Source organism: Pseudomonas sp. B15(2017) (assembly GCF_002113215.1).
Taxonomy (GTDB): domain Bacteria; phylum Pseudomonadota; class Gammaproteobacteria; order Pseudomonadales; family Pseudomonadaceae; genus Aquipseudomonas.
On the sequence record NZ_NEJZ01000006.1, the window covers coordinates 170,018 to 225,625 of the forward strand.

53 protein-coding genes and 1 tRNA gene (2 of these 54 only partly in view) are annotated in these 55,608 nt (G+C 60.9%); 15 read left to right on the forward strand and 39 right to left on the reverse strand.

The annotated features are described in order from the left end of the window. Positions 1-332: the start of an efflux RND transporter periplasmic adaptor subunit gene (locus CAF73_RS11680; protein ID WP_085702754.1), read on the reverse strand. Its footprint begins 772 nt before the window's first position; only the first 332 of its 1,104 coding nucleotides appear in the window; it begins with the start codon at positions 330-332; its stop codon lies beyond the left edge, outside the window. Positions 333-476: 144 nt separating this feature from the next. Between CAF73_RS11680 and CAF73_RS11685 the strand changes: the two genes are divergently transcribed. After that, positions 477-1,637 carry an AAA family ATPase gene (locus CAF73_RS11685; protein ID WP_085702755.1) on the forward strand — a complete coding sequence of 387 codons (1,161 nt, stop codon included), beginning with the start codon at positions 477-479 and terminating at the stop codon, positions 1,635-1,637. 412 nt (positions 1,638-2,049) lie between these two features. On the opposite strand, the gene CAF73_RS11690 is transcribed toward CAF73_RS11685, so the two are convergent. The 9 genes from CAF73_RS11690 to CAF73_RS11730 all read right to left on the reverse strand — a co-directional run bounded on the left by CAF73_RS11690 (position 2,050) and on the right by CAF73_RS11730 (position 11,352). Further along, positions 2,050-2,847 (reverse strand): MetQ/NlpA family ABC transporter substrate-binding protein, encoded by a 798-nt coding sequence (locus CAF73_RS11690; protein WP_085697980.1) that lies wholly within the window; start codon positions 2,845-2,847, stop codon positions 2,050-2,052. Positions 2,848-3,011: 164 nt separating this feature from the next. Further along, positions 3,012-3,944 (reverse strand): sigma 54-interacting transcriptional regulator, encoded by a 933-nt coding sequence (locus CAF73_RS11695; RefSeq protein ID WP_085702756.1) that lies wholly within the window; start codon positions 3,942-3,944, stop codon positions 3,012-3,014. Positions 3,945-3,999: 55 nt separating this feature from the next. Further along, complete coding sequence (locus tag CAF73_RS11700) at positions 4,000-4,581, reverse strand: alpha/beta hydrolase (protein WP_085702757.1); 582 nt, start codon at positions 4,579-4,581, stop codon at positions 4,000-4,002. A gap of 168 nt (positions 4,582-4,749) precedes the next feature. Continuing rightward, positions 4,750-5,151 carry a biopolymer transporter ExbD gene (locus CAF73_RS11705; RefSeq protein WP_085702758.1) on the reverse strand — a complete coding sequence of 134 codons (402 nt, stop codon included), beginning with the start codon at positions 5,149-5,151 and terminating at the stop codon, positions 4,750-4,752. A 1-nt stretch (position 5,152) separates the two neighbouring features. After that, on the reverse strand, positions 5,153-5,878 hold the full coding sequence (locus CAF73_RS11710; RefSeq protein ID WP_085702759.1) for a MotA/TolQ/ExbB proton channel family protein: 726 nt from the start codon (positions 5,876-5,878) through the stop codon (positions 5,153-5,155). 45 nt (positions 5,879-5,923) lie between these two features. Then, positions 5,924-6,736 carry an energy transducer TonB gene (locus tag CAF73_RS11715; RefSeq protein ID WP_085702760.1) on the reverse strand — a complete coding sequence of 271 codons (813 nt, stop codon included), beginning with the start codon at positions 6,734-6,736 and terminating at the stop codon, positions 5,924-5,926. Positions 6,737-7,115: 379 nt separating this feature from the next. Then, positions 7,116-7,442, reverse strand: coding sequence for a hypothetical protein (locus tag CAF73_RS11720; protein WP_007952780.1), 327 nt, complete (start codon positions 7,440-7,442; stop codon positions 7,116-7,118). 181 nt (positions 7,443-7,623) lie between these two features. Next, the gene (locus CAF73_RS11725) at positions 7,624-8,967 is read right to left on the reverse strand and encodes an aryl-sulfate sulfotransferase (RefSeq protein ID WP_085702761.1); all 1,344 of its coding nucleotides are present in this window, start codon (positions 8,965-8,967) and stop codon (positions 7,624-7,626) included. Positions 8,968-8,991: 24 nt separating this feature from the next. Further along, a complete protein-coding gene (locus CAF73_RS11730; RefSeq protein ID WP_085702762.1) occupies positions 8,992-11,352 on the reverse strand; it encodes a TonB-dependent receptor in 2,361 nt (786 codons plus the stop codon). 165 nt (positions 11,353-11,517) lie between these two features. On the opposite strand from CAF73_RS11730, the gene CAF73_RS11735 reads away from it, so the two are divergent. After that, positions 11,518-12,462, forward strand: coding sequence for a LysR family transcriptional regulator (locus CAF73_RS11735; protein WP_085702763.1), 945 nt, complete (start codon positions 11,518-11,520; stop codon positions 12,460-12,462). Positions 12,463-12,497: 35 nt separating this feature from the next. Here CAF73_RS11735 and CAF73_RS11740 read toward each other — a convergent pair whose 3' ends face one another. Both CAF73_RS11740 and CAF73_RS11745 read right to left on the reverse strand, forming a co-directional pair. Then, on the reverse strand, positions 12,498-13,001 hold the full coding sequence (locus CAF73_RS11740; RefSeq protein WP_085702764.1) for a hypothetical protein: 504 nt from the start codon (positions 12,999-13,001) through the stop codon (positions 12,498-12,500). A gap of 1 nt (position 13,002) precedes the next feature. After that, positions 13,003-14,049 (reverse strand): ATP/GTP-binding protein, encoded by a 1,047-nt coding sequence (locus CAF73_RS11745; protein WP_085702765.1) that lies wholly within the window; start codon positions 14,047-14,049, stop codon positions 13,003-13,005. Between the two features lie 322 nt (positions 14,050-14,371). On the opposite strand from CAF73_RS11745, the gene CAF73_RS11750 reads away from it, so the two are divergent. After that, on the forward strand, positions 14,372-15,982 hold the full coding sequence (locus CAF73_RS11750; protein WP_085702766.1) for an alkaline phosphatase family protein: 1,611 nt from the start codon (positions 14,372-14,374) through the stop codon (positions 15,980-15,982). Between the two features lie 127 nt (positions 15,983-16,109). Here the strand turns inward: CAF73_RS11750 and CAF73_RS11755 are convergent, their stop codons facing one another. Beyond that, positions 16,110-17,030, reverse strand: a complete 921-nt coding sequence (locus CAF73_RS11755) for a TauD/TfdA family dioxygenase (RefSeq protein ID WP_007952791.1) — start codon at positions 17,028-17,030, stop codon at positions 16,110-16,112. A gap of 181 nt (positions 17,031-17,211) precedes the next feature. Between CAF73_RS11755 and CAF73_RS11760 the strand changes: the two genes are divergently transcribed. Further along, positions 17,212-18,132, forward strand: a complete 921-nt coding sequence (locus CAF73_RS11760; RefSeq protein WP_085702767.1) for a LysR family transcriptional regulator — start codon at positions 17,212-17,214, stop codon at positions 18,130-18,132. A gap of 39 nt (positions 18,133-18,171) precedes the next feature. On the opposite strand, the gene CAF73_RS11765 is transcribed toward CAF73_RS11760, so the two are convergent. Continuing rightward, positions 18,172-19,185 (reverse strand): ABC transporter substrate-binding protein, encoded by a 1,014-nt coding sequence (locus tag CAF73_RS11765; protein ID WP_085702768.1) that lies wholly within the window; start codon positions 19,183-19,185, stop codon positions 18,172-18,174. 303 nt (positions 19,186-19,488) lie between these two features. Between CAF73_RS11765 and CAF73_RS11770 the strand changes: the two genes are divergently transcribed. From CAF73_RS11770 to CAF73_RS11780, 3 genes are read left to right on the forward strand one after another with little or no spacing between them, the layout of a single operon-like run. Continuing rightward, on the forward strand, positions 19,489-21,087 hold the full coding sequence (locus CAF73_RS11770; protein ID WP_085702769.1) for an ABC transporter permease: 1,599 nt from the start codon (positions 19,489-19,491) through the stop codon (positions 21,085-21,087). Beyond that, on the forward strand, positions 21,084-21,899 hold the full coding sequence (locus tag CAF73_RS11775; protein WP_085702770.1) for an ABC transporter ATP-binding protein: 816 nt from the start codon (positions 21,084-21,086) through the stop codon (positions 21,897-21,899). The genes CAF73_RS11770 and CAF73_RS11775 overlap by 4 nt, the downstream gene beginning before the upstream one ends. A gap of 14 nt (positions 21,900-21,913) precedes the next feature. After that, the gene (locus tag CAF73_RS11780; protein WP_085702771.1) at positions 21,914-23,524 is read left to right on the forward strand and encodes an arylsulfatase; all 1,611 of its coding nucleotides are present in this window, start codon (positions 21,914-21,916) and stop codon (positions 23,522-23,524) included. 118 nt (positions 23,525-23,642) lie between these two features. Here the strand turns inward: CAF73_RS11780 and CAF73_RS11785 are convergent, their stop codons facing one another. After that, on the reverse strand, positions 23,643-24,719 hold the full coding sequence (locus tag CAF73_RS11785) for a fatty acid desaturase (RefSeq protein ID WP_085702772.1): 1,077 nt from the start codon (positions 24,717-24,719) through the stop codon (positions 23,643-23,645). Between the two features lie 100 nt (positions 24,720-24,819). On the opposite strand from CAF73_RS11785, the gene CAF73_RS11790 reads away from it, so the two are divergent. Further along, positions 24,820-25,824, forward strand: a complete 1,005-nt coding sequence (locus CAF73_RS11790) for an AraC family transcriptional regulator (protein ID WP_085702773.1) — start codon at positions 24,820-24,822, stop codon at positions 25,822-25,824. Between the two features lie 132 nt (positions 25,825-25,956). Here CAF73_RS11790 and CAF73_RS11795 read toward each other — a convergent pair whose 3' ends face one another. After that, positions 25,957-27,342: a heavy metal sensor histidine kinase gene (locus tag CAF73_RS11795; protein WP_085702774.1), complete on the reverse strand. Its 1,386-nt coding sequence runs from the start codon at positions 27,340-27,342 to the stop codon at positions 25,957-25,959. After that, positions 27,332-28,012, reverse strand: coding sequence for a heavy metal response regulator transcription factor (locus CAF73_RS11800; protein ID WP_085697973.1), 681 nt, complete (start codon positions 28,010-28,012; stop codon positions 27,332-27,334). Before CAF73_RS11800 ends, CAF73_RS11795 begins: the two co-directional genes overlap by 11 nt. 136 nt (positions 28,013-28,148) lie before the next feature. Between CAF73_RS11800 and CAF73_RS11805 the strand changes: the two genes are divergently transcribed. Both CAF73_RS11805 and uraH read left to right on the forward strand, forming a co-directional pair. Further along, positions 28,149-28,631 carry a heme-binding protein gene (locus CAF73_RS11805; RefSeq protein WP_085702775.1) on the forward strand — a complete coding sequence of 161 codons (483 nt, stop codon included), beginning with the start codon at positions 28,149-28,151 and terminating at the stop codon, positions 28,629-28,631. A gap of 16 nt (positions 28,632-28,647) precedes the next feature. Next, positions 28,648-29,058, forward strand: coding sequence for a hydroxyisourate hydrolase (gene uraH / locus CAF73_RS11810; RefSeq protein WP_085702776.1), 411 nt, complete (start codon positions 28,648-28,650; stop codon positions 29,056-29,058). Between the two features lie 123 nt (positions 29,059-29,181). Here uraH and CAF73_RS11815 read toward each other — a convergent pair whose 3' ends face one another. Further along, complete coding sequence (locus CAF73_RS11815) at positions 29,182-29,865, reverse strand: Crp/Fnr family transcriptional regulator (protein ID WP_085702777.1); 684 nt, start codon at positions 29,863-29,865, stop codon at positions 29,182-29,184. 85 nt (positions 29,866-29,950) lie between these two features. On the opposite strand from CAF73_RS11815, the gene CAF73_RS11820 reads away from it, so the two are divergent. Continuing rightward, positions 29,951-30,475, forward strand: a complete 525-nt coding sequence (locus CAF73_RS11820; RefSeq protein ID WP_085702778.1) for a DUF962 domain-containing protein — start codon at positions 29,951-29,953, stop codon at positions 30,473-30,475. A 182-nt stretch (positions 30,476-30,657) separates the two neighbouring features. Here CAF73_RS11820 and CAF73_RS11825 read toward each other — a convergent pair whose 3' ends face one another. From CAF73_RS11825 to dibA, 6 genes are all read right to left on the reverse strand, one after another. After that, entirely contained in the window at positions 30,658-31,647 is a 990-nt protein-coding gene (locus CAF73_RS11825) for a sulfate/molybdate ABC transporter ATP-binding protein (protein ID WP_085697968.1), read from the reverse strand. A 3-nt stretch (positions 31,648-31,650) separates the two neighbouring features. Further along, positions 31,651-32,523, reverse strand: coding sequence for a sulfate ABC transporter permease subunit CysW (gene cysW, locus CAF73_RS11830; protein ID WP_007952817.1), 873 nt, complete (start codon positions 32,521-32,523; stop codon positions 31,651-31,653). Positions 32,524-32,536: 13 nt separating this feature from the next. Continuing rightward, positions 32,537-33,355 carry a sulfate ABC transporter permease subunit CysT gene (gene cysT / locus CAF73_RS11835; protein ID WP_085702779.1) on the reverse strand — a complete coding sequence of 273 codons (819 nt, stop codon included), beginning with the start codon at positions 33,353-33,355 and terminating at the stop codon, positions 32,537-32,539. Positions 33,356-33,527: 172 nt separating this feature from the next. Then, positions 33,528-34,541, reverse strand: a complete 1,014-nt coding sequence (locus CAF73_RS11840) for a sulfate ABC transporter substrate-binding protein (protein WP_085702780.1) — start codon at positions 34,539-34,541, stop codon at positions 33,528-33,530. A 140-nt stretch (positions 34,542-34,681) separates the two neighbouring features. Beyond that, on the reverse strand, positions 34,682-34,864 hold the full coding sequence (oscA, locus tag CAF73_RS11845; RefSeq protein ID WP_022643503.1) for a sulfur starvation response protein OscA: 183 nt from the start codon (positions 34,862-34,864) through the stop codon (positions 34,682-34,684). A gap of 190 nt (positions 34,865-35,054) precedes the next feature. Continuing rightward, positions 35,055-36,974, reverse strand: a complete 1,920-nt coding sequence (gene dibA / locus CAF73_RS11850) for a phosphodiesterase DibA (protein WP_085702781.1) — start codon at positions 36,972-36,974, stop codon at positions 35,055-35,057. A 146-nt stretch (positions 36,975-37,120) separates the two neighbouring features. On the opposite strand from dibA, the gene desA reads away from it, so the two are divergent. Next, entirely contained in the window at positions 37,121-38,305 is a 1,185-nt protein-coding gene (gene desA, locus CAF73_RS11855) for a delta-9 fatty acid desaturase DesA (RefSeq protein WP_085697965.1), read from the forward strand. A 144-nt stretch (positions 38,306-38,449) separates the two neighbouring features. Then, the gene (locus CAF73_RS11860) at positions 38,450-39,439 is read left to right on the forward strand and encodes a sensor domain-containing diguanylate cyclase (protein ID WP_085702782.1); all 990 of its coding nucleotides are present in this window, start codon (positions 38,450-38,452) and stop codon (positions 39,437-39,439) included. Between the two features lie 138 nt (positions 39,440-39,577). Here CAF73_RS11860 and CAF73_RS11865 read toward each other — a convergent pair whose 3' ends face one another. The 6 genes from CAF73_RS11865 to CAF73_RS11890 form a co-directional block, all read right to left on the reverse strand. Continuing rightward, entirely contained in the window at positions 39,578-40,789 is a 1,212-nt protein-coding gene (locus CAF73_RS11865) for a response regulator (RefSeq protein WP_085702783.1), read from the reverse strand. 141 nt (positions 40,790-40,930) lie between these two features. After that, positions 40,931-42,208 (reverse strand): 4-aminobutyrate--2-oxoglutarate transaminase, encoded by a 1,278-nt coding sequence (gene gabT / locus CAF73_RS11870; RefSeq protein WP_085697962.1) that lies wholly within the window; start codon positions 42,206-42,208, stop codon positions 40,931-40,933. A gap of 186 nt (positions 42,209-42,394) precedes the next feature. Continuing rightward, positions 42,395-43,837 carry an NADP-dependent succinate-semialdehyde dehydrogenase gene (gabD, locus tag CAF73_RS11875; RefSeq protein ID WP_085702784.1) on the reverse strand — a complete coding sequence of 481 codons (1,443 nt, stop codon included), beginning with the start codon at positions 43,835-43,837 and terminating at the stop codon, positions 42,395-42,397. 316 nt (positions 43,838-44,153) lie between these two features. After that, positions 44,154-44,471 (reverse strand): RebB family R body protein, encoded by a 318-nt coding sequence (locus CAF73_RS11880; protein ID WP_085702785.1) that lies wholly within the window; start codon positions 44,469-44,471, stop codon positions 44,154-44,156. A gap of 43 nt (positions 44,472-44,514) precedes the next feature. After that, on the reverse strand, positions 44,515-45,054 hold the full coding sequence (locus CAF73_RS11885; RefSeq protein WP_085702786.1) for a hypothetical protein: 540 nt from the start codon (positions 45,052-45,054) through the stop codon (positions 44,515-44,517). After that, positions 45,054-45,281 (reverse strand): RebB family R body protein, encoded by a 228-nt coding sequence (locus CAF73_RS11890; RefSeq protein WP_085684289.1) that lies wholly within the window; start codon positions 45,279-45,281, stop codon positions 45,054-45,056. The genes CAF73_RS11885 and CAF73_RS11890 overlap by 1 nt, the downstream gene beginning before the upstream one ends. Before the next feature lie 198 nt (positions 45,282-45,479). On the opposite strand from CAF73_RS11890, the gene CAF73_RS11895 reads away from it, so the two are divergent. After that, positions 45,480-45,556 (forward strand) — tRNA-Arg (locus CAF73_RS11895). Between the two features lie 67 nt (positions 45,557-45,623). On the opposite strand, the gene CAF73_RS11900 is transcribed toward CAF73_RS11895, so the two are convergent. From CAF73_RS11900 to CAF73_RS11920, 5 genes are all read right to left on the reverse strand, one after another. Beyond that, positions 45,624-45,893 (reverse strand): hypothetical protein, encoded by a 270-nt coding sequence (locus CAF73_RS11900; RefSeq protein ID WP_234206565.1) that lies wholly within the window; start codon positions 45,891-45,893, stop codon positions 45,624-45,626. Positions 45,894-45,913: 20 nt separating this feature from the next. Next, positions 45,914-46,516: a hypothetical protein gene (locus CAF73_RS11905; protein WP_085702787.1), complete on the reverse strand. Its 603-nt coding sequence runs from the start codon at positions 46,514-46,516 to the stop codon at positions 45,914-45,916. Continuing rightward, positions 46,513-47,094, reverse strand: coding sequence for an RNA polymerase sigma factor (locus CAF73_RS11910; RefSeq protein WP_234206563.1), 582 nt, complete (start codon positions 47,092-47,094; stop codon positions 46,513-46,515). Before CAF73_RS11910 ends, CAF73_RS11905 begins: the two co-directional genes overlap by 4 nt. A gap of 29 nt (positions 47,095-47,123) precedes the next feature. Further along, on the reverse strand, positions 47,124-48,815 hold the full coding sequence (locus CAF73_RS11915) for a VWA domain-containing protein (RefSeq protein WP_085702789.1): 1,692 nt from the start codon (positions 48,813-48,815) through the stop codon (positions 47,124-47,126). 87 nt (positions 48,816-48,902) lie between these two features. Continuing rightward, positions 48,903-49,463 carry a YbhB/YbcL family Raf kinase inhibitor-like protein gene (locus tag CAF73_RS11920; RefSeq protein WP_085702790.1) on the reverse strand — a complete coding sequence of 187 codons (561 nt, stop codon included), beginning with the start codon at positions 49,461-49,463 and terminating at the stop codon, positions 48,903-48,905. A 139-nt stretch (positions 49,464-49,602) separates the two neighbouring features. Between CAF73_RS11920 and CAF73_RS11925 the strand changes: the two genes are divergently transcribed. Next, on the forward strand, positions 49,603-51,132 hold the full coding sequence (locus tag CAF73_RS11925) for an FAD-dependent oxidoreductase (RefSeq protein ID WP_085702791.1): 1,530 nt from the start codon (positions 49,603-49,605) through the stop codon (positions 51,130-51,132). Here the strand turns inward: CAF73_RS11925 and pgaD are convergent. The 4 genes in view from pgaD to pgaA are tightly spaced (at most 12 nt apart) and all read right to left on the reverse strand, a layout consistent with a single transcriptional unit that may run on beyond the window. Continuing rightward, positions 51,125-51,658, reverse strand: a complete 534-nt coding sequence (gene pgaD / locus CAF73_RS11930) for a poly-beta-1,6-N-acetyl-D-glucosamine biosynthesis protein PgaD (protein ID WP_085697953.1) — start codon at positions 51,656-51,658, stop codon at positions 51,125-51,127. The two genes, CAF73_RS11925 and pgaD, sit on opposite strands and share 8 nt — an antisense overlap. After that, positions 51,655-53,010, reverse strand: a complete 1,356-nt coding sequence (gene pgaC, locus CAF73_RS11935) for a poly-beta-1,6-N-acetyl-D-glucosamine synthase (protein ID WP_085697952.1) — start codon at positions 53,008-53,010, stop codon at positions 51,655-51,657. The genes pgaD and pgaC overlap by 4 nt, the downstream gene beginning before the upstream one ends. Position 53,011: 1 nt before the next feature. After that, entirely contained in the window at positions 53,012-55,009 is a 1,998-nt protein-coding gene (pgaB, locus tag CAF73_RS11940) for a poly-beta-1,6-N-acetyl-D-glucosamine N-deacetylase PgaB (RefSeq protein ID WP_085702792.1), read from the reverse strand. Between the two features lie 12 nt (positions 55,010-55,021). Further along, positions 55,022-55,608, reverse strand: the 3' portion of a protein-coding gene (gene pgaA / locus CAF73_RS11945; RefSeq protein WP_085702793.1) for a poly-beta-1,6 N-acetyl-D-glucosamine export porin PgaA. 1,894 nt of this gene lie beyond the right edge of the window; the window shows 587 of its 2,481 coding nt (coding positions 1,895-2,481); its start codon lies beyond the right edge, outside the window; its stop codon occupies positions 55,022-55,024.

Consider the following 55,608-nt stretch of genomic DNA (forward strand, 5'->3'; position numbering starts at 1 on the left):
GCCTGCTCGGCCAGCACCTGGGCCTGGGCGGAATCGACGTTGGTCTGCAAATCCTTCGGATCGAGTTTGGCCAGCACTTGTCTGGCCGAGACGCGGTCACCGACATCGACCATGCGCTGAATGATCTTGCCGCCGACGCGGAACGACAGTTCGGTCTGCACCCGCGCCTGAACATCGCCGGTGAGGGTCACGGCGGCGGCGTAATTGACGGGGCTCACTTCCTGGACGAAGACCCGGGGCAGGTACTCTTCGGGCGCCTTTTTCTCGCCGCATGCGCTCAACAAAGCGAAAAGACTCAGCATGACCGCTGTTTTCAATCCGGGACTCGCCATGCAGACTCCTTCCTGTGTACGAACGTGCAAGTGACGATACGACTGTGAGCTTAGAACAGGGTTCAACCTTCGTCCGCGCGATACAGGCATTTCTGTGCAGCGAGTATCCTGACCCGGATTTCGGGGCACCCAAGAAGGATTTTCATGCTCAAGACCCTCGCGGTAGCCAATTACCGCTCGATCAATAAATTGGTGATTCCGCTGGGCCGTCTGAACCTGATCACCGGCCCCAACGGCAGCGGCAAGTCCAACCTGTACCGGGCGCTGCGGCTGCTGGCGGAAACCGCTCAGGGCGGCGTGGTCAATGCGCTGGCCCGCGAGGGTGGGCTGGATTCGACCTTCTGGGCCGGGCCGGAAACCATCACCCGGCGCATGCGCAACGGCGAGGTGCCGATCCAGTCCACCGTGCGCCGGGGCGTCAAACGCCTGCGCCTGGGCTTTGCCGGGGAGGACTTCAGCTATTCGATCGCCTTGGGATTGCCGGAGCCGAGTCTTTCGTTCTTCTCCCTCGACCCGGAAATCAAAAAGGAATGCATCTGGGCCGGCCCGCTGTATCGTCCGGCGAGTTTGCTGGTGGATCGCGACGGGCGGATGATCCGTGTCCGTGACGGCCGCAACTGGGACGTGCTGGCCCAGCACACGCCGAACTTCGACAGCCTGTTCGATCAGGTCGGCAGCCTGCGCAGCTCGCCGGAAGTGTTCCAGATGCGCGAGTTCATCCGCCGCTGGCGCTTCTACGATCACTTTCGCAGCGACGCCGACGCCCCGGTGCGCCAGCCGCAACTGGGCACCCGCACGCCGGTGCTGCATCACGACGGGCGAGATCTGGCAGCCGCTTTGCAGACGATCCGCGAGATCGGCGATCCCGACGCGTTGCAGGCCGCGATCAGTGATGCGTTTCCCGGCGCACGGCTGAATATTGCACCGCTGGCGGGCGGCCGCTTTGCCATCGAGTTTTTTCAGGAGGGTTTGTTGCGACCGTTGTCGGCGGCGGAACTGTCGGATGGCACATTGCGTTATCTGCTGCTGGTCGCCGCGCTGCTGACGCCTCGCCCGCCGTCGCTGATGGTGCTGAACGAACCGGAAACCAGCCTGCATCCGGACCTGCTGCCGGCGCTGGCGCGCTTGATTATCCGCGTGTCGGAGCAGTGTCAGGTGTGGGTGGTATCCCATGCCCGGCGGTTGATTTCGGCGTTGCAGCAAGACCCGGAATGCAATTGCATCGTGCTGGAAAAAAACCTCGGCCAGACCGGGATCGTCGGGCAGAGGGTTCTGGATGAGCCGGCGTGGAATTGGCCTGATTAGCCCTGCCAGCCGAGAGCCCGTCATCGGAAAACCGCCCGCCTGGCCATCTCCCAGTCAGCGCTTCGACGTCGGAGAACTTCTTCAGGAACTGCTGCGCGGGATTTGCCCCGACAGAATAAGAAAGCTATTTTTCCTTCCGCTGTAGGACGGATCTTTTTTTCATGAAGGCCCTCCAAGGACGAACAGCTTTTGGCCAGACTCCCCCGGCCAAACCATAACAAGGAAGAGAACATGGACGTAAAAGTGCCGCAGCGACCCGACCCGCAGGACTTCGTGAAATGGCTGGTGGCTTTGCGCAGGGCGCTGAAAACCAGCGCTGCCTGAGTGACCCACGCCCCAAACAAAACGCCGATGACCATCGCTGGTCATCGGCGTTTTTTTCAGCCTTTAAGAGGGTTGCTGTTGCGTCGGATCAGAACGCCGGCAGTACCGCGCCGTCGTACTTCTTCTCGATGAACGCTTTGACTTCAGGGCTGGTCAGGGCAGCGGCCAGTTTCTTGATGGCATCGCTGTTCTTGTTGTCTTCACGGGCGACCAGGAAGTTCACGTAAGGCGAATCCGCGCCTTCGATCACCAGGGCGTCCTTGGTCGGGTTCAGCTTGGCTTCCAGCGCATAGTTGGTGTTGATCATGTCCAGATCGACTTCTTTCAGAACACGCGGCAGCAGGGCCGACTCCAGTTCCTTGAACTTGAAGTTGTGCGGGTTCTTGGCGATGTCTTTTGGCGTGGCCAGGGCGTTCTTCGGATCTTTCAGCTCGATCAGGCCGGCCTTCTGCAGCAGGATCAGTGCGCGACCGCTGTTGCTGCCTTCGTTCGGAATGGCGATGGTGGCGCCGTCAGGCAATTCGGCCAGGGTCTTGTACTTGCTCGAGTAACCACCGAACGGTTCAACGTGAACGCCTTGCACGGTTACCAGGTACTTGGCCTTGTCGTCCTTGTATTTGCCCTGGTTGAAGCTGTTCAGGTACGGCAGAGTCTGGAAGTAGTTGGCGTCCAGACGCTTCTCGCCCACTTGTACGTTCGGCTGAACGTAGTCGGTGAAGACTTTGATTTCCAGATCCACGCCTTCTTTGGCGAGGGTCGGTTTGATCAGTTCGAGGATTTCGGCGTGCGGCACTGGCGTCGCGGCCACCACCAGTTTCTCGCCGGCCTGGGCCAGGGAAGCAGTCAGAGCAGCCGCCAATGCGGTAAACAACAGAACCTTTTTCATGCAGTGTCCTTATCGAAAATCGGTCGTCATCGACGACGGCATTAATACGTGTGCCAGCGATGTGCTACTGCTGGCGTGAAGCGGACAATACCGGGATTTTTTATTCCCGGACAATAACGTTTATTCAGCTTCATATTCCATTTTGTTCATGCTGAACAAAATGGTTACAACGCCTCGCTCAGACTCAACAGCAATTCTTTCAATGCCTTACGTTCGTCGGCGGTGCCATTGAGGCTGATGCTCGCCGCCTGACGCTCGATCTGAACCAGCGGCCCAGACACTTCGGGCAGGTTCAGGTGCTCCGGCAGGATTTCGTCGCCGGTGCTCACCAGCAGCGCAAAATGAATGACATTTTCCAGCTCCCGAGTGTTGCCCGGCCAACTGTGTTGTTCCAGCACCTGCTGCGCCGCTTCGCTGATCAGCGGCACTGGCAGATCGAGGCGCTGGCTGTAGATGCCGAGGAAGTACTCGGCCAGCGACAGAATGTCGCCGACCCGCGCGCGCAGTGCCGGCAGTTCCAGTTGCCCTTCGCTGAGATAGTGATAAAGCCGCTCGTGGAATTTCCCCGCCGCCACCGCTTGCGCCAGATCGATGCTGGTCGCCGCCACCAGGCGTACGTCCACAGGGCTTGGTTGATGAGCACCGACGCGGGTGACTTCGTGGTTTTCCAGGGCGGCAAGCAACTTGATCTGGATCGGCAGTGGAAGGTCGCCGATTTCGTCCAGGTACAAGGTGCCGCCGTTGGCCGAGCCGAACCAGCCAGCGCGGCTGCTGGCCGAACCGCTGTAACTGCCGGCGGCGTAGCCGAACAATTCGGCATCGGCGTAGGTCGGGCTGATCGCACCGCAATTGACCGAGACAAACAGCCCGCTGCGATCACTGGCACGGTGGATGTGGCGGGCGAGCAATTCCTTGCCGGTGCCGGTCTCACCGCGAATCAACACCGAGATCGAGCGCGGTGCGAGTTGGGCCATTTCCTCGCGCAACTGGCGTGAGCGCGGATCGACGAACACCAGCGCCTTGGCGCGAATGCTCAGGGGACTTTTTTCCGCATCGGGAAAGGTCAGCAACGGCTGACCGAAGGTTTCAAAACTCATGGCAGACTCCCGCCCCAAATCGCCGGGAGACGGGGGCGTTGAAAAAAAAAATGGGTCAGGCACGGCGCCGGGCGTGGTGTTCCATGCGGTTTTGCAGGCGATACAGATAAGCGAATCCCTGCTCCCAGCGTTGATGCCCGGACTTCACGTTGATATGGCCGGCGCCTGCGAGAATCCCCGCCTCGGCGCCCCAGTTGCGCGCCAGTTCCAGCGCACGCGGCGCGCTGACGGCGGCGTCGTTGTCGGAGCTGACGACCTGGCTCGGGAACGGCAACAGATCGGTCGGAATCGGTGCGAAATTGCGCAGTGCCGGCGCGCAAGCCGGGCGTTCGACATCCGCCGGTGCGACCAGCAGCGCGCCGCGCACCTGACGCAGGTGATGCAGCGGCGCGGTGGCCGCCCAGTGCGCCACGGTGATGCAGCCCAGGCTGTGCGCGATGAGAATCACCGGCGAGCTGTCGGCGGCAATCGCCTCGGCCAGCGCCGCGACCCAGTCTTCACGACGCGGCGTCAGCCAGTCGGCCTGCTCCACCCGCGCGCTGTTGGGCAGGCTGTTCTGCCAGTGGGTTTGCCAATGATCTTCTGGCGATCCTTGCCAGCCCGGCACAATCAGATAACGGATTGATTCGTTGCGCATGGGGGATCTCTCCTGCGTCGTGTCTGTTCCTGAACGAGTATAGGGACGGGATTTATATTCGTTAAGGAATAAGAAGCTATTTATTAAGACCCTAAACGAATATTAAATTTCAAGCAAAAAAGGGGCCGCACCCTGCCAAGGAGACGGCCCCGGAAAAACGTCAAACCCTTATCGTGCAGTGATCACCGACAGCCTGGTGATGCCCGCCCGCTCAATCGAAGCCATGGCTCGCGCCACTTCGCCGTAATTCACCCCGTCGTCGGCCTGCAATTGCACGCGCACTTCCGGGTCCTTGGCCTTGGCCGATTTGAGGTTGAACTCCAGCAGATCCGGCTGGATTTCGTCCTTGTTGATAAACAGTTTTCCAGCACCGTCGATGCTCACCACCAACGGGTCTTTCTGCTCGACCGGCGCCACCGCTTCGGTCTTCGGCAGGTTGATCGGTATCGCGTTGGTCAGCAGCGGCGCGGTGACGATGAACACCACCAGCAGCACCAGCATCACGTCCACCAGCGGCGTCACGTTGATCTCGCTCAGCACCTCGTCGCTGTCTTGCGTGGAGAAGGCCATATCAGGACGCCTCCTTCACTTTTGTCGCGTTGCCCTGGACCGCAGCCTTGTGCGCGGTCGGGTGGATCAGCACACGGAACGAGCTCTTTTGCGCCAGGCTGTAGAAGTCGTGGGCAAAGTCGTCCAGGTCCGCCGCCGTCAGTTTCAGACGACGCAAAAAGTAGTTGTAAACCAGCACCGCCGGCACCGCGACCGCGATTCCCACACCGGTGGCGACCAGCGCTGCACCGATGGGACCGGCGACCGTTTCCAGGCTCGCCGAGCCCGCCGCGCTGATACCTTTCAACGCTTCCATGATTCCCCACACCGTGCCGAACAGACCAATGAACGGCGAGGTGCTGCCAATACTCGCGACCACCGCCAGACCGGTTTCCAGCGAACGGCGCTCGCGGACGATCTGCTGGCGCAAGGCACGTTCGAGACGATCCTGATGGTTGATCGCCTGGCTCAGGTCATTGGCCTGCGGCGCCTCGCCCACCTGAATCGCCGCATAACCGGCTTGTGCCACCCGCGCTGCAGCGCCGGGCTGGGTTTCGCTCAACTCGGCGGCGGAGTCCAGACTCGACGCCGCCCAGAAGCGCTTGTGAAATTTGCGGTCCTGCGCCTTCAACCGGCCGAACTGCAAAGCCTTGAGCAATGTCAGGCCCCAGGTTGCGACAGAAAAGACCACCAGCAGCCAGATCACCGCGCTTTCGATGGATTCCAGTGGAGATGCCAGTAACGTCATGATGAGTTCCCTCGTGTAAACATTTCGCGCGAATTTGGTTTCGGTTTAGTGAATCTTGAAATCGATGGGTACGCTGACCCAGCCGTCCTGGGCGACATCACCCTGCTTGGCCGGCACGAAGCTCCAGCGCTTCACGGCGTCCAGCGCCGCGTCGTCGAGCTGTTGCCGGCCACTGCTTTTCTGAATCTGGATTTCTCCCGGTTTGCCGCTGGCCAGCACATGAACCCGCAGCAACACCGTGCCTTCCCAACCGCGACGCTGGGCCAGCGACGGATATTCCGGCGCCGGGTTCTTCAGGTACGCGGCGTTGGCCGAGGCCGGCGTCACCGGAGCAGGCGCCGGTGGTGCAGGTGGCGCTGGCGCAGCGACAGGGGCTGCCGGTTGTGGCAGAGCCGGTGGTTGCTCGACCGCTTTTGGCGCTGGTTTCGGCACGGGTTTGGCGACCGGTTTCGGTTTGAGAATCGGCTTCGGTTTCGGTGGTGGCTTGGTCGCCAGTTCGTCTTCCACCGGCGGCGGAGGCTCGACCACAGGTACCGGTGGCGGCGGCACAACCACAGGCGCCGCCGGGGGTGCCGGACGCGAAAACTCGATGGTCATCGGTGGAATTTCCGGCGGCACGATCGGCAGCGCCGGCGTCGGATGCTGGTTGATCCAGTAGATCACCGCGCCGTGCACTACCAGCGCCAGAACGCCGAGCAGAATCGTTTCGCGGCGGCTCAGGATGCCCTTGGGCGCGCGCTGCAGACGCAGCTGCCCCAACGGCACACGATGAGGCCGGCCGAGATCGACCAACTCGCCGCTCGGCGCCTGGCGCCACAGCACCTCCTGTGCACTGGCGGCGGTCTGGACATTGCCCATTGAATGACTCCCTGCGGTCTCTTTGCGTTTTTTCGCTTAACCAATCCGCCGCTTGTTGAATCCCCCACGGCGTGATCGATGGATCAATCATTGGGCCAGCCGCTTATCTCCGAAAGTAATCTTTCATCTTATGGATAGACGCATATGGAATATAAGAAACAGTCATTTCCGCCAAAGCCCCGACCAGCAAGGCTTCCAGCGATTCGCCAAAATCGGCATGCTTTCCCGGCATAAAAAGTATTCATCCAAGGCATCAGGTTATCGATGACCCGGGATTCAGTGACAACTAATATCAAGGTGATAGTTGACCAATTTTTTAAAAGGCAAATAAAAAGGCCGATGCATGATTAATGCATCGGCCTTCGCTTTACAGAATTTATTACTGCTTGACAAACTCCCCGGCCAGACCGACTACATCACCGTCAAAGTTGGTGCGAGAGCCCACCGCACGCACTTTCGAGTAGTTATGATCCGGCGAGAACAGGGTCCAGGACTGATAGCCAGTGCCGTCATTCAGTGCCGCGAAAGTAATGATCGTAGGCTGCCCGGTGCTGTTCTGGAAGTGGTAGTGACCGTACGCGATGTCGTAGTTCACGCCGTTCTGGCTGAACTTGCCGCTGAAGGTGCCGTTGGAGTCGTTGCCATCGGTGATCGTCAGTTTGGCGCCAGCGTTAGCGTTTACATAGTTTCCATTAATGCTCGACATAACGAGATTTCCTTTATCGTTGGATAAGTGTCTTCCGATGAGAGCAAGTTTCCTCCTGGAAACTCACGACACTCAGGATGGTTGGACATTCATTTATTGTCCACGCGACTTTTCAACGAAATTGCTATATGCACTATTCAAGTCATTCATAACTTATTTCGATTGTGAACAGTCGTGATAACTAACGACTGGCATTGGTTTGTTGCACACCAATGGCCGGCGCAATCACTGCCGTCTCCGAACGCGGCGTTTCCGCAGGAACCCAGTCATAACTCACAGGAAGGGCCCGATAGACCCAATTGCTGATCGCGTCACTGCCCGGTGCCTTGCCCAAATAAGGGCTGACGTATTCCCAGACGTTTTCGCCATTGGCCGTGACCTGGAAAAATCGCCCGTTCATGCCCTCATCAATCAACGTGTTGCCGTTGGGCAAGCGCCGCGCGCTGCTGATGAACGAGCTGTAGAACGCCCACCCCGGCTGCTTCGAATTGGCGGCGCTGTACTGCCAGACGATTTCGTTTTTCACCGGGTCGATTTCCAGCACCCGCGAACCGGAAATCAGCCCCAGCGTGACGTTCGGGTAACCCGCCGAACCCTGGTTGTCGAACACCAGCAGATTGCCCGCGCCGGGCAACCCCGCCGGGATGATGTGCGCGTCATGCTGACCTACAAACTGGTCTACCGGACGCGGAATCTGCTGCGCGGTTTTCGGATTGGCCAACGGCAGGTTCGGCCCCAGGCGCCACACCACTTTGCCGCTGTGTTTGTCGATGATCGCGATGAAATTGGCGTTGCGCGAATCGAGCAGCAGGTTGTCCGGGTTGAAGCGCTTGTCGCCGGCATCGAACCACTTGTTCGGCCCGACCAGGCTGAGGTTGTTGATGTGCAGGTAATCCGGATTTTCGCTGGCACGTACCAGCTTCAATTGTTCGGCGGTGAAGCCGAACTCGTTCAAGTGATCCGACGCCAGCCACTGCCATTTCACCTCGCCCGCGGGGCTGACCTCGTAGATCGCATCGTCGATCACCTCGGGCACCTTGAAGCCTTTGACCTTGTGCACCTTGTTCGCCAGCACCACGGTGTTGCCGTTGCTCAGGCGACGCTGATCGTGATGCTGTTGCGCAGCACCACCGGGTGCCTGGTCGCCCCACTGCCAGACGACTTTGCCGTTCCAGTCCAGCTCGCCGATGCTCTGATTGCCGAGGCCGTTGCCGGCAGAGCCCAACTTGCCGGGATCCTTTTCGCTCAGCTGCAGCAACACATGGCCGCGCTCTCCACCGACCAGTTTCGGGTCGATGATTGCCGAGGGAAAACCTGATTGCGGCCAGCTCTTCACCTCATTGCCGTTCATGTCGATCAGGTGCGTCTGCTTGTCGGCACCGCTGAAGATCACATATTGATTGAAGGCCTTGGCCGGGTCGTAACGGGTAACGCCGGTGGGGTAGACGCTGGGCGCGGCGAGCGCCCCGGCACTGAGCACTGCGCCGGACAACAACACCGGTAAAGCGGTTGTGATGGGCAACATGATTGCGGCTCCTTGAAGGATCGATCAGAAGTCGTAGCGACCGGTGACGCCGAGGGTGCGCGGCGTACCGAGCAGGCCTTCATAGCCGCCGTTGCCGCCAGTCCACAGGGTCGTGTAGTAGGTTTTGTCGAAGGCGTTTTTCAGCCACAGCGAGACATCCCACTGGCCCTGATTGAAGTCGCCGCGCAAGCCGGTGGAGAGGTTGACCACCGCGTAGCTCGGGATCTGGCCGTAGTCGGAATCCTCGACCGTGCCCACCGCTTTGGAGCGGAATGCGTAGCTGCCGGTGACGTAAGGTTGCAGGCCGTTATCCAGATTCCATTCGTACTTGCCGTTGGCGTTGCCGATCCATTTCGAAGCGCCGACCACCTGATGACCGCTGAGGTCGCAAGAGGCCGGAGCACCCGGGGCCTGGCTGACTTCCGGCGGGCACGGCGCGTCCTTGTACGAGAGATAACTGACGTCGTTGTACGAGCCGTTGAAGTTCAGCGTCAGGCCGCGCACGGGGATCACGGTGCTGTCGAACTCCACCCCGCGCGAGCGCACTGAGCCGGCGTTGGTCAGGTATTGCACCCGGTTGACGTCGTCATAGGCGTTGGTCTGGTAAGCGTTGACCTGAGTCCAGAACACGTTGGCGTTGAGCTGCAAACGCCGATCCCACAGCGTGCTCTTGAAGCCGAGTTCGGCGTTGTTGGCGCGCTCGGTGCCGATCAGCAGCGAGTCGGCGCCAGCGGTAGGAGCCGAGCCGACCACGAGGTTGACCCCACCGGATTTCTCGCCGTGGGACAGCGTGGCGTAGCCGAGCAGATCATCGGTGAAGCGATAGCTGAGGTTGAGCAATCCGGACGGGCTGGAGCTGTACTGGTTCAGGTCGCCGGAATCGTAGGCGCCGGTGCGGCCGCGTCGCGCATTGGCTGCGGCGCCGGTGACCGCTGCGCCACCCACCGGCGCATCACGATTGACCCAGGCGTTCTTCTCTTCATAAGTGCCACGCACCCCGGCGGTGAAATCCAGACGCGGGGTCAGGTGCCAGGTGCCTTGGGCGAACAGCGCGAAGCTGTCGGTCTTGATATGGCCACGGCCGACGCTGTTGACGTTGGCCAGTGCGCCCCGTGGCGTGCCGTTCCAGATGTCCGCCTGTGGGCCGTAATAGGCGAAGGATTTGTTGTCCAGGTCCGAGCCGAAATAGTAGGCACCGAGGACGTAATCGAAGAACTCGCCCTTGGGCGATGCCAGGCGAAATTCCTGGGAATACTGTTTGTCCTCCACCGACACCCCGGCGTTGTAAGTCGCCGCCACGTTGAGGCCATCATCGTTGCGCGGGGTGAAATTCCAGAAGCGGTAGGAGCTGACCGAGGTCAGGGTGAAGTCGCTCGGCAGCGTCCAGTTGGCCTCCACCGACGTGCCGCCCTGATGCACGGTGACGTGTTGGTCGTTGTCCAGATTGACTTTGCGGTGCGAGCCGTTGACCAGTGTCGCGCCAGCAGCGGCGGCTCGGGTCGAGTAGAGATTGACGCCATTGATGGTCGGCCCGGTGTTGAACAGCACGCGGGTGCCGGCGCTGGAATCCTCTTCGTTGTAGTCACCGATCCAGCGCAGATTGAAGTCTTCGTTGGGCTTGAACAGCAACTGCGCCCGGAAACCGTCGCGGGAACCACCGTTCAGATCATGGCCGTTGAATTCGTTCTTGATGTCGTCGTCGCTGCGAGTGCGATAGGCAGATATGCGTCCGGCCAACTGATCGTTGAGCGGCCCGGACAGCGTGCCCTTGGTCTGGAAGTAACCGTCCTCGCCGAACGAGGTTTCGATGCTGCGCTCCGGGGTGAAACTCGGCGCACGAGTGCTGATGTTGATCACCCCGGCGGTAGTGTTCTTGCCGAACAACGTCCCTTGCGGCCCGCGCAGGACTTCGAGTTGTTCGATGTCCATCAGGTCGAACACCGCCATCCCCGGGCGACCCAGATAAACGTTGTCGATGTACAGCCCGACGCTGCCTTCCAGACCATCGCTGGCCGGGTTGTTGCCCAGGCCCCGGATCGACACGCTGGACTGGCGTGCATGCATGTAGGCGACGTTGACGCTGGGTACCAGCTGCTGCAGATCCTGAATCCGGTAGACCCTTTGCGTCTCTAGCGTCTGGCCGCTGACCACGCTCATTGGCGTCGGCACATCCTGAGAACTTTCTTCGCGACGGCGGGTGGTGACGGTCACGGTTTCCAGTTGCGAAGTGGCGCTCGTGGTCTTGTCTGCCGGTGCCGGCGCAGGGGTTTGCGCTTCAGCGGCGTAGCCGTGGCTCCAAATGGCACTCCCCGCCAGCAACAGGGCCAGAGGCAGATGTTTGAGCCGTCGTGGCGGCGGCGGTGAAGCGATATTCAACGGACTCATGGGGCTGCTCCTGGTCAAAAAACACGCAGACATCAACCGCACTGCATATTCTTCTAAGTTATTTATTTATGTTTTTACAAAGATTTACTGCATAAGAGATTGCCTTTATAAGGAGTCGACCTAATGCATATCCAATGCATTTCCCGGATATTTTTTATGTGAAAAATGCATATCGACTTGCGCCAACTCAGACACTTCATCGCCCTTGCCGAACAACGCAGCTTTGTCGCCGGCGCGCAGGCGGTGAACCTGTCGCAGTCGGCGTTCAGTCGCAGCATTCAGGCGCTGGAGCACAGCGTCGGTTGCCAATTGGTGGATCGCGGGCGCAAGGAATTGCCGCCGACCAAACAGGGCCAGGTGCTGCTTGAACACGCGCGGCGACTGGTCAGCGGTGCGCAGCAGATGGCCAACGAGATCAGCCAGTTCAACGGGCTGGAGGCGGGGGAATTACGCTTCGGTTGCGGCCCGGCGCCGGCGGCAGGATTGATCCCGCGAGCGATCGGCAGCTTCATCGGCCGCTACCCGAAAGCGCGGGTGCACTACCAGGTCGATGACTGGCAGAGCCTGAGCAAAAGACTGCTGAGCGAGGAGTTCGAATTCTTCGTCGCCGACACTCGGCACTTCGAGGCGGACCCGGATTATCTGACCCACCGCTTGCGGCCACGCAAATGGCATTTCTGCTGCCGCGCCGGGCATCCGCTGGGCGCTTTCGAGCAAGTCACGGCAGAGCAATTGATGAGTTATCCACTGGCCGTGAGCATTCGTCCGCCGAACCTGCGCAAGGTCATTGTCGACCTCAGTGGCCGCCCGGATTTTGTCCCGAACGTGGAGTGTGAAAACAGCGCCAGCCTGCTCGGCGTGGTGCTGCGCTCCGATGCAATCGGCATCGTCGGTGCCTATTCGGATGCGCTGCATCAGGCTCGTGGCGAGTTGGTGTGTTTGAAGGTCAAGGGGTTGGCGGATGATCTGGATGAGCTTTACACCCGTTACGGAATTGTCAGCCGCGCCGGGTATCGCCTGTCGCCGTTGGCCGAGGCGATGATCGAGCAGATCAAGGCAATCGATGCGGTGGAAGAGGAGGTCTGCTCGCTGGCAAATCTGGCCGTTTGAATTTCAACTTTCACACCAATGAACCCAGAGGCAGACTAACGGGCAGACACACTCCAAACCATACCTTGAGGTTTGGTCATGCTGACAATCTTGGGGTGAGCATCAATAGCACGCAGGAGCTTTTTCAGCTTTTGCTTCACATCAGCCAAATCTACCTTCGGTAAATGAGCTTGAGGCTGTTCGATGTGCACGACTATCTGAAGCCTTTGACAATTCAAGACATCCCGACTCAGTTCTCTCTCATCGTCCTCGGTACTGGCATGCAGTCGAGCTGGTAAAAGCGCAGCTAGAGTACAGAAGACTTTATTGGCGATGGCCTCTGGGAGATCCGAAGGTTTAACCGCTTGCGGATGACGATAATCTTTTACCTCTACCAAAAATGCAGTGTTTTCTGGAGAGAGAACCAGAATATCTATCGCTTTAATCTTGTCGCGCTGCTTCAAGAAATGATTTCGATAGTATCCCCACTCATCAAATTTGCTAGCCCGCCACTCCTCGGGAAAACTAAAAAAAAGCCCGTCTACATCCAATCTCGGCATATCAGGACTCCAGTTCCAGATAGCGATCTGACTGTTGAAGACTTTCTTCAAGCGCTGTGATATCGCCTATATCTTCCAGCCCCTTGCCTTGCTGAACGACAACGCCGATTTCGCTGGAATGCAAACCAAAAAACGCGGTATCCAGAGATCTATTGGCCAGAAGAATTTCCAACTCGCGCAACAAAAACAAACTATGAGTTGCTACAAAAATTTGAATTCCACTGGCGCTCAAGTCAACGATAGTCCTCGCTACTTGCTTGATCAGCCGAGGATTCAAATTAGCTTCGGGTTCATCCCAAAACAAATAACCTTGATGGAGCAAAGCACCGGTACTGATGAGCCGGGCTAACATTCCCAATTTGCGCAGACCTTCCGCCACCAGCGGCATTTCCATTCGCCCACTGTTATTGCGCAGATAGAATCGCCCACTTTTATCAAGCTCGATGCTGCCCTGCATAGCGGCTTCCAACGGGGCAAGCAACTCCCTAACCCTTTCTTCGGTAGGTCCTTTACGCAGCAGTCCCCCAAGCAGGCGACAGGTATCTCTCCATGTTTCTTCAAACTCTAGATAGTGACCGTCATAAACCGCGAGAAAGTTTGGGTAAATACTCAATAACTCACGAGTAGGTAAATAAGTAGGTGTAGCTTTTAACCAACGATGAGGAAGATGCTCCACACTGACTTCCGTCTTGCTGTTAGTTGCAAAGCTGAAAGCCAGATCATATTCATTCTTATCAAAACAGAGCCTGATATCACACCGTTCTCGCCCCCTCCTACGTCGAGCCAGCCGACCTAAGGATTCGGGGCGGAAAACACCGATCAATTTTTCTGCCATACGCAGCTGCAACGTCGCCTTGGTCGGTTCTATAGAGAGAGCCACCGGCCTGTTACTTTCTTCAGAGCTAGTCGCCAAACCGGCGTACGCCAGCTTCAAGAGATGCGTCTTGCCTGCACCATTTTCCCCCACAATCACGTTCAAATGCTTTGCGAACTGGAGATCGGCCTCTTCAAAGACTGTGAAGTTTTTTATGTGGAGTTGCTTGAGCATGGTGTCCTCGAGATAAGAGCGCAGCGGCACAGATAAAGTCGCCATTAGCGACGTTAACACTACCAAACCTGGGGCATCAGGAGATTTGTATTAGCAAAATTTGAATCGGCCAAGGGCTGCCGCACGCAAGAATGCCTAGGGATGATAGCTTGGTTAGCTGGCCATTGCTTAATCAAAGAGACTCAAGAATCACCTGTGTTCTAAGGATTTTTCCCTCTCTGCACTATGCAATTGCTGCATCGAAGGCATTCCCCGAATGCACTTGCCGAACACCCTCGCCGAAAGCGAAAAACCTCACCTGTCTTTCTGACCGGTGAACCCCATGTCCAACCCGCAAAACCCTGTGCGCAACGTGCTGTACATCATGTGCGATCAACTGCGCCGCGATTACCTGTCCTGCTACGGCCACCCGCACCTGCACACTCCGAACATCGATCGCCTGGCCGCCGCCGGCGTGCGTTTCAGCCGCGCCTACACTCAAGGCACGATCTGCGGCCCGTCACGGATGTCGGCCTATACCGGGCGCTATGTCAGCAGCCATCAAGTGGCGTGGAACGCCGTGCCGCTGCCGCTGGAAGAACTGACCATCGGTGATTACCTGCGCCCCCACGGCATTCGTACTGCGCTGGTCGGCAAGACCCACGCCACGGCCAACGTCGATGCCTTGCAGCGGCTGGCGATCAACCCCGAAAGCGCCCAGGCCGAAGTGCTCAACGAAGTCGGCTTCGAGCCGTACTTTCGTCACGACGGCATCTTCCCCGACGACCCGCTGTTCGATGACAAGCGCGAATCCGCGCCCTACACCCATTACCTGCGCGAACAGGGTTTCGAAGGACGCAACCCCTGGCACGACTGGGCCAACGCTGCCGAAGGCGACAACGGCGAAATCCTCAGCGGCTGGCAAATGCGCAATGCCCATTTGCCAGCGCGAATTCCCGAGCAACATTCAGAGACTGTCTACACTACAAATCGAGCCATCGACTTCATCGGTGAGCAAGGTGAAAAACCGTGGTTTTTACACCTGTCCTATATCAAACCCCACTGGCCTTACATCGTACCGGCTCCGTACCACACCTTGTACAGTACGAAATCGATTCTCGAACCGGTACGTAATGCCTCTCCAAGCGACCACCCGGTCTATCAGGCCTTTCGCCAGCATGAGGAAAGCCTGAATTTCTCCAAAGATCCGGTACGACTGAACGTGATCCCGACGTACATGGGCCTGGTCAAACAGGTCGATGATCAGTTGGGGCGGCTGTTCGATTTCCTGCAAGGCACCGGCCGCTGGGAAGACACGCTGATCGTGTTCACCAGCGATCACGGCGACTTTCTGGGCGATCACTGGCTGGGCGAGAAAGAGTTTTTGCTGGAGCAGGCAGTGGGCGTTCCCTTGATCGTGCGCGACCCGCGTGCAGCGGCGGACGTCACACGGGGCACGGTGGACGAGCGCCTGGCGGAAACCATCGATGGCGTGCCGACCTTTCTCGAAGCGCTGGGTGTGACGGGAGCCGAACATCGCCTTGAAGGTCGTTCGTTGATTCCACTGCTGCACGGTGAAAGTCCTGACTGGCGCCGCTATGCGATCAGCGAATACGACTATGCCTTCCAGGCCCCGGCACGTGAGCGACTGGGCCAGCCGATCGACCGCTGCCGCATGACCATGGTGCGCAGCGAGCGCTGGAAATACCTGGCGTACGACGGCTTCCGGCCGCAGCTGTTTGATCTGTTGAATGACCCGCAGGAGCTGCAGGATCTGGGCGCGGATCCGGCATATGCGGCGGTGCGCGAGGAGCATGCGGGGTATTTGTTCGAGTGGGTGCGCGGACTGAAGCGGCGTACCACCATCAGTCATCAGGAGATTGATTTGCGTGGGCAGCGGTTTCGTTATGGGGAGCCCGAGACGGAGAAGATGGTTCAGATCGGCGTGTGGTGACAGTGATCATTCCCACGTCGAGGCGTCGAACCGTCCGCGTGGGAATGCCTCAATGGACGCTCTGCGTCCGCTTTGGGACGCAGAGCGTCCCGGGCTGCATTCCCACGCAGAGCGTGGGAACGATCAGTCAGACGCCGACGATTTCTGCGCCTTTGATGGTCTGACTACGCTGCCCATTCGCCCCGACCGGCACTTCCCCTTTGAGCGTCACCCGCCTCACCACCCGATCCTGAGTGCCGTAGTCATCAATCGCATAATGCTGCGTCGAGCGGTTATCCCAGATCGCCACATCACCGGCCTTCCAACGCCAGCGCACGACGTTCTCCTGGCGGATCACATGACTTTGCAGCAAGCCGAACAGATGCGCCGAATCAGCCTGGGAATAGCCCTTGATGCGCTTGACGAAATGCCCCAGCAGCAAGCTCTTTTCGCCGCTGATCGGGTGTACACGCACCACCGGATGTTCGGTCTCGTAAACCGTCGAGGTGAAGATCTTGCGATAGCGCTCAAGCTTCTCCGCCGACACATCCGGCTTCACAGCGGCGTAGTCGTATTCGTTGCTGTGCACGGCCACCAGCTTGTCCGCCAGCTCGCGCAATTCGGTCGGCAGTTCGTTGTACGCGGTCGCGGTGTTCGCCCAAAGGGTATCGCCGCCGAATGCCGGGGCCACTACCGAACGCAGGATCGAGGCTTTCGGGTAGGCATCGACGAAAGTTACGTCGGTGTGCCAGGAGTTGGCGCGCTGCCCTTCGGCGCCGTCCAGTTCCAGCAGATAACGGGTGCCCTCGCGGGACGGCACGGTCGGGTGCGCCACTGGCTCGCCCAGCAAATGCGCAAAGGCTTCCTGACGTTGATCGTCGAGCTGGGTCTGCTCGCGGAAGAACACGACCTTGTACTGGATCAGCGCCTGTTGAATGGCTTCAACCGTCGCGGCATCCAGCTCACCGGACAGGTGCACGCCACGGATTTCGGCGCCGATGCGGCCGGCCACCGGATGAATGTCCAGCGCGTGGACAGCGGGTTTTACAGCGAGTGCGGCATTGCTCATGGGTAGACCCTCATCGACTGCTTGCGGTTGGACGGCAGCGAAACAACGCTCTATCTATATTCCATTTACATCTAATAGATATTCACATGCTTCGTTGACGGAATAAGAGCTTGCATTTAAAACCTCAGGCAGCCCTCGTCGCAAATGCCTTCGAGCTATTTTTAGGATGCCGGAAAAGCATATGGATCTTCGCCAGTTGCGCTACTTCATCGCCCTCAACGAACACCGCAGTTTTGTCCGCGCGGCCGACGCCATGGGCATCACTCAACCGGCGTTCAGCCGCAGTATTCAAGGGCTGGAGCAGGAGTTCGGCTGTGTGCTGGTGGATCGTGGCAACAAGGATCTGCGCCCCACGCCCGAAGGCCAGGTGGTGCTGCAGCACGCCCTGACGCTGGTGCAAGGCGCGGCATTGCTCAGCGCCGAAGTGACGCAGATGACCAAGCTCGACGCCGGCGAACTGCACTTCGGTTGCGGCCCGGCGCCAGCGGTGAAACTGGTGCCGGACGCGGTGGCGCAATTCATCAACGCGCACCCGAAAGTGCGCACCTGTTTTCAAGTAGATAACTGGGAAAAACTCAGCCGCGCCCTGAGCCGCGAGGAGATCGAATTCTTCATCGCCGACATCCGCCATTTCGAGTCCGACCCGAACTTCCAGACCCAGCCGCTGACTCCCAAGCGCGGAGTGTTTTTCTGCCGGCCGGGGCATCCGCTGCTGGCCAAGGAAAGCCTGTCGACCAACGACATGTTCGACTACCCGCTGGCGACCACGCTGATTCCGCCGGGCATTCGCAAATTGCTGGCGAATCTCAGCGGCCGGATCGATTTCTCACCGACCATCGAGACCGAGCATTTTCCGGCGCTGGTGAAAGTGGTGCTGCAGTCCAACGCGATCGGCGTCGGCACCGAAGAGGCGTTTGTCGAGGACATCGCCCAAGGCTCGCTGGCGTTGCTGCACTGGCGCAACCTGCCGCAGAACCTGGAGAGCATGAATGCGCGGTGCGGGATCGTGAGCCGCACGGGATTCCGGCTGTCACCGGCGGCGCGGGCGATGATCGAGACGCTGGTGGCGGTGGACAAACAGGAAGTCAGCGTCGCGGTTTGAGGGTCATTCCCACGCTCTGCGCGGGAATGACCGCATGACTCACAGCTTCGCAGCCGCCAGCTTCGGCGCCACCCACTCGTTCACCTTGAACGGCTTGCGGATCAGCTTCTGCTGCGCCGCCAGATCCACTTTGCCCTGCAGGTTTTCGAGGAACAGCGGGTCCAGTGTCGACGGGAATACTTCGCTCAGATTCTGATCCTTCAGATCCTGGCTCAGGATCACCGGCGGGTAACTTGCGAGTCCCGACACAAGCTGCACGTAAGCGTCCTTGTTGCTGTCCTGAGTCAGCCACTCCACCGCCTGTTGCTGCGCATTGAGCAGCTTCGCCACGGCGTCCGGATGCCCATCGACAAACTTGCCGGTCCCTACCAGCACCGACTGCACACTGCCTGCACCGCCGAGATCCTTGGTGTTCAGGGGCAACTCGGCCAGGCCCTTGGCCTGCAATGCAGTCAGCCCGGAGCTACCCCACGACGCATCGATCTGCTTGGCCGCCAGCGCCGCCACCGCTGCGTTGAAATCGAGGTTGATCACTTTCACGTCCTTCTCGCTCAGGCCCACGCTGGCCAGCGCCGCGTCAAACGACAACTGGGTCGCCGTACCCCGGAAGATCGCCACGCGCTTGCCCTTGAGATCCTGCAACGTCTTGATCCCGGAACCCGGCACCACGCCGAGGTATTGCTTCACTCCCCGGGCGCTGGCGCTGAGCAGGCGCGTATCCAGTCCATTGGACTTGCCGATGATCGCCGCCAGGTCTCCGAGATAGGCCAGGTCCACCTGGCCGTTGGCGAATGCCTCGTTGATCACCGGTCCAGCGCCCTTGAAGAAGCTCCACTGAATCTTGATGCCCTGATCGGCGAAGGCCTTTTCAAAGATCTGCTGATCGCGCAGCACGTCCACGATGCCCCCGCCACTGTGCTGGGTGCCGGCGCTCAGATCAGGCACGGCAATCCTGATTTCCTTGAGCTCGTCGGCCTGGGCAGAGAACGCCAGCAGACCCGCCAGGGCCGGCGCGGCAAACAGACTGATGACACGTTTGAGACGAAAGTTCATGGGTACGGCTCCTGATCACGGCGGGCATTGAGGAGCCGAAAGTAGGCGCAATCCCCGCCAGCACTTAAATACTTAAAAAGTACATTTTTATAGCTTTTCAAGCTAAGCCAGGAAAGTCCGGCCATGCAGAGCGGTATGCAGGGAGAGCATCGAAAATATTCTTCGAATGCATTGGATGCGCGCAGGGCTGGAGGCCTTAAATGGCGCTGCTTATCTCCAAAATGATTATTTTCAAACTCGCTTATAACCATTGTTATTCAGCTAATTCCGCTGACTCGATCCAACCCGACAACGGAGGTCACCATGGCCCGTGAATCCCTGCTCAGCCTGCCCCTGGCCGCACCACCGTTGAAAAGCCGGCGCACCTGGCCAAGCCTGAGCCACCGCGTCCTACCCTGGATATTGCCGCTCGGACTGTTCGCCCTGTGGTGGCTGGCGGCGCGCAATCAATGGATGAGCGAACAGATCCTGCCGGCGCCGTCACTGGTGTGGAACAGCGCGATCGAGCTGTCCCAAGGCGAGTTGTGGAGTCACTTGTGGATCAGCCTGCAACGGCTGTTCTGGGGCCTGCTGACGGGCATTACCGCCGGCGCGGTACTCGGCGCGGCGCTGGGCTTGAGCCGTCGCCTCGAACGCTTGGTCTTCCCGACTTTCGCCGGTCTGGCCCAGGTGCCGACGCTGGCGTGGATTCCACTGTTCATGGTTTTTTTCGGCATCGGCGAAACGCTGAAACTGGTGGTGCTGGTCAAGGCCATCGTGGTGCCCGTGACCCTGCACACGCTGGTCGGCGTACGCGATGCGCAACCCAAATTGCGCGAAGCCGCCGCCGTGTTGCGTCTGCCGCCACGCCTGCTGATTCGCCGACTGGTGCTGCCCGCCGCCCTTCCGGCGTTCATGGCCGGCGTGCGCCTGGCACTGGCCGCTGGCTGGACGTCGTTGCTTGCCGTTGAGTTGTTGGCCTCCAGCGAAGGCATCGGTTACCTGATGGTCTGGGCGCGTCAATTGTTCATGCTCGATATCGTGTTCGTGTGCATCGTGGTGATCGGCCTGATCGGCGTGGCGATGGATCGCGGCATCGGCCTGCTGGACAGGAAACTGGTGCACTGGCCGCATCCCGCCACGGCAGAAATTCGTCGCGGCCCACGCTATGAAGGCTGGCAGCGCGTGCAGCCGTGGCTGTTGCCACTGGCGCTGTTCGCGCTGTGGCAACTGGCGGTCGATCAGCAATGGATCGATGCCAACATTCTGGTCAGCCCGTGGGCAGTGCTTGAGGCGACGAAAAACGGATTGCTAGACGGCACGTTGATCTCCGGCATGGCCCTGAGCCTGGGCCGCACCCTCGGTGGATTATTGATTGGCGGTAGCCTCGGCCTCGTTCTGGGCTTGCTGCTGGGTCTGTCGCGCACCAGCGAACGCGTGCTCGGCCCGACCCTCGCCGCCCTGAGGCAGATTGCGATTTTCGCCTGGGTGCCGCTGCTCACCGCCTGGTTCGGTCTGGGCGAACTGGCGAAGTGGGTGTTCGTCGCCCTCGCCGCTTTCTTTCCGTTGTTTGTCGCGACCCAACGCAGCGTCGCCAACCTCTCACCGCAGCTCAACGAAGCCGCACAAGTACTGCGCCTGAGCCTCGCTCAACGCCTGCGTCGATTGGTGTTGCCGGGCGCTGCGCCGGGGATTTTCGCCGGCCTGCGCCTGAGCCTGATCTACGCGTGGCTCGGCACCATCGGCGCCGAATACTTCATGCCGTCCAACGGCGGCATCGGCAGCCAGATGATCGGCGCCCAACAACTGCTGCGCATGGACCTGATCATGGCCGGGATGCTGCTGGTCGGCCTCACTGGCGCCCTGCTCAACCTCATTGGCCAACGCCTGGAAATCCGCGCCACCCGCTGGAGACACGCATGAACGCACCGATTGTCAGCTTCAACCATGTAGGCAAATCCTTCGACGTCGACGGCTTCGAACTGGAGGCGATTCGCGAGTTCAACCTCGACATTGCGGAGGGCGAGTTCGTCGCCATCGTCGGTTCCAGCGGCTGCGGCAAATCCACCCTGCTGCGCTTGCTGGTGGGCCTCGATACGCAATTTCGCGGGCAGATCACAGTCGATGGCAAAGCCGTCAACGGCATCGGCGGCGAGCGCGGCATCGTGTTTCAGGAACATCGTTTGTTCCCGTGGCTGACGGTCGCCGACAACATCGGTCTGGGCCTGGTCAATGAGCCGCTGGCTGCCTCCGAAAAACAGCAGCGCATCAACGACTTCATCGAGCTGGTGGGGCTGCGCGATTTCACTCGCGCCTATCCGCATCAACTCTCCGGCGGCATGGCCCAGCGCGTGGCGATCGCTCGCGGGCTGGTGGCAAGCCCGCGGATCTTGCTGCTCGACGAACCCTTCGGTGCCCTCGACGCACTGACCCGCCAGCAGATGCAGGACGAACTGCTGGCGATTCGTGAACGGGCAAAAATCACCACGATTCTGGTCACCCACGATGTCGAGGAAGCGATTTTCCTCGCTGATCGCGTAGTGGTGATGGAGCCACGCCCGGGCCGGATCAAACAGGTGGTGGGCATCACCCTGCCCCATCCACGCCAGCGCAGCAGTTTTGACTTCCATCAGTTGCGCGAAGAGTTGCTGCACGAACTGACCAGTGACGATCATTACCAACCGAGCGCACCGGTACAGATCCGTGATCTGCCGTTGTCGTTCATTGCCTGCTGAACAGGAGCCTGTTGATGCCGCAACGTCCCAACTTTCTGGTGATTCTGGCCGATGACCTCGGCTTCTCCGACATCGGTGCTTTTGGCGGCGAAATCGCCACGCCGAACCTCGATGCCCTGGCCAACAACGGTCTGCGCCTGACCGACTTTCATACCGCACCGACCTGCTCACCGACCCGCTCGATGCTGCTTACCGGCACCGATCACCACATCGCCGGCATCGGCACCATGGCCGAAGCGTTGACCCCGGATCTGATCGGCAAACCGGGCTACGAGGGTTACCTCAACGACCGTGTCGTCGCATTGCCGGAGTTGTTGCGCGAAGCGGGTTATCAGACCCTGATGAGCGGCAAATGGCACCTGGGCCTGACCGCCGAACTGGCGCCCCACGCCCGTGGTTTCGAGCGTTCGTTCTCGCTGCTGCCTGGTGCGGCCAACCACTACGGATTCGAACCGACCTACGATGAGCACACGCCCGGCCTGCTGAAATCCACCCCGGCGCTGTACATCGAGGACGACACGTTCATCGACGAATTGCCGAAGGATTTCTATTCCTCCGACGCCTTCGGCGACAAGCTGTTGCAGTACCTCAAGGAGCGTGACCAGAGCCGGCCGTTCTTCGCGTACCTGCCGTTTTCCGCGCCGCACTGGCCGTTGCAGGCGCCCGCCGATATCGTCGAAAAATACCGTGGCCGCTACGACGCGGGGCCGGAAGTGTTGCGCCTTGAGCGACTGGAAAAACTCAAGTTGCTGGGGCTGATCGAACCGGATGTCGAGCCGCATCCGCTGGTCCAGCTGACCGCGCAATGGGCTGCGCTGAGCGATGAACAAAAACGCATTTCCGCGCGGGCGATGGAGGTCTACGCCGCGATGGTCGAGCGCATGGACTGGAACATCGGCCGCGTCGTCGACTACCTGCGCCAGCAGGGCCAGCTCGACAATACCTTCATCCTGTTCATGTCCGACAACGGTGCCGAAGGCGCGCTGCTGGAAGCCTTCCCCAAGTTCGGCCCGCAATTGCTGACCTATCTGAACCAGCATTACGACAACAGCCTCGACAACATAGGCCGCGCCAATTCCTACGTCTGGTACGGACCGAACTGGGCGCAGGTGGCGACCGCGCCGTCACGCCTGTTCAAGGCGTTCACCACCGAGGGCGGGATTCGCGTTCCGGCACTGTTGCACTATCCGCAGCTGCCGCTCAAGGGGCAGATCAGCCATGGTTTCGGCACGGTGATGGACATCACGCCGACCATCCTCGATCTGGCCGGCGTGCGCCATCCCGGCAAGCAGTGGCACGGCAAACCGGTGGCGCCGTTGCGCGGGAAATCGTGGCTGGGTTTCCTGTCCGGCGAGACGGCGCAGGTGCATGACGAACACACCGTCACTGGATGGGAGTTGTTCGGGCGCCGGGCGATTCGGCAGGGGCAATGGAAGGCGGTGTGGATCCCCGGCCCGGTGGGGCCGGCGACCTGGCAGCTTTATGACTTGGGGAGTGATCCTGGGGAGATTCATGACCTGGCGTCGAGTCAGCCGGACAAGCTCAACACCTTGATCGAGCACTGGCAAAAGTATGTGGAAGAGACTGGCGTGATTTTGAGTGCCTCGCCGTTTCAGCCGGATTGAGGTTGCCCGACCTGACGCCTTCGCGGGCAAGTCGAATCGTCGCACCGCCGCTCCCACAGTTGAAATGCATTCCCCTGTGGGAGCGGGCTTGCCCGCGAAGAGGCCCGCAAACTCACCATCAAGCCCGGGCTGTACGTGCGTTTTCTTGCACCTCTGCTTCATCCTTTCGAACAAACCGGTTCGCCCGCCCGAACGTCCCGAAATCATTGAAACGAACCCCCATCTCCCGCATCACCTTATGCGCCACCGGCACCGTCAACTGGCGAATGTAAAACGGCTCCTTCACCACAAAATGATGAATCCCGTGGCTGCTGCCGAAGTTGAAGCAGAACGCCTGCAACGGCCACAGCCACCACGGATTCAGCACCTGACATTGCTGAAGCACATTGCCCGGCTCCACATCCCCGTAGTAATGCATGTTCGAACTGATGAAGTGCAGGCAAAACGTGCGTAACACGTTCGGGCCAATGATCACCACGGCGGCGATATCGATCACCTGCATCACCGACAACGTGGTCGCTGACCATTCAATCGGCGAACCCATCAAGTCAGCAATTCCGTTGGCCGCATGAAACCCGAGAAACACATACCACGCGCCCCAATGCACCAGTGCCAACGGCGCGTAGACCTTCAGTGAGCGCTTGATGATGCTGAATTTATGCGCCCAGGTCTTGGCTCGCAGCATGCGGATGAACGCCGACATCACGTTGTCACCCACCATCAGCAACCGCGCAAAACCCCAAGGTTCGCCGTTGGTGATCGCGCGTTCTTCCATGTCGGTTTCAGTGCCGGACACCTTGTGGTGATTGAGGTGCAAATGGCGACGAATCCACGGGTTGATCGTGCTCGGCCGCGCCAGCCACACCAGGCCCATCATCAGGTTGTGCGGCACGCGCTGTTTGCGGAAATACATGCTGTGGATCAGGTCGTGCTCGAGTTCGTGGGTCAGCGAGGCGAAAAACGCGTTGAGCAACAGGCACGCCCACCCTGCCATGTGCCCGGTGATGTAGAGCGCCGCCGAACCGATCATCCCGGCCAGGGCAAACGCCAGAATCCCCGCACCGAGGGCGTCCTGATGCTTGAGAATCGGGTAGCGCTCGCGCAGCTCGACGCCCTTGGCCAGCACCACTTCGCGAATATGCGCTGATCGCTGGGCAGCATTGTGTCGCCGGGGACTTGCAGAAGTAAGGTCCATGCTTCCATCCTCTGGTTATTGATGTTCGCATCCTGCCCCGCGCGGGTTCCGAACGCGGTAGCCGAGAACGCCAACCTGTTGACCGGAAGCGCCAACCAGCATGAAGGAACCGACTTCTCTCGCCAGCTGGACCCGTGCCCTGCGCAAGCAACTCGACGCGCTGGGGCTGGACAGCACTGCCCTGTGCCAGCAGGCCGGGCTCGATCCGCAACTGATGGACGACCCGAACGCCCGCTACCCGCTATCCGCGACGACACGCCTGTGGGAAATTGCGGTGCAGGTCAGCGGTGATCCGGCGATCGGTTTGCGGGTTTCGCGGTTCGTCAGCCCTACGACATTTCACGCACTGGGCTACGCGTTGGTGGCCAGCGGCAGCCTGCGGGAAGTGTTCGAGCGGATCGTGCGTTATCACCAGGTGGTCAGCGACGCGCTGGAACTGGAGCTGACCCGCACCGAAGACCGCTATCGGTTTCGCCTGAAAATCCCGGCGGACAACCCGGCGCCCGCCTTCGAGGCCATCGACGCCTTCGCCGCAATCTACGTGCGCACCTGCCGCAATCGCCTCGGCCGCGACTACGCGCCGCTGGCGGTGTACCTGCGCCGCCCGGAACCCGCTGACGCGTATCAATGGCACAAGGTGTTCCGCGCACCCGTGCATTTTTCCGCCGAAGAAGACCGCATCGAATTCGCCCTCGCCGACTTCGACAGCCATCTCGACGATGCCAACCCGGAACTGGCCGAGCACAACGAAGCCGTGCTCAAACGCACCCTCGCCCAGCTCAAGCCGCTGACCTGGGAGCGCAAGGTGCGCGACGCCATCGAAGAACAACTGCCCGAAGGCGAACCCAGCGCCGAACGCATCGCCCAGGCCCTGCACCTGAGCCTGCGCAGCCTGCAAAGGCACCTGGCGGACGAGGGTTGTCGCTTCGATACGCTATTGAATGAAAGCCGCGAGAACCTCGCGCTGCTGCACCTGCGCGATCCGCAATGCTCGCTGAGCGAAGTCAGTTATCTATTGGGATTTGCCGACACCAGCAGCTTCAGCCGCGCGTTCAAGCGCTGGACCGGGATGACGCCGGGGCAGTTTCGGGATCAATTGCGCTGAAGGGGCCGGAACTTGTACTGAATCGACCAGCCTCTTCGCGGGCAAGCCCGCTCCCACAAGGATTGGGGCGTACAAAGACCCTGTGTCACACCTCGACTAGTGGGGGAGCAGGCTTGCCCGCGAAGAGGCCATTCAGATCGCTGCAAATCCAAGCTCAAAAACCGTACCCGTTGCACCACTGCTGACCCGCACCCGCCCTCCATGCAACTGCATGATCGACTGCACGATCGCCAGTCCCAAGCCGCCGGAATCTCCAGGCTGCGCGCGGGACGGGTCGACGCGGTAGAAGCGGTCGAACAGTTTGTCCAGATGCTCCTGCGCGATGACCGGGCCGAGGTTGTGGACTTGCAGCCAGCACATGCCGGGTTCGTCGCGCCGGCGCAGGCTGATGATCGAACCGGCGTCGGCATGGCGCACGGCGTTGGCCAACAGATTGCCCAAGGCGCGTTGCAGCAGTTGCTGATCGGCCAGCAATTCTCCGCTGAACGTGTTTTCGAGGCGGATTCCCCGGTCGTCGGCCAGGGCTTCGAAGTAGTCGCACAACTCATCGCCGATGTCGTGCAGTTCCAGCGTGCGCAGATCGAGCGCTCGCTCGGCTTGCTCGGCGCGGGCGAGAAACATCAGGTTTTCGGCCATGCGCTTGAGCCGCTCGAACTCCTCCATGTTCGACGCCAGCACTTCCTGATACTCGGCGCTGCTGCGCGGGTAATTGAGTGCCTGGCCGTTGCTCGCGAGCAAGGTGTGCAGGGGCGTGCGGATTTCATGGGCGAGGTCGGCGGAAAACTGTGAGAGGCGCTGGAAGCCATCGTCCAGCCGTACCAGCATGCCGTTCAGCGCGTGCACCGGTTCCAGCAATTCCGCTGGCGTGCCAGCGGTGGGAACGCGTTGATCGAGGCTGCGCAGGTCGATGCCGCGCAGCGCTTCACTCAGCTTGCGCAGAGGCCGCAAACCTCGGCGCAGCAGCACCAGGCCCAGCGTGAAGGCGAGCACGGCACCCAGCCCGACCGCCAGATACAAGCGCAGCCGATAGCTGCCTAGCATCTGCTCGCGCTCGCTCAAGACCTTGCCAGCAATCACGGTCAGCGCTTCACCGTTCGGACCTTGAGCCTGACCTGACAACAGCGCCAGCTCGACACCGTCCGCCGCTTGCCAGGTCAGCACATCGCGGCGTTGCGGCGGTTGTTCTCGCGCAATGGCCTGTACGGACGGCAGTTCGCGCTGACGAGGGTTGATCGTGATCACATTCGAGCCGTCCGCGCGTTGCACCAGCAGCAGACTGTCGAGGTTGCCCAGCATGTTCTGGTAAAGCCGTGGCCGCGCCTGCAAGGCGTCTAGGCTGTCGCTGTCGGCGAGCAGCGCGCGCACCTGTTCCAGGCGACCGAGCAACGCCATGTCGTCGCGCCAGGCGATTTCCGAGGCCAGCGAGCGATACAGGAACACGCCGATCGCGCTGAGTACCAGCGCGCAGACGGCAGCGAACGCCAGGGCCAGGCGCCAGGCGATGGATCTAGCGCGCATCGTCGGGCGCTTCGAGTTGATAGCCGACTCCGCGCACGGTGTGGATCAGTTTGGGCATGTACGGATCATCGACTTTCGAACGCAAGCGACGCACCGCGACTTCGACCATGTTGGTGTCGCTGTCGAAATTCAGGTTCCACACCTGCGAAGCGATCAGCGTACGCGACAGCACTTCGCCCTGGCGGCTGGCGAGCAGATGCAGCAGGGCGAATTCCTTGTTGGTCAGAGCGATGCGCTGGCCGCCCCGGCTGACGCGGCGGCGCAGCACGTCGATTTCCAGATCGGCGATGCTGTACGACTCAGCCTCACGCATTGGCCCGCGCCGCAACAACGTGCGCACCCGCGCCAGCAATTCGGCGAAGGCGAACGGTTTGAGCAAATAGTCATCGGCCCCCAGTTCGAGGCCGCGCACGCGGTCTTCGATGGCATCCTTCGCCGTCAGGAACAGCACCGGCGTGGCGCCGCGCTGACGGATCAGCTGGAGCAATTGCCAGCCGTTGAGGCCCGGCAGCATCACGTCGAGGATGATCAGGTCGTATTCCTGCTGCTCGATGAAGTAGCGCCCGTCGAGGCCATTGAGTGCCACGTCCACGGCGAAACCCGACTCGCCCAGCCCTTTGGCGAGGAAATTCGCGGTTTTGGCTTCATCTTCTACGACCAGCAAACGCATGGCACACCTCAATTGATCAGAGACACAGGCTAGGCTCCTTCGACCGTGTTGCCCATTACAAACTTGTAATCCGACTGACGAGGTTTCGACGGGGACCGGCGGATAAGGTGATGGCCTTCGCTTTTGGAACCTGCCCATGACCGCTAAATACCTGGTTGCCAGCCTGGCAATCGGCCTCGGCACTGCCGCATTCGCTACGCCGGAGCTGCCCCGTCACGCCGATCTCGATCTGAAAACCGCCCGGCTGCTGGCCGACGCGGCACTGGAAAACTGCACCGCCACGGTGTCGGTACTCGACCGTGGCGGCAATCTGCTGGTGACCTTGCGTGGCGACGGTATCGGCCCGCACAACACCGCCGCCAGCCAACGCAAGGCCTACACCGCGCTGTCGACGAAAACCCCGACCCGGCTGTTCGCCGAGCGCGCCCGCAGCAATCCGGAAACCGCCAACCTCAACACCCTTGATGAGTTGCTGCTGCTCGGCGGCGGCATTCCGCTATTCGTGGAAAAAGAACTGGTCGGCGCCATGGGCGTGGCCGGTTCCGGCGGCGGCGAGCAGGACGAAACCTGCGCAATCAAGGCTGCCGACATCGTCGGCCTGTCCATCAACCGTACTTGAACCCAGGAGCATCACCATGACCCCACTGCGCATGACTTTCGCCGCGCTCGGCCTGAGTGCTTTTTCGAGCCTGACACTGGCCGCCGGCAACCCGCTGAGCGTGCACGTGCTCAATCTGGAAAACGGCCTGCCGTCGCCGGGCATCAACGTGACGCTGGAGCGTCACGTCGGCCAGAACTGGCAGCCGCTGGCGCAGGGCACCACCAATGAACAGGGACGGATCGCCGAACTGTTCCCGGCGAACAAACCGTTCGAGGCGGGTGAATATCGGGTGGTGTTCAAGACCGGCGAGTACTTCGAGAAGGCGAAGCACGAAACGTTTTTCCCGGAGATTCCGGTGATTTTCAAAGTGAAACAGACGGATCAGCACTATCACATCCCACTGCTGCTGAGCCCTTATGGCTTCTCGACCTATCGCGGCTCGTAAGCCACATACATTTCCCCTGTGGGAGCGGGCTTGCCCGCGATGGCGTCGTGTCAATCGACATAGAGGACAACTGACAGCCCCCAATCGCGGGCAAGCCCGCTCCCACAGGGATAGTAGTGAACACTAAAGTGTGGCAAGTGCCCGCAGGCGATCAGTGTCGAGGATTTCGATTTCGCCATAACTCAAGCCGATAATCCCCTGCCCCTGCAACTCCTTGAGAATCTGATTAGTGGTCTGCCGCGACAGCGACAGCATCGACGCCAACTGCTCCTGAGGCAGTTGCAGCACGCGGCGCGGCGGGTCGAGTTCGCCGTAGCCTTCAGCGATCATCAGCAAGCGATGAGCCAGACGCGCCGGGGCCGGCAGCAGGCTCAGCTGTTCGAGGTTGATGAAGGTCAGGCGCAGTTTGTGGCTCATCAACAAAGCGAGATGCCGCCAGTAGACAGGTTGCTCGTCGAGCAATTTCAGCAATGTGGCTTGCGGGATATTCAGCAACAGACACGGGCCGACCGCATAAGCATCATGGGTGCGGGGCTGGCCGTCGAACAGGCAGATTTCGCCGAACCAGTGCGGCGCTTCCACCAGGCTCAGCAACGCCTCCTTGCCCTGCTCGCTGACCGCGCCGATGCGTACCGCGCCATCGAGCACCGCGTACAGCCCGCACGGCGCATCACCGCGCTGGAACAAGCGCTGTCCCGCCACCAGCCGCCGCTCCTTCGCCGCCGCCAGCAGACTATCCTGAAAGGACGAAGGCAGATGACTGAACCATTGCCCGGTCAACAGGCGCTCGCGCCAGACCTTATCCATGCGTTCTCCTAAAGATTGTCGCCTGCCTGACAGAGCGAGCCGTGAACCCGGGGCATGATTCGATCACCCTACAGGAGGAACAACAATGAAAAGCCTCGTCGATCATTTGAGTCAATACGCCGCTTACCACCGTGACCCGCGCAACATCGCCAGCCACTTTATCGGGATTCCGCTGATCGTAGTGGCGGTGGCCGTGCTGTTGTCGCGGCCGGAATGGTCGGTGGGCGAGTTGTGGATTTCGCCTGTCGTTATCGTGGCGCTGGCCTCAGCATGGTTTTACCTGCGACTGGAAGTGAAACTTGGTGTGTTGATGACCGCACTCATGGGGCTATCGGTCTGGGCCGGGCACGTCCTGGCGCAGCAGAGCACCATGGTCTGGCTCAGCAGCGGTCTGGCGATGTTTGTGATCGGCTGGGTGATCCAGTTTGTCGGTCACCACTACGAGGGGCGCAAACCGGCGTTTGTCGATGACTTGAGCGGGTTGATTGTCGGGCCGCTGTTTGTGGTGGCTGAACTGGCGTTCATGCTCGGGATGCGGCATGAGCTGAAAGAACAGATCGAAGCGCGGGCGGGTGTGGTGCGGGTCAATCCGAACAGGGCCGCTGTGTAGGCCGCTTTCGAGAGCAAGCTCGCTCCCACAGGGATCCAGTCGTTCACAAATGTCGTGTTCGCTGAAAAACTTTCGCTCGTTCCCACGCTCTGCGTGGGAATGAATCCCGTGACGCTCCGCGTCGCAGTGGACGCGGAGCGTCCATAGCGGCGTTCCCACGCGGAGCGTGGGAACGCGCGAGGTCAAACGTTGGCGACTTTCTGCCAGACCTTCGGCTTGAAGAACAACGTCTCACCCTTCGCCAACCCGGTCAGGCTGTCGTGATCCTTCACCACTTCCGCCTCGATCAGATCGGTTTGCCCCTCAACCTTCAGCGTCACCCGCGTGGTCGCGCCCAGCGGCCGGATATCGCGGACTTCAGCGGCATGGTGATCCTCCAGCTCATGCCGCGACAGCGACACTTCGTGGGGGCGGAACAGTACGTGATTGTCATCGCCCAGATGCAGACGGTTCGAGTCGCCGAGGAAGTGGTAGACGAAATCGCTGGCCGGGTTTTCGTAGACGTCGCCCGGTGAGCCGATCTGCTCGATCACACCCTTGTTCATCACCACGATTCGGTCGGCCACTTCCATTGCCTCTTCCTGGTCGTGGGTCACGAATACCGAGGTCAGGTTGATGTCTTCGTGCAGGCGCGCCAGCCAGCGGCGCAGCTCTTTACGCACCTTGGCGTCGAGGGCGCCGAACGGCTCGTCGAGCAGCAGCACTTTCGGCTCTACCGCCAGGGCACGGGCCAGGGCGATACGTTGACGCTGACCGCCGGACAGTTGCTCCGGATAACGATCCGACAGCCAGTCCAGTTGCACCATGTTCAGCAGCTCGTGAACCTTGGTCGCAATCTGGCTTTCGCTCGGGCGCTGGTTTTTCGGCTTCATGCGCAGGCCGAACGCGACGTTGTCGAACACGGTCATGTGGCGGAACAGGGCGTAATGCTGGAACACGAACCCGACGTTGCGATCCCGCACGTCGTGGCCGGAAACGTCTTCACCGTGGAACACGATGTTGCCGTTATCCGGGGTTTCCAGACCGGCAATGATGCGCAGCAAGGTGGTCTTGCCGCAGCCGGACGGGCCGAGCAGCGCCACCAGCTCACCGCTTTGGATGTCCAGGCTGATGTTGTCCAGCGCCTTGAACGCATTGAAATTCTTGCTGACGTTACGCACTTCGATCGACATGAATTATTCCTCCGCGGCGCTGGCGCGCAGGCGGTTGATACGGTTTTCGCTCCACTGCTTGAGCAGCAGGATGAAGAGCGCCAGGATCAGCAACAGGCTCGCCACGGCGAACGCGGCCACGTGGTTGTATTCGTTGTAGAGGATCTCGACATGCAGCGGCAAGGTGTTGGTCACCCCGCGAATGTGCCCGGAAACCACCGACACCGCGCCGAACTCACCCATGGCCCGCGCAGTACACAGCACCACGCCGTAGATCAGGCCCCACTTGATGTTGGGGACGGTCACGTGCCAGAACATCTGCCAGCCGTTGGCGCCGAGCAGACGCGCGGCTTCCTCTTCCTGAGTGCCTTGTTCCTGCATCAGCGGGATCAGCTCGCGGGCCACGAACGGCACGGTGACGAAGATCGTCGCCAGTACGATGCCCGGCAGGGCGAAGACGATCTGGATGTCATGATCCTGCAGCCACGGCCCGAACAGGCCCTGGGCGCCGAACATCAACACGTAGACCAGACCGGCGATCACCGGCGACACCGAGAACGGCAGGTCGATCAGCGTCACCAGCATGCTCTTGCCACGGAACGAGTATTTGCTCACGCACCACGCGGCGCTGACACCGAACACCAGGTTCAACGGGACCGAAATCAGCACCGCGATCACGGTGAGTTTCAGCGCCGACAAGGCATCCGGTTCAAAGATCGCAGTGAAGAAGGCACCGAGGCCGTTCTTCAATCCCTGCGACACCACAATGAACAGCGGCAGCACCAGGAACAGGAAGAAAATCAGCCAGCCGAGGCCGATCAGAATCCGCCGCGAAGTGGCACTGCCACGGCGGGCGGCATTGGCCGAGGAAGCGGCCGCAATAGACGATTGGGACATGGTTCGCGCCTCCTTATGGGGTTTCGATGCGCCGCTGCAGCAAGTTGATCAGCAGCAACAGGACGAAAGAAACCACCAGCATCAACACGCCGATGGAGGTAGCGCCGGTGTAATCGTATTGGTCGAGCTTGACCATGATCAGCAGCGGCAGGATCTCGGTTTTCATCGGCATGTTGCCGGCGATGAAAATCACCGAACCGTATTCGCCAACGCCCCGGGCGAACGCCAGGGCAAAACCGGTCAGCCAGGCTGGCAACAGCGCCGGCAGCAGGATGTGACGGAACACCTGCAGCGGTTTGGCACCGAGGCACGCCGCGGCTTCTTCGACTTCCCGCGGGATGTCCGCCAGCACCGGCTGCACCGTGCGCACCACGAACGGCAGGGTCACGAAGGTCAGCGCCAAGGTAATCCCGAGCGGGGTGTAGGCGATCTTGAAACCGAGGTCTGCAGCGAACTGCCCGACCAGCCCGGTCGGCGTGTAGAGCGCCGTCAGCGCGATACCGGCCACCGCGGTCGGCAGGGCGAACGGCAGATCGATCATCGCGTCGATCACCTTGCGTCCCGGGAACGTGTAGCGCACCAGAACCCAGGCCAGCAACGTGCCGATGATGCCGTTGATGATCGCGGCGCACAGCGCAGTGCCGAAGCTCAGCTTCAGTGCGGCCAGAACCCGGGGCGCGGAGATGATCGTCCAGAACTGATCCAAGGTGAGTTGGGCGGCGTGGACGAACATCGCCGCCAGCGGGATTAGCACAATCAGGCTGAGGTACACCAAGGTGTAGCCCAGCGTCAGCCCGAAGCCGGGTATGACGGGGGAGATACGACGCGACATAAAAGTCCTTGGTTAAAAAACGTTCCGCTGAACGCACTAATGTGGGAGCGAGCTTGCTCGCGAAGAGGGAGCATCATTCAACACTTACGTTGTCTGACACACCGCCTTCGCGAGCAAGCTCGCTCCCACATGGGGTGTCCGGCACTAAAGCTCGGTTGCAGCTTATTTCAGATTACTGCGCCTGATAGATCTGGTCGAACACGCCACCGTCGTTGAAGAATTTCGGCTGTGCGGTTTTCCAGCCGCCGAAGTCCTTGTCGATGGTCACCAGTTCCAGTTTCGGGAACTGCTGGGCGTACTTGGCAGCCACGTCCTTGTCACGCGGACGGTAGAAGTTCTTCGCCGCGATTTCCTGACCGGCCGGGCTGTACAGATGCTTGAGATAGGCTTCGGCGATCTGCTCGTTACCCTTCTTCTCGGCGTTCTTGTCGACCACGGCCACCGGAGGTTCGGCGAGGATCGACAGCGAAGGCACGACGATGTCGAACTTGTCCTTGCCGCCGTCTTCTTTGAGCGCCAGGAAGGCTTCGTTTTCCCAGGCCAGCAACACATCACCCTGACCGTTGTTGACGAAGGTAATGGTCGAGCCACGGGCGCCGGTGTCCAGAACCGGCACATGCTTGAACAGGGTCTGTACGTATTCCTTGGCTTTCGCTTCGTCGCCGCCGTTGGCTTTCAGGCCGTAGGCCCATGCCGCGAGGAAGTTCCAGCGTGCACCGCCGGAGGTTTTCGGGTTCGGGGTAATCACCGAGACGTCGTTCTTGATCAGATCGCCCCAGTCCTTGATGCCTTTCGGGTTGCCCTTGCGCACCAGGAACACGATGGTCGAGGTGTACGGAGTGCTGGCTTCCGGCAGACGCTTCTGCCAGTCGGCCGGCAGGGTCTTGCCGAGCTTGGCGATTTCGTCGATGTCGCCGGCCAGGGCCAGAGTCACGACGTCGGCGCGCAGACCGTCGATCACCGCACGGCCCTGCTTGCCCGAACCGCCATGGGATTGCTGGATTTTCACGGTGTCGCCAGCGTGTTCCGACTGCCAGTACTTCACGAATTCGGCGTTGTAATCCTGATAAAGCTCGCGCGTCGGGTCATACGACACGTTGAGCAGTTCGTAATCCTTGGCAACCGCGGAACCGGCAAACACAGCACTGGCCAGGGCGGCCAAAGCGTAACGGCGAATCGACGACATGGTGAAAGCTCCTGGAATTCCTGGTGGTGGCTTTTTCTTATGAATTTCGAAAATCGGGTTGCCTGTAAAGATCACCGCCTGCGCCCACTCTTGCGTTGATCCCCGGCAAGAGCGGGCGCAGGCTGGAATCTTTTTTCGATTCAGCTCGGCTTGTTGCCCGGTTGCTGCAAGCGGAATTTTTCTTTGCGTTCGATCTGGACCACCTGGGCGTTGTGCACAGTGATTTCCACCGCGCCGAATCGCAGGTCGCGCAAGGCGCTCTGGATTTCGCGAAGGATGGTGGCTTCGTCCTGACCGTCAACGCTACGCAGGGATGCGCTCATGGTGCTGCTCCTTTGGATGGGATATGCCTGGCAGTGGGCGGTACTGCGTTCGGCGTGGGAGCAATATAAGAGAGGCGCAGATATTCTTAAAAAGACTATTTAAGAATGTTTATATAACTGGAAAACATTATGTGATGCAGCAAGGGTTTGCGGCGGATTCGCCCGCCGGCAAACCTGCCGTACGCCGTCATCAACCGATCAAAGGCGCCCGGTTCCAGTCGATTTGCGCTTCCGGGACCGGCCGCCCGAACCAATAGCCTTGCCCCAGATCACAAGCCTGGCCCAACAGGAACGCCGCCTGTTCCGCCTGCTCGATGCCCTCGGCATGCACCTGCATCCCCATGCTGCGGGCCAGGGCAATGATCACGCGGACGATCGCTGCGTCGTCCTCGTCCCACGGCAGGCCGGCGACAAAACCCTGATCGATCTTGAGCTTCTGCACCGGCAGGCGCTTGAGCCGCAGCAACGACGAATAACCGGTGCCAAAGTCATCGATGGCCAGACGAATGCCCAGCTCGCGCAGACGATGCATCTGTTCCAGCGCGACTTCCGGATCGTCCATCACCGCGCTTTCGGTAACTTCCAGCTCCAGGTAGGCCGGATCCAGGCCCGTGTCGTGCAGCACCTGCGCAACCTGCTCGTACAACTCGCGGCGGGCGAACAAGCGTGATGACACGTTTACCGCGACAAACGACAGCACGACTCCCGCCTGCTGCCATTGGCACATCTGCCGGCAGGCCTGCTGCATGACCCAGGCGTCGATTTCCGAGATCAGCCCGGTGCGCTCGGCAATCGGGATGAACTCCGCCGGCGACACCAAGCCACGTTGCGGATGTTCCCAGCGCACCAGGGCCTCGACGCCGATCAGGCGACTGGTTTTCAGGTCGTGTACCGGTTGGTAGTAGACCCGCAGCTCCTGCTGCTCCAGCGCGCGGCGCAGTTCAAAGGCGATTTCGACCCGTTGCTGGGCGTGAGCCGTGAGCTCTTCGGTATACAGTGCGTAGCCATTGCGGCCACTGCTCTTGGCTTTGAACAGCGCCGCATCGGCGTTGCGCAACAGCTGTTCGGCGCTCAATGCATCGCTGGGAAACAGACTGATGCCGAGGCTGGCGTTGATGAACAGCTCATGGCCATCGAGGCAAAACGGCTCCTTGAGCGCATCGAGAATGCGTTGGGCCAGCGCCGCCGCCTGCGCCGGCTGTGGACAACTTTCCAGCAGGACTGCGAACTCGTCGCCACCCAGCCGCGCCAGGGTGATGCCCGTCCCGAACAACGCCTGCAAACGCACGGCGACCGCCTTGAGCAAACGGTCACCGATGGTGTGGCCGAGGCTGTCGTTGATCAGTTTGAAATGGTCCAGGTCGATCATCAGCAACGCGCAACCGCGCTTGTGGGTCTGCGCCGATGCCAGCGCCTGTTCGGCACGGTCGCTGAACAGCAGGCGATTGGGCAGGTCGGTCAGCGGATCGTGATGGGCCAGGTGCTTGAGCTCGTGCTCGGAATCCTTGATGGCGCTGATGTCGGAAAACACCGCGACGTAATGGCTGAGCCGATCGTCCTCGTCGCGGATCACCCGAATGGTTTGCCACTGTGGATAAATCTCGCCGCTCTTGCGCCGGTTCCAGATTTCGCCGCTCCACTCGTCCTTCGTCTGCAAGGTGGCGAACATCGCCTGATAGAACCCCGGAGGATGGTGCCCGGACTTGAACAGGCTGGGCTGCTGGCCAATGACTTCCTCGCGTTGATAGCCGGTGATTTCCATGAAGGTGCGATTGACGTGGACGATCAGCCCCTGTCGGTCCGTGACCAGCACGCCTTCGCGGGTGCAATCGAATACTGCAGCAGCCTGACGCAGGCGTTCGCGATCCGCCTGGCGTTCACGCAGTCGGGCACCGATGCCCAGGCATTCGAACAGCCGCGCACGGGCCAGGAAGATCAACCCGGCGCTGAGCGCTACGAACACGTAGCCGTTGATCAGTTGCCAGCGCAGCAGTTCGTCTGAGTGATCGAAGAAACTGTTCAATAAATAGCCAGTGCCTTGCAGCCACACAACCGCAAGGACCAGATAAAGCAGCGCTGCACGCAAGGCATCGCGGTAAGTGGCAGACATTCGGCCGTCCATGTCCCTACAAAATTGTCGGGATTATAAGTCAAGAAACATCCAGCCATCTCTTATCTGAAAGGGCGACTGGTTTTATCTGTGTGCTTGGTGATAATGCAACGGCTGTTTTTTCTTTATCGAGGGCCCTATAGCCTATGTGGTACGAAGGTTTTCTTGGCTTGTCGGCCTGGTCACTGGTCGCCGTCACCCTGGTGATGACCCACGTGACGATCGTTGCCGTCACGGTCTACTTGCACCGCTACTCGGCCCATCGCTCCCTGGAGCTGAATGCCGGCCTGAAGCATTTCTTCCGTTTCTGGCTGTGGCTGACCACCGCGCAGAACACCCGCGAGTGGACCGCCATCCACCGCAAACACCACGCCAAATGCGAAACCGAAGACGACCCGCACAGTCCGGTCGTCAAGGGTCTGTCCACCGTCCTGCGCAAAGGTGCCGAGCTGTACCGCGAAGAAGCGCAGAACCCGGAAACCCTGCGCATATACGGCAAGAACTGCCCCGAAGACTGGATCGAGCGCAACCTCTACAGCCGCTACCGGCTGCTGGGCGTGGCGATCATGGCCGTCGTCGACCTGCTGCTGTTCGGCACCATCGGCATCACCATCTGGGCGATCCAGATGATGTGGATCCCGGTCTGGGCGGCCGGTGTGGTCAACGGTCTGGGCCATGCCGTCGGCTACCGCAACTTCGAATGCCGCGACGCGGCGACCAATCTGGTGCCATGGGGCATCCTGATCGGCGGCGAAGAACTGCACAACAACCATCACACCTATCCCAACTCGGCCAAGCTGTCGGTCAGGAAGTGGGAGTTCGACCTCGGCTGGGCCTGGATCCAGGTCTTCAGCTTCCTGCGTCTGGCCAAGGTGCAACGGGTCGCCCCGATCGCCCACCGCGTCGAAGGCAAGGGCAGCCTGGACATGGACACCGCCATGGCGATCCTCAACAACCGCTTCCAGATCATGGCCCAGTACCGCAAGCTGGTGATCGGGCCGCTGGTGAAGCAGGAGCTGGCCAAGGTCGATCATTCGGTACGCCACCAGTTCCACCGGGCCAAACGCCTGTTGTCGCGGGAAACCAGCCTGCTGGAAGATCGCCACCACGTGCGCATCCAGAACATGTTCGAGCACAGCCAGGCGCTGAAGGTAATCTACGAGAAACGCCTGGCCCTGCAGCAGATCTGGGTCAAGACCAGCGCAAATGGCCACGACATGCTCGCTGCCATCAAGGAATGGGTACACGAGGCGGAGGCCAGTGGCATCCAGTCCCTGCGTGAATTCGCCGACCAGCTGAAAACCTACTCGCTGCGCCCTGCCACCGCCTGATGCCGTTGATCGGTGCGCCCGATTCCCGGGCGCACCCTTCGGAACTTCACCCCCGATCCCTATCTCAAAGACACTTCGCCACCCCCGGCGGGCTTTCCCGTGGCCGTTGTCGACTTCCCGGCACGCCCTTTGAGATTCGTGTCGATGGTCAACAACAATCAGAAAGACTCATCCCCTCCCCAGTGGCCCGAGGCCGCGCAAACCCTGATGGCATTGATGCACGCTCAGGGCGAAGTCGCCCGGCTGAGCGAACGCGAGCAACTGTTCAGCTCGCTGCTGGTCAGCGTCAACGCCGTGCTTTGGGCCTTCAACTGGGAAACCCGTCAGGTGCTGTATGTCAGCCCCGCCTATGAACGGATATTCGGCCGCTCCGCCGCCCTGCTGTTGGCCGACTACAACCAGTGGCGCGACAGCATCTACCCGGACGATCTGGAATACGCCGAACGCAGCCTCGCCGAAGTGCTGCACAAAGGCGCCGTGGAAGACCGCGAATACCGGATCATCGCCGCCGACGGCCAGGTGCGCTGGATCAGCGACAAGTGCTTCATCAACCGTCAGGACGAACCAGGGCAACCGGTGATCATCGTCGGCATCGCCGAAGACATCACTGACAAGAAGCAGATGGAAACCGAACTGCAACGCCTGGCCACCACCGACGTGCTGACCCAGAGCAGCAATCGCCGGCACTTCTTCGAATGCGCCCACCGCGAGTTCGAAGACGCCCGCCTGCAAGGCGCGCCACTGGCGTTTCTGCTGCTGGACATTGATGACTTCAAGGTGATCAACGACACCTACGGCCACCCGGAAGGCGACAACGTACTGCAACGAATCGCCGAATGCGGGCGAGCATCGTTACGCCGGGGAGACCTGTTCGGGCGGATTGGCGGTGAGGAATTTGCCGCGGTTTTCCCGGGCTGTGCGCCAGACATGGCGATGCAGGTGGCCGAACGGCTGCAACGGGAAATTCAGCGGCTGAGTTTCAACCACGGTGATCAGACGTTCGGCATCACCGTCAGCCAGGGCCTGACCAGCCTCACCCCGGATGACGAAAGCCTCGACACCCTGTTCGCCCGCGCGGACGCAGCGATGTACGAAGCCAAACGGCAGGGCAAGAACCGGATCATTTCCGCCTGATTCAAGACCTCAGCCCAACACAAGACTACTGTTGGAGCGAGCTTGCTCGCGAAGGCGTCTTGTCAGTCAACATAGCGCTGACTGGCATACCGCTTTCGCGAGCAAGCTCGCTCCCACAGGGATTCGTAGTGCGCGCGGTTATTTACGCATCCGCATCAGCTCCGGCAAGCCGATCTTGAGCAAGCGCGCCGTGCGGCTCTTCGCCAGCTCCTCAACGCCTTCATGCTCGGTCAGCCGCGCCATTTGCGCCGCCATGTTCATCACCAGCGCCTCGCGGGAGTACACCCCGCCACCGAGCTGGTAGACCGCGGCAATCAGCTCGCGCAACTCCAGCGGCAAGCGCCAGCGCGTGCGTAACGCCGAGCCATACGCTGCGCCGAATTCCGCCAGCGCATCGCCGACTTCCTCCAGTTCATCCAGCTCGCCGCCGGCCTGCTTCCATTCCTGCAGACAACGCAGCAGTGCCAGGTCGCCGAGGCGATGGAGCATCCCGGCGCAATAGCAGCGTTCCTGATCCAGATCGAGCAGCCGCGCCAGCGTGCGCGCGTACTCGGCGGTGTGCAGCGACAGGCCCCAATAGCGCTCGGCGTAATCGGCCAGGCACGGATCGCTCAGTCGGGCGCTGCGCTTGAGTGCAAGGCCAAGGATCAGGTTCATGCTCTGCCCGGTGCCCAGGCGATGCAGCGCCTGCGCCAAGGTCTGCACCGGCGCGCCATGGTGCTGGGCGGCGCTGTTGGCGGCGGCAATCAACACGGCGGTGATCTGCGGATCGGTGCGGATTTCCTCCTCCAGCAGCTTCAGGTCCAGCCCATTGGGATTGAGGCTGCGTTTGACTGCCACCTGCACATCGGTCATCAGCGGTGCGCCATCGGCCTGTTCGCGGCGACGTTCGAGGAATACCGAGAGGGTCATGCCCGGCGCCAGTGCAGGTACTTCACAGAACACTTCCTCGCCGGCGTTCAGCAGCAGTCCCTGCAAACGCTCGGTCAGGCTTTCCATGTTCAGGGGTTTGGCCAGGTAGGCGGTCGGCGCCATCGGCAGGGCTTCGCGCACGCTGGCGCTGTCGTTGCGGCTGCTCATCAAAATGAACGGCAGCGGCGGGTTGCGTTTGCGCTGGCGGACACTGCGCAACACGCTCAAGCCATCGACGCCGGGCAATTCCCAGTCGACGATCGCCAGGTCATACGGGACTTCGCTGAGCAGCGACATCGCCTCCTGGCCATCGGCGCACAGGTCCAGCCGCGCATCGCAGCGCACATTCAGCAGCACTTGTTTGAGCAGATCACGCGACCAGGGATCGGCCTCGGCAATCAGCACCCGGGGTACAGCGGGTAAATCGACGGCAGTCATGCTCGCCCTCCCTTGCAATGCTTGAACCTTAGCCAATGCTGGCGTTTCGGTACAACCTGAAAACCGCGCAAGTGTTTCTCCGGGCATGAAAAAACCCGCCGAAGCGGGTTTTTTGTCGATCCGATCACACGGTGCTACGGATTACAGCTCCGAGAAGCACTCTTCGATGATCGCCAGGCCTTTGTCCAGTTGCTCGTCCGGCGAAGTCAGCGGTACCAGGACGCGCAGAACGTTGCCGTAGGTGCCGCAGGACAGCAGGATCAGGCCCTTTTCACGCGCCTTGGCCACGACAGCCGCGACAGCGGTCGGGTTTGGCTTGTGGCTGTCGCCGTTTTCGAACAGCTCGACTGCGATCATGGCACCCAGGGCACGGACTTCGCCGATCACCGGGTACTTGGCCTGGATGGCCTTCAGGCCGGTGACCAGACGCTCGCCGACAGCCTTGCAGCGGTCCAGCAGTTTTTCTTCTTCGAACACTTCCATCACGGCCAGGGCCGCGGCGCAAGCGATCGGGCTACCGGCGTAGGTGCCGCCCAGGCCGCCTGGAGCGATGGCGTCCATGTATTCGGCCTTGCCGCACACACCGGCCAGCGGGAAGCCGCCAGCGATGGATTTGGCGAAAGTGGTCAGGTCGGCAGCAACGCCCATCTGTTCCATGGCGAAGAAAGTGCCGGTACGGCCAGCGCCGGTCTGCACTTCGTCAGCGATCAGCAGGATGCCGTGCTGGTCGCACAGGGCACGCAGACGCTTCATGAATTCTTTCGGTGCGACGTAGAAACCACCTTCACCCTGCACAGGCTCGATGATGATCGCGGCGATGTCTTTCGGCTCGGCGTCGTTCTTGAAGATGCGCTCGATGGAAGCGATCGAGTCGTCGATGCTCACGCCGTGCAGTTCGTTCGGGTACAGCGCGCGGAAGATGCCGCCTGGCATCAGGCCCATGCCGGCCGAGTAAGGCACGACTTTACCGGTCAGGCCCAGGGTCATCATGGTGCGACCGTGGTAAGCGCCGGTGAAGGCGATCACGCCAGCGCGGCCAGTGGCGGCACGGGCGATCTTCACGGCGTTTTCAACGGCTTCGGAGCCGGTGGTCACCAGCAGGGTTTTCTTGGCGAAGTCGCCTGGTACGCGAGCGTTGATTTTCTCGCACAGCTCGACGTACGGCTCGTAGGCCAACACCTGGAAGCAGGTGTGGGTCAGCTTGTTCAGCTGCTCGGTCACGGCGGCGATGATTTTCGGGTGCACGTGGCCGGTGTTCAGTACGGCGATACCACCGGCGAAGTCGATGAATTCACGACCCTCAACGTCGGTCACGGTCGCGTTCTTCGCGGACTCGGCGAAGATCGGGTGAATCTGGCCAACACCACGTGGAACAGCAGCGGTACGGCGGGCCATCAAGTCAGCGTTAGTCTTGCTCATTACAGTCCTCATTCGCCGCTCATCGGGCGGCGTGGTTCAAGGATTAAGCGGGAGGAATCGGCGGTGGCAGCATGCGATGATCGACTGCCACGGCGTTCCCGGCCGCAGAGAAAATTCCGGTTTGAAGCGACGCAAAGGGACAGCGCTCTCGTGCCCTTTGCGTTTACAGCGATCTTCTACCGAGGCTTAGATGCCCAGGCAGAGGTATTTGATTTCCAGGTAATCTTCGATGCCGTACTTGGAGCCTTCACGGCCCAGGCCCGAGGCCTTGATGCCGCCGAACGGCGCGACTTCGTTGGAGATCAGCCCGGTGTTGACGCCGACCATGCCGTATTCCAGGGCTTCAGCCACACGGAACACACGGCCCAGGTCGCGAGCGTAGAAGTACGAGGCCAGACCGAACTCGGTATCGTTCGACATCGCGATCACGTCGGCTTCGTCTTTGAAGCGGAACAGCGGCGCCAGCGGACCGAAGGTTTCTTCCTTGGCGACAGCTGCGTCTTTCGGCACGTTGGTCAGGATGGTCGGCTCAAAGAAGTTGCCTTCCATCGGTTTGCCACCGGCCAGCACAGTTGCGCCTTTGCCCACGGCGTCAGCGATGTGCTCTTGCACCTTGGCCACGGCTTTCTCGTCAATCAGCGGGCCAGTGGTAGTGCCGTCTTCCAGACCGTTGCCGATCTTCAGCTTGGCGACTGCCGCTTTCAGCTTCTCGGCGAAGGCGTCGTAGACCGAATCCTGAATGTACAGACGGTTGGCGCAGACGCAGGTCTGGCCGTTGTTGCGGTACTTGGAAATGATCGCGCCTTCGACGGCCTTATCCAGGTCCGCGTCGTCGAACACGATGAATGGCGCGTTGCCGCCCAGTTCCAGGGAGACTTTCTTGATGTCCTTGGCGCATTCCGACATCAGCTGACGGCCGATTTCGGTCGAGCCGGTGAAGGACAGTTTGCGCACGATCGGGTTGCTGGTCAGCTCGCTGCCGATGTCGCCTGCACTGCCGGACACCACGCTGAACACACCTTTAGGGATGCCGGCGCGCTGGGCCAGTTCAGCCAGGGCGAAGGCGGAGAACGGCGTTTGCGAAGCAGGCTTGAGCACCATGGTGCAACCGGCGGCCAGCGCAGGACCGGCTTTACGGGTGATCATCGCCGCCGGGAAGTTCCACGGGGTGATGGCGGCGGTCACGCCGATCGGCTGCTTGATCACGATCAGGCGCTTGTCCGGCTGGTGGCCCGGAATCACGTCACCGTAGATACGCTTGGCTTCTTCGGCGAACCACTCGATGAACGAAGCGGCGTAAACGATTTCGCCCTTGGCTTCGGCCAGTGGTTTGCCTTGTTCGAGGGTCATCAGGCGAGCGAGGTCGTCCTGGTTCTCGATCATCAGTTCGAACCAGCGACGCAGTTTGCCTGCGCGCTCCTTGGCGGTCAGTGCACGCCAGGCCGGCAGCGCCTTGTCGGCGGCTTCGATGGCACGGCGGGTTTCGGCAGCGCCCATTTTCGGCACGGTGCCCAGAATTTCGCCGGTGGCCGGGTTGTTGACCTTGATCGTCTGACCGTTGTCCGCGTCGACCCATGCGCCATCGATGAAGGCTTGCTGGCGGAACAACTGGGTGTCTTTAAGCTGCATGTCGGCTTTCCTTAACAGCACCGCGCAAGGCGCGGAGCAAAATTATGATTGTAGAAAGGCGCCTCGCAAGGCTGCCGTCAGGGAAATCATTTACCGGGCTGGCACATAACAGCGCACGACTCAAATGGCGTGCGACTCAGCACCTGGATAAGGAGCGTTTGAAATCTCAAACGAATCCTAGGTTCAAAGGGGTTGAAGGACAATAGGGCGTTCGAAAAAAAGAACAAAAACGCCGCAATTGCTGAACATTTCAGATCAACGTACAAGTGCCTCTGTTCCCTGCCACCGTCGAACGGCAGGGAACAGAGGATGGTGACTACTTATCCTGAAACGATTTGAGCACCGTCAACAGACTGGTCAGGTTGTCAGCCACCCCCGTCTGCGCGACTTTCTCCGTGGCCGCGGCGCCGGCTGTGGTATCAACTCTGTAAATCTGCATCACGCCCTGATTGGTCGCCGCTTGCGCCAGGGTGTTCTGTTGCTGTTGGGCACTGACGGCGTTCTCGAACAGGATGCCGGTCGAGTGCGCCAGGCTCTGGTAAAGGCTGCCCATCGCCATGGCCGGCGCTTCGGCCACAACCTTGACGCTGGTCTGGGTGACTGCATCGGTAATCTGATCATTCACGGTTGCCATGTTCCGACTCCTTTCAAGGGACAGTGGGTGTTGCAAATATTGCTCAGGCGCCGGACGACCGCTCAGGCTGGCTGGCGCTGAACTGGGCAATGCTCTGATTGATTCGCTCAAGTGCCTGGTCCACTCCGTCGGCGTCCAGCACCCCGCTCGCCGCGGCCACCGCCGCAGCTCCGCCTACCAGCAGATGGGTATTCAACGCGCCGAGCGCACTTTCGGTGGCGGCGTCGAGGTCATCCTTGATGATGCTCTCGGTCATCTTGCGCAGCAGCACACCTTGAGAAGCCAGAGCGAGTTTGGTGACACCGTCGAAGTAGCTCGCCGCCGACTGCGCCACCAATCCGCTGGCCTGACGAATCAGCAGCTCCGAACCCAGCGACGCCAGTGCGGGCGCATTGGCCGCCAACTGAGTGTTGAGCAGGTTCACCGCTTCGACGATCTGTCGGTTCAAGGCGTCGGCACCCACGCCCTCAGCCGATTGCTGAAGCAGATGCTCGTTGAGTGATTCGAGCAATGAAGCCGCAGCGGTGGCCGGATCAACGGCCGGCTGTTGCGCATCGTCGGTCTGCGCCTTTTCCCTGGCCATCAGGATCGCCCTCCCACCGCCAGAATCTGCTGCACGGCCGCCGCCACGGTGGCGTTGCCGATAATGTTCAGCGCCTGCTGATGACTGACCGCGTTCTGCAACGCCAGACTGACCGCATGACTGCTGACCTGAGTCAGCGTAGCAATGGCCGTGGCCGGTGCAGAACCGACGACCTGCACGGTCGATTGGGTGACAGAGTCGGTGATTTGAGGATTGACGACGCTCATGCTTTTCTCCCTGAATAAGGCGATCGAGGAACCCGCCGCAGGAAAACAATAGAACAGCTGCGCCAAACTGCCACGAGAGCGTTTTGCAGGACGTTACAGCCTTTTGGAATGCGCCCTGCACCGACACAAACACTGACAATGACCCGGCAAAAACCGGCATGGACGCCCCGAGCCGACCTAGGTATGATGTCGCCCGCTGCACCAGTAGCTCAGCTGGATAGAGTACTGCCCTCCGAAGGCAGGGGTCGTGGGTTCGAATCCCGCCTGGTGCGCCATTGATTTAAACGAGAAAGCCCCGGACTGTGATGGTCCGGGGCTTTTTTGTGCCTGCCGACCGGCGACTCACTCCGTCGTCCAGTCAAACTCGTCATATTCATCATCGTCTTCTTCGTCCTCGATCAACTCATCATCGAGAACGTCTTCTTGCAGATCCTCTTCGGCCTGTTTGGCCAGAAGAAACTCCTTGCGACTCTCCGTCACTGCCCGCCGCAGTTCCTCACCCTTCACCGGGCAGTTGAGCATTTGGGCGATGCGGTCGATTTTTTGGGCCACGGCATCCTCCAGCGCATCGGCAATGACCCGATAGTGCGCGTTTTTGCGGGTCAATGCCAAATGGCGGATCACTGATACGGTCAGTTCTTGCGGATTTTTTCCAGTCGCAGGTCGAGATTCACGTTCGGGTAGCGCTTGTGCAGGTGGTTGAACAGGGTGTCGGCCGCTTGCGATTGGCCGGACTCGCGCAGGCGCAGGACTTCACGCAGCTGCTCGTCGAGACCGTTGACCGGGGCAGCGGCGCGCTTGCCGACCTTGGCTTCGTCCGCCGTGTCGGCGCTGATCGATTCGCTCTGCATCGGTGCAGCCATTTCCGCCATTGGCGCGGGAGCTGGCGCAGAAAGCGCGCCGGTGGTCGCCGACAATGATCGGGCCTCCTGGCGGGCCACTGGCGCAGCCGGTTTCGCGGCGGGGGCGAAATCGTATTGAGCCACGGGCTCCGGCGTGCGTTGCACCAGCGACAGCATCAGCGCGATGCCGACCAGACTGGCAAAAGCCACCTGATAGCGCGGTGTCTGGCAGGCCTTGAGCCAGCGTTGCCACAGGCTCTGCCGTGGCATCGGGGTTTCACGGCGGGCGGCGTTGAGGATCAGCGCATCGAGATGCGCCGGCGGCTCGGCGTTGTGCTGTTCACGCACGTGCTTGAGCACTTGCTCTTCGGGGGTCGGGCGGGCGTCCGTCATGTCAGTACCTCCTCGGCCAGCAGCCGACGCAGTTTTTGCTGGGCGTAGCGCAAACGGCTCTTGACGGTTTCCAGCGGTGTTTCGGTGAGGCTGGCGATTTGCGCCAGGTCGAGGTCGCCGTGGGCGCGCAGCAGGAACACTTCGCGCTGGTCGGCGGGCAAGGATTGCAGGGCGCTTTCCAGGCGCTCGCTGTCGCGGCTGAGGTTGAGCAGCTGTTCGGGATCGGAGGCGTCGTCGCTGACGGCGTGGGTTTGCTCGTCGTAGCTGTCATGCAACGGTTGCCGGGCGCCGTGTTTGCGCCAGTGATCGATCAGGCGATTGCGGGCAATCTGGAACAACCACGTACGAAAGATCGCCCGGCCTTGTGGCTGACTGGCACTGCGGATCAAGCTCAGCCAGGTCTCCTGGAACACCTCGTCGGCCAGTTCCGGTTTGCCGCTCAAACCGAGCAGAAACCGGTAAAGACTCTGGCGATGGCGGGCGTACAGGATCTCGAACGCCCCGCCGTCACCCTCGCGATAACGGGCCAGCAGCGATTCGTCGCTGCTGGTCTCAAGGCTGTCTGCAGAAGCAAACAGCTGTGTGATGAAGCCTTTGAGGCGGCTCACTATTCAATCCGTCGCTCAGTGGACGTTCCGTTGGAGGCGATGGACGTACGCAGGCTCTGCGCCAGTTCCACCAGTTGCACGAACTCGTTGCGCAGGCCAAAGCGGTCATCGCCACGGGCACCTCGCGCCAGGGTTTCGGTGTCCTTGAGGCTGAAATCACCGGTGTAGCGGCCGTCCTTGAGTTGTTGTGAAAACGCGGCGACGGCGGCAGCGAAACGCAGGTCCTCACTGGCCGGCGCAACCTGACTGGCAATCGGCCGCTCGATCAGCAGACTTTTCCCACCCTCAGGCTTTTGATATCGCACACGCAGCATTGCCAATTCTCCTTTCTTCTCGGAAACCACTGCATCGTTTTTTCCGTAGCGCAGCGGCTCCAGCCAGCCCTTCTCGCCTGTCGGGACAATTTCATACAACGCCGTCACCGTATGGCCTGCACCGACTTCGCCGGCATCGACCTTGTCGTTGCTGAAATCCTCACGCTTCAGCGCGCGGTTTTCGTAGCCGAGCAGCCGGTATTCGCTGACCTGCGCCGGGTTGAACTCGACCTGCAACTTGACGTTTTTCGCCACCACGGCGAGGGTCGAACCGAGTTGATCCACCAGCACCTTGCGCGCTTCACGCAGGTTGTCGATGTAGGCGTAGTTGCCGTCACCGGCATCGGCCAGTTGTTCCATCAGGTGCTCATTGTAGTTATCCACACCGAAACCCAGGGTGGTCAGGGAAATTCCGGTCTTGCGTTTATCCACAGCCATTTGTTTCAGGCTGTCGAAGTCGCTGATGCCGACGTTGAAGTCACCGTCGGTGGCCAACAGGATGCGGTTGATGCCTTTGGGGATGAACGCCTGCTGCGCCATCTGATAAGCCCGCTCAATGCCTGAAGCGCCGGCGGTCGAGCCGCCGGCAGTCAATTGCTCGATGGCTGTGCGAATTTTCGCCTTTTCCCGTCCGGAAGTCGGCTCCAGCACCACTCTGGATTCGCCGGCATACACCACCAGCGACACCCGATCCTGCTCGCGCAATTGATCGACCAGCAATTTCAGGGTGCTTTTGACCAGCGGCAAGCCTTCGCGGCGGTCCATCGAGCCGGACACATCCACCAGAAACACCAGGTTCGCTGGCGCCAGTTCCGCCACCGCGCGGTCGGACGCCTTGATGCCGATGCGCAGCAAGCGGGTATGCGGACTCCACGGTGAAGCAGCCAGTTCGGTGGTCACACCAAAGGGCGAGCCATCGCTCGGCAGTGCGTAGTCGTAGGGAAAGTAATTGACCATCTCTTCCAGCCGGACCGCGCCCTCCGGCGGCAGTCGACCCTGATTGAGCAACCGCCGCACGTTGGCGTAGGCGCCGGTGTCGACGTCGGCACTGAAGGTCGAGACCGGGGTTTCGGCGACGCTGTGGATCGGGTTGTCGGCCAGATTGGCGTACTGCTCGCGCTGTTCGTCGCGATAACCCTGTGGATAACTTTCACCGGCCGGCATTGGTGCAAAACGGGCGATCGGCGCCGCCAGGACACTGCGCTTGGCCATCGAGCTGTCGGCCATGATCGCTTCGGGCTGCGCGGAAGATTTCAGTTCGGTCTGCGCCGGAGGTGGCACAACGGTGGTTTCCGGGCTGGAGGAAACGCCGCAACCGGCAACCACCAGCAACACACTGGCAGCAAGAGGGCGCAGAAGCGTGGAAGGAAGGGACATGGGGGCTGACCTCGGGGAAGAATTGATCCATTCATCCCCTGAGACGGGCAGCCCTTTCAGTACGGGTTAAACCTCGCCGAAAAATTTTCAGCGGTGATAACGCCGCACCACACTGCTGTTGCGCAGCACGTGGCCTTTGATTTTTTCCATCAGCTGGGCACGGGTCAGACCGACGGGCAAGGCGTCCGGGGCCAGATCGAGGGCGTAGATCTGAATGATGTAGTGGTGCGCGCTGTCGCCAACCGGTGGGCATGGGCCGATGTAGCTGGTGGTGCCTTTGCTGTTGGTGCCACCGAAGCCTTCAAGGGCCGATTTTGCGCCGACGCCAGCCGGAATCTGCCGGGTCGTGGCCTTGATCCCGTAGTGAATCCAGTGATCGACGCCTGCGCCTTTCTGGCCGTCCGGATCGTGCATGACGATCGCGTAGCTCAGGGTTCCGCTGGGGCCTGCGTTCCAGCTCAGGGCCGGTGACTGGTTCTTGCCGCCGCAGCCGGCCGCATCGCTGGCCGCCGCCGAGGTGAACAGACGGTTATCCGACACACCGGGAATGCTGAGGGTGAAGCGCTCCTGGGCCTGCGCCGGAAACTGCACGCAAAGGGCGACGGCAACGGCCGCCAGCCAAGGGTTTAGAGAGGTCAATCGGGTCATTCCGGGAGCACCTTGTGCAGTTGGGCCTTCGTCGGCCTGCAAACTATAGCCGTACCGTTCGTGCCGTGGCAGTAGGAAATGGCTGAACCTCGCAATGCGGCCCAAACTCGTAAGAGAAATGCCTGTGAGGAGCACGAACATGACCCTGCACCGTGTCGCCCGATTCGCCGATGTGCCTGAAGACCGTGGGCTGGAGGTGCAGATCGGCGAATGCAAGATCGTCCTGCTGCGCGCCGCCGGCCAGTTGCGCGCCTTTCAGGGGGAATGCCCGCATGCCGGCGCGACGCTGGCGGAAGGTGCGTTGTGTCACGGCCGACTGATCTGCCCGTGGCACAAGGCAGCCTTTCGCGCCGAAGACGGCGCCTTGTGCGAACCTCCGGCGCTGGACAGCCTCAAGCGCTATCCGCTGGAACTGCGCGGCGACGAGGTGTGGGTCGATGACCAGCCGTTGCCGGATCCGCACACTCCGCCGAAGGACGATCCACGCACCTTTGTCATTGTCGGCGCCGGTGCCGGCGGAACGGCCTGCGCCGCCGCGCTGCGCGAGAAAGGCTTCGGCGGGCGGATCGTGCTGATCGACTGCGAGCCGGACGCCGGCTACGACCGAACGGTGTTGAGCAAATTCGTGCTGTCCGGGGAAATGCCGGCGCCGGAAACCCCGCCCCTGCGCGATGACGACTTTTACCGCGAGCAACACATCAATCGGGTTTCGGGCGAGGTCAGCGGGCTCGATGCCGATACCCGGACCCTTCACCTGAGCGATGGCCGCACAATGAATTACAGCGCGGCGGTGCTGGCCACCGGCGCAACGCCCAACGCGCTGAAACTGCCCGGCGCCGACATGCCCCAAGTGTTTGTCCTGCGCTCCAAAGCCCAGGCGCAATCCATCATGGACGCCGCCCAACCCGGCCAGCGTGCCGTCATCATCGGTGACAGCTTCATTGCACTCGAATGCGCCTCGGCCCTGCGCCAGCACGGGCTCGAGGTGACGGTACTCGCGCGGCACGCGATTCCCTTCGCGGCGCAGTTCGGTGAAGCCGTTGGCAAGGCGATCCGGGCGCTGCACGAAGAAAACGGCGTGAAATTCATCACCGATCACGAAGCCAGGGAAATCACCGGCGACGGCAAGGTCGAGGCAGTGTTGCTCGACAATGGCCTGCGCCTGTCGGCAGATCTGGTGTTAGCGGGAATCGGCGTACATCCGGCCACCGAAGCGTTCGGCGACCTGCCGCGCGAGGACGATCAATCACTGTTGGTCGATGGCAGCCTGCGCGTCACCGAAGGTCTGTGGGCCATTGGCGATATCGCCACCTTCCCGCTGAACGGCCAGCCACAACGCATCGAGCACTGGCGCCTGGCCCAGCAGCACGCGCGGATCGCCGCCGCCAATCTGCTCGGTGGCGATGAACATTACCTCGACGTGCCGTATTTCTGGACCTGGCATTTCGGCCGCAACTACGACTATCTCGGTCACGCCGAGGCGTGGGATGCGGTCGAATTTATCGGCGAACCCGAACAGCCGCCGTTTATCGGACTGTTCGGGTGCAAGGGTGTCGTGGTGGCAGCGGTGGCCTGCGAAGAGGAAAGGTCGATGGCGCTGCTGGCCGAACGGATGAAGCAACCGCTGTCGATGGAGGAGGCCTGGCGGCTGATTCGCGCCGTCAGGTGATCCGGTTCAACGGCTCGCGGTTGTCGTCGTCCTCGGCGTGCAGAAAGATCACCCGAGGGTGCTCCAGTGGCGCCAGCGGCGGCGGCAATTCTTCAGGGTGTACCGGCCACAAATGCGGCACGACATGGCTGACGTCGCCGTCCTGATCGTTGTGGATGGTCATGACGCCCGGCCCGCGGAGTTTCTGAAAGCGGTCGTCGCACAGTTTGAAGCTGCGGCTCAGCGCCTCATCGTCGACCACCGGGGGCGGCAGGCGACGCTGGGCGAAGCTTCGGCTCTTGCGTTGTTGATAACGCGCCCAGCCGATCAGGATCACCGCGTTGACCAACGCCACCCACAGGTAAATCTGCAAAGTGCCGAGGGCTTCGAACGCCGAATGGTCGATGCGCGGCCCGCCTTCGTGGGTCTCGATCAACGGCCACAGGCCGCGCACCAGCAAATACAGCAGGCCGACCCAGGCCAGCACCGTGAAGAACGCATCGACCACCACCAGAAACGGCCGTTGGCGGGTCCGGATGATTTTCATTTGATAACCTCCTCTTCATCGTCCCCGATCGGTTTGATACCCCGGTCGGGACTGACCCAGCGCGCACGCTTCTGGTGTTGACCGAACAATACCTTGGGGAAACTGACCAGCGTGGTCAGCAGGCTGACGAACCAGAACGCGATCGGGTACCACACCACCCAGAACATCGTCTTGCCCAGGCCCGGCTCGTAGCGACGGTCAATGATGATGCTGACCGCGAACTGCACCAGGCAGACAAACGCCAGCAGCAAACCGGTAAACGCCGGAGGCATCAGGTGATGCACCGCAATCGCCTCGGGCATGACCACGAACTTGCCGACGGCCCAGAAGATCACCGACAACAGGAAGGTGAACGCCCAACCGGTGGACAGGCAGTATTCGAACAGCAGCGGCCAAAGGTAACGGTGACGGTACTGCCAGATCCCGCGAATGTTCTTGAACAGCACTTCGGCGCCGCCCTGGGCCCAGCGCAGACGCTGTTTCCACAGACCGCGCAGGGTTTCCGGCATCAGGATCCAGCACAGGGCACGGGGCTCGTAGAAGATGCTCCAGTGGTCCAGTTGCAGCTTCCAGCTGATGTCGATGTCTTCGGTGATCATGTCCGGGCTCCAGTAGCCGACCCGGTTCAGCGCGGTACGGCGGAACGCGACGATCACACCCGACACGGTGAAAATCCGCCCGAACACCCGCTGGGTGCGCTTGATCAGCCCGATGATCGACGAGAACTCGCCGACCTGAACCCGCCCGACCAGCGTCGAACGCGTGCGGATTCGTGGGTTGCCGGTCACCGCGCCCAGCCGCGCGTTGTCGAGCATCGGCGCGACGAGATAAGCCGCGGTGTTCGGCGCCAGCAGCGCGTCACCGTCGATGCACACCAGATATTCACTGCGCGCAGCAATGGCGCCCATGCGCAGAGCCACGGCCTTGCCCTGGTTTTCCGCCAGGTGCAGCACCCGCAGCCGAGGGTCTTCCTTGGCCAGCGCATCCAGCACTTGTGCGGTGTTGTCCTTGGAGCCATCGTTGATCGCGATGACTTCGATGTTCGGGTAATGCTGCGCCAGCGCCGCGTGGATGGTATCGGCGGCGTTGTCGCCCTCGTTGTAGCAAGGGATCAGGATCGAAATCAGCGGTTCGCCTGCCAGCGGTGGCGGCAGCGTGTCGTCCTTCCACGGCCAGTGCCGCTCCCAGTGCAGCCAGAAATACAAGCCACCGGAAATCCACAACCCGGACATGAACAGCGGGTAGAAGAACACGAAGTCCATCAGGAATTGCCCGGTGACCAGGAAGATCAGCCCCAGCGGAACGCCGAGGACGATCGCCAGAACAAGCAGGGCCAGCAGTCTATCCAGCATGTCATGGGTTCCATTTGTTGGAGAGCGCAGGCCGCACGGTTTTCAGGTCCGGCAGGTTCTCGAGGAAGTTGTCCGGGTAGTAGCCGAAACTTGTGGCGCCCTGACGCTTGAGGCGGCCCATCCAGTCGGCCAGTCGTGCACCGTCGATGTCGGCCTGTTCCTTTTTCGTCCAGTCCCGGGCCTGCAGTTCGAATACCGTGCGATCCAGCGCCCCGGGGCGCTGTTTGATCTTCGCCACCAGCTGTTCGAGCCACGGGCCGGATTGCGCATGGGTCTGTTTTTCCATGAGCGGCATGGCCATCGGCGCCGTCCAGTCGTAACTCACAAGGAAGTCGTCGAGGTTCTGCGCGAACCACGCTTCGCTCTCGGGGTTGAGAATCGGCTCGGCGAAGATGTTGCGTGCGGTGAGCACTTGCGGGCCACGAATCGCGCGCACCCTGGCGGTCAGCTCATTGGTGAAGTCGATCAGGTAGCGGCTCTTGAACCGCGTCCAGCGCTGCATCGCCGCCGGATCGTCACGCAGGGCGGCGATCGAGCCCGGCAAGCCGTTGGCGGCATAGGCCTTCAGCGCCTGAGGGCCGGCGTCTTCGAAGTCCGAGAGCACCGCGTCGTCGTGGTAGAGAATGCCGTCGACCGAAGTCAGGCGTGCCACGTCTTCGTAGATCTCGCCGATGATCCGCCGCACCTCGGGATCGAACGGCGACAGGCGTTTATATTGATCCGGGTCGACAGCCGTCGTGCCGGTCTTCGGATCCCAGCGCGTCACCCGTGGCAGCCTCGAATCCAGTTCGAAACTCAGCACCGGCATCCACGCAAAGACCTTCACATGAGCCCGGGTGCGCAATTGCCAGGCGACACGATCGAACAGGTCGGCACGCATCGGCAGATGACGGTTGGGGAAGTACAGCGAATGCACCAGGCCGTCGCCCTTCGGATCGGCGAAGGCTTGCAGGAACACGGTGTTGGCGCCCATGTCCGCCATGCGCTGGATCAGTTTGCCAAGGTTGATTTCCTGCTGCGCCGGATCCGGGTCGTAGACGTTGTCCAGATCCACATGCACCACGCGCATGGTGAAGTCCGATTGCACCGCGACGATGCTGTTGGCGAAATGCTCGCCGTCAGGATCGGAGGCGACCAGAAAGCGCGGACCGCTCATCAGGTTGTCGAGAGCATCGAGACCGTCATCGAGAGTCAGGGCCATTTCGTAGCCCTGCTCACTGACCACCGTCAGCGAAGTGCCGTCCGCTGTACCGTAGGGCCAGACCCAGACCCTTGGTTTCTTACCGGTGACCTTGCGGATTTTTTCCGAGATGGCCGCCACATCGGTACGCATGCGCGCCTGGAAGTCCGCTTCGGATTCATAGCGTTTGCTCACCGGATCGTAGCGTCGGGTTGCGGCCGCCGGCTGCATGTTGCCCTGCGGGTTGGCGAGGATGCCTTTGTGGCTGGCGTCGGTGTGGGCAGCGATTTCCACCAGCCCCGATTGGGAGATTTCCCGCACCTGAGCCCAGGTCAGGAAGTCCGAGCGCGCACGCGGCGTGCCGGCGAAGTCCACCGGTTGGTTCAGCGGCGTATCGATCCAGGTGCCGACCGGCGCCAGCAGCGCATGCCAGTTATAGGCGCGCAACACCGGCAACACGCGGGTGTAGAAGCTTGAGTAACCGTCGTCGAAGCTGAGCAGGATCGCCTTGGGCGGCAGTTCCGGCCCGCCCTTGCGTGCGGCCATGATCTGATCGACCGTCACCGGTTTGTAGTTGTTCTCCCGCAGCCAGGCGAGCTGTTCGAGCAGGCGCTCGGTGCGCACCGCCACCACCGCCTGATCGGGGTCACGATCTTCGACGTCGTGGTAGGCAATGCCCAGCACGTGGTTTTTCGGCCAAGGCTTTTCACTGGCTGCCACCGGTCGCTCGGACGGCGGCACGAAGGCCGGGGCTTGCTGGGCGCAGGCGCTGACCAGCAGCACTCCCAGCAGAAGGATGAAACGCGAAATCAAAGGCATCTTCAAACTCTTCTAGAAGCGGAAAGTGAGGTCGACGAGCAGACGCAGATCGGTTTCCCGGTCACCGTCGTAGGGCCGGTTGATCACACTGAACAAACCGCCCACCTCGAACACGTCGTTCCAGGCGTAGCGCTGGCCGTAACCGAGCAATGCCATGCCGCCGGTGCCGTGATCACGCTGGCTGTAAGTACCCGCACCGGCCTGGAACTGCTGGCTCCAGACGGTTTCGTAACGGTGGTACAGCACGTGATTGACGTTCAGCAGCGGCATGACGCTGAAGTCCGACTTCGGGTTGAAGTACGGCACGTCATCGGACTTGGAGTTGTGGCTGGTGCTCACTTCCAGGCCCGCATCGACTTGCAGGTTCGGCGCGCTGTAGACGCCCTCTTTTCCGGTCAGCAAGGCTTCGACACGGTTGTTGCCGTCGCTGAAGTGCGACGGGCTGACCGCCAGCCGCCATTCGCGACTCTCGTTGGCGCGCCAGCGAATGAAACCGCTGCCGCCGTTGGCCTTGATGTCGCTGTTCAATGCCCGCAGCGGGGTCTCGGCCGACAGATATTCGAGGCTGCCGCCGTATTGCCAGTGATCGTCGATGTCGC

What these genes read in the sequence shown, in the direction of transcription:
- pgaC (WP_085697952.1), bottom strand. Translation starts at nt 53,010, where the DNA reads ATGCTGGATAGACTGCTGGCCCTGCTTGTTCTGGCGATCGTCCTCGGC.
- CAF73_RS11820 (WP_085702778.1), top strand. Translation starts at nt 29,951, where the DNA reads ATGAAAAGCCTCGTCGATCATTTGAGTCAATACGCCGCTTACCACCGT.
- CAF73_RS11715 (WP_085702760.1), bottom strand. Translation starts at nt 6,736, where the DNA reads ATGGGCAATGTCCAGACCGCCGCCAGTGCACAGGAGGTGCTGTGGCGC.
- CAF73_RS11760 (WP_085702767.1), top strand. Translation starts at nt 17,212, where the DNA reads ATGGATCTTCGCCAGTTGCGCTACTTCATCGCCCTCAACGAACACCGC.
- CAF73_RS11755 (WP_007952791.1), bottom strand. Translation starts at nt 17,030, where the DNA reads ATGAGCAATGCCGCACTCGCTGTAAAACCCGCTGTCCACGCGCTGGAC.
- CAF73_RS11695 (WP_085702756.1), bottom strand. Translation starts at nt 3,944, where the DNA reads ATGAGTTTTGAAACCTTCGGTCAGCCGTTGCTGACCTTTCCCGATGCG.
- oscA (WP_022643503.1), bottom strand. Translation starts at nt 34,864, where the DNA reads ATGAGCGCATCCCTGCGTAGCGTTGACGGTCAGGACGAAGCCACCATC.
- CAF73_RS11710 (WP_085702759.1), bottom strand. Translation starts at nt 5,878, where the DNA reads ATGACGTTACTGGCATCTCCACTGGAATCCATCGAAAGCGCGGTGATC.
- gabD (WP_085702784.1), bottom strand. Translation starts at nt 43,837, where the DNA reads ATGCAGCTTAAAGACACCCAGTTGTTCCGCCAGCAAGCCTTCATCGAT.
- CAF73_RS11905 (WP_085702787.1), bottom strand. Translation starts at nt 46,516, where the DNA reads ATGACGGACGCCCGCCCGACCCCCGAAGAGCAAGTGCTCAAGCACGTG.
- cysT (WP_085702779.1), bottom strand. Translation starts at nt 33,355, where the DNA reads ATGTCGCGTCGTATCTCCCCCGTCATACCCGGCTTCGGGCTGACGCTG.
- CAF73_RS11705 (WP_085702758.1), bottom strand. Translation starts at nt 5,151, where the DNA reads ATGGCCTTCTCCACGCAAGACAGCGACGAGGTGCTGAGCGAGATCAAC.
- uraH (WP_085702776.1), top strand. Translation starts at nt 28,648, where the DNA reads ATGACCCCACTGCGCATGACTTTCGCCGCGCTCGGCCTGAGTGCTTTT.
- CAF73_RS11780 (WP_085702771.1), top strand. Translation starts at nt 21,914, where the DNA reads ATGCCGCAACGTCCCAACTTTCTGGTGATTCTGGCCGATGACCTCGGC.
- desA (WP_085697965.1), top strand. Translation starts at nt 37,121, where the DNA reads ATGTGGTACGAAGGTTTTCTTGGCTTGTCGGCCTGGTCACTGGTCGCC.
- CAF73_RS11880 (WP_085702785.1), bottom strand. Translation starts at nt 44,471, where the DNA reads ATGGCAACCGTGAATGATCAGATTACCGATGCAGTCACCCAGACCAGC.
- CAF73_RS11840 (WP_085702780.1), bottom strand. Translation starts at nt 34,541, where the DNA reads ATGTCGTCGATTCGCCGTTACGCTTTGGCCGCCCTGGCCAGTGCTGTG.
- CAF73_RS11740 (WP_085702764.1), bottom strand. Translation starts at nt 13,001, where the DNA reads ATGCCGAGATTGGATGTAGACGGGCTTTTTTTTAGTTTTCCCGAGGAG.
- CAF73_RS11700 (WP_085702757.1), bottom strand. Translation starts at nt 4,581, where the DNA reads ATGCGCAACGAATCAATCCGTTATCTGATTGTGCCGGGCTGGCAAGGA.
- CAF73_RS11795 (WP_085702774.1), bottom strand. Translation starts at nt 27,342, where the DNA reads ATGCGCGCTAGATCCATCGCCTGGCGCCTGGCCCTGGCGTTCGCTGCC.
- CAF73_RS11735 (WP_085702763.1), top strand. Translation starts at nt 11,518, where the DNA reads ATGCATATCGACTTGCGCCAACTCAGACACTTCATCGCCCTTGCCGAA.
- CAF73_RS11725 (WP_085702761.1), bottom strand. Translation starts at nt 8,967, where the DNA reads ATGTTGCCCATCACAACCGCTTTACCGGTGTTGTTGTCCGGCGCAGTG.
- CAF73_RS11750 (WP_085702766.1), top strand. Translation starts at nt 14,372, where the DNA reads ATGTCCAACCCGCAAAACCCTGTGCGCAACGTGCTGTACATCATGTGC.
- pgaD (WP_085697953.1), bottom strand. Translation starts at nt 51,658, where the DNA reads ATGAAAATCATCCGGACCCGCCAACGGCCGTTTCTGGTGGTGGTCGAT.
- CAF73_RS11825 (WP_085697968.1), bottom strand. Translation starts at nt 31,647, where the DNA reads ATGTCGATCGAAGTGCGTAACGTCAGCAAGAATTTCAATGCGTTCAAG.
- CAF73_RS11765 (WP_085702768.1), bottom strand. Translation starts at nt 19,185, where the DNA reads ATGAACTTTCGTCTCAAACGTGTCATCAGTCTGTTTGCCGCGCCGGCC.
- cysW (WP_007952817.1), bottom strand. Translation starts at nt 32,523, where the DNA reads ATGTCCCAATCGTCTATTGCGGCCGCTTCCTCGGCCAATGCCGCCCGC.
- CAF73_RS11920 (WP_085702790.1), bottom strand. Translation starts at nt 49,463, where the DNA reads ATGACCCGATTGACCTCTCTAAACCCTTGGCTGGCGGCCGTTGCCGTC.
- CAF73_RS11690 (WP_085697980.1), bottom strand. Translation starts at nt 2,847, where the DNA reads ATGAAAAAGGTTCTGTTGTTTACCGCATTGGCGGCTGCTCTGACTGCT.
- CAF73_RS11915 (WP_085702789.1), bottom strand. Translation starts at nt 48,815, where the DNA reads ATGTCCCTTCCTTCCACGCTTCTGCGCCCTCTTGCTGCCAGTGTGTTG.
- CAF73_RS11885 (WP_085702786.1), bottom strand. Translation starts at nt 45,054, where the DNA reads ATGGCCAGGGAAAAGGCGCAGACCGACGATGCGCAACAGCCGGCCGTT.
- CAF73_RS11785 (WP_085702772.1), bottom strand. Translation starts at nt 24,719, where the DNA reads ATGGACCTTACTTCTGCAAGTCCCCGGCGACACAATGCTGCCCAGCGA.
- CAF73_RS11925 (WP_085702791.1), top strand. Translation starts at nt 49,603, where the DNA reads ATGACCCTGCACCGTGTCGCCCGATTCGCCGATGTGCCTGAAGACCGT.
- CAF73_RS11805 (WP_085702775.1), top strand. Translation starts at nt 28,149, where the DNA reads ATGACCGCTAAATACCTGGTTGCCAGCCTGGCAATCGGCCTCGGCACT.
- pgaB (WP_085702792.1), bottom strand. Translation starts at nt 55,009, where the DNA reads ATGCCTTTGATTTCGCGTTTCATCCTTCTGCTGGGAGTGCTGCTGGTC.
- CAF73_RS11815 (WP_085702777.1), bottom strand. Translation starts at nt 29,865, where the DNA reads ATGGATAAGGTCTGGCGCGAGCGCCTGTTGACCGGGCAATGGTTCAGT.
- gabT (WP_085697962.1), bottom strand. Translation starts at nt 42,208, where the DNA reads ATGAGCAAGACTAACGCTGACTTGATGGCCCGCCGTACCGCTGCTGTT.
- CAF73_RS11770 (WP_085702769.1), top strand. Translation starts at nt 19,489, where the DNA reads ATGGCCCGTGAATCCCTGCTCAGCCTGCCCCTGGCCGCACCACCGTTG.
- CAF73_RS11685 (WP_085702755.1), top strand. Translation starts at nt 477, where the DNA reads ATGCTCAAGACCCTCGCGGTAGCCAATTACCGCTCGATCAATAAATTG.
- CAF73_RS11800 (WP_085697973.1), bottom strand. Translation starts at nt 28,012, where the DNA reads ATGCGTTTGCTGGTCGTAGAAGATGAAGCCAAAACCGCGAATTTCCTC.
- dibA (WP_085702781.1), bottom strand. Translation starts at nt 36,974, where the DNA reads ATGTCTGCCACTTACCGCGATGCCTTGCGTGCAGCGCTGCTTTATCTG.
- CAF73_RS11775 (WP_085702770.1), top strand. Translation starts at nt 21,084, where the DNA reads ATGAACGCACCGATTGTCAGCTTCAACCATGTAGGCAAATCCTTCGAC.
- CAF73_RS11865 (WP_085702783.1), bottom strand. Translation starts at nt 40,789, where the DNA reads ATGACTGCCGTCGATTTACCCGCTGTACCCCGGGTGCTGATTGCCGAG.
- CAF73_RS11720 (WP_007952780.1), bottom strand. Translation starts at nt 7,442, where the DNA reads ATGTCGAGCATTAATGGAAACTATGTAAACGCTAACGCTGGCGCCAAA.
- CAF73_RS11730 (WP_085702762.1), bottom strand. Translation starts at nt 11,352, where the DNA reads ATGAGTCCGTTGAATATCGCTTCACCGCCGCCGCCACGACGGCTCAAA.
- CAF73_RS11890 (WP_085684289.1), bottom strand. Translation starts at nt 45,281, where the DNA reads ATGAGCGTCGTCAATCCTCAAATCACCGACTCTGTCACCCAATCGACC.
- CAF73_RS11745 (WP_085702765.1), bottom strand. Translation starts at nt 14,049, where the DNA reads ATGCTCAAGCAACTCCACATAAAAAACTTCACAGTCTTTGAAGAGGCC.
- CAF73_RS11790 (WP_085702773.1), top strand. Translation starts at nt 24,820, where the DNA reads ATGAAGGAACCGACTTCTCTCGCCAGCTGGACCCGTGCCCTGCGCAAG.
- CAF73_RS11860 (WP_085702782.1), top strand. Translation starts at nt 38,450, where the DNA reads ATGGTCAACAACAATCAGAAAGACTCATCCCCTCCCCAGTGGCCCGAG.